This is a genomic window from Novosphingobium sp. (assembly GCF_020852455.1).
Taxonomy (GTDB): Bacteria; Pseudomonadota; Alphaproteobacteria; order Sphingomonadales; family Sphingomonadaceae; genus Novosphingobium.
Map to the genome: position 1 here is coordinate 1 of NZ_JADZAT010000003.1, position 55263 is coordinate 55263.

The following is a 55263-nucleotide window of genomic DNA, read 5'->3' on the forward strand; positions in this document are numbered from 1 at the left end:
CTAAGGATCGTCGCCTTGGTAGGCCATTACCCCACCAACTAGCTAATCCTACGCGGGCCCATCCCTCGGCGATAAATCTTTGGACCGAAGTCATCATCCGGTATTAGCAGTCATTTCTAACTGTTATTCCGAAGCAAAGGGCAGATCCCCACGCGTTACGCACCCGTGCGCCACTAGACCCGAAGGTCTCGTTCGACTTGCATGTGTTAGGCATGCCGCCAGCGTTCGTTCTGAGCCAGGATCAAACTCTCAAGTTTGTGTCACGATGGTTGCGGCACGGGTAAACCCGCCGACCGCAGCATCGAACTTCAGGAGCCGATACCTGCACTTGTCAAACGTAATGGATACGAAGGACATATGAGGTAACGACTTAAACAACCCGTACCCGGAGCCTGAAGCTCGCCGGACGGGGCGCCGTCGCCCACATGTCCCTTCATCTAAAACCGACAATGTCAAAGAGCCACCGACAAAACGAGGCGGACAACCTTAGCTCCCCGATTTCGAGACCGGGGGACTGTTGTCCGACTGTGTTGGCGACCAGAGCGTTTCTGCCGTTTTGAAGCGGCGTTCCCGTCCGGTGAACGGGCCTCTAAGCCTGCCCCTTGATTCGGTCAACGCCTTTTTGCAATTTTATTTCAAAATTTTTGAAAGGCGCAGAAATCTGCCGTTTTTGAGCAAGGATGCTGCCCGATCAGGTTGCCAAGTTCCTAATCCGCGTTTTGCGGCACGCTCACACGAATGCGCGCGCGAACACGGATTGTTTACCCTGTTCGGCTAGGAAGAATGCCGCATGCAGGGGCCCGGCGCCCCGGAAAATCAAGGATTTGCGTAGTTCATGTCCCAACCCGCCATCTCGGTCGCGATGAGCGTTTACAATGGCGAGCGATTCCTCGCCGAGGCGATTCAAAGTGTGCTGGACCAAACCTGGCACGACTTCGAGCTGCTGATTCTCGACGACGGCTCGCGCGATTCCAGCCTGGAGATCATCAACCGGCATGCTGCGGCTGATTCGCGCATCCGGGTGATCGCGCGTGAGAACCGCGGTCTGGTCACCTCGCTCAACCAGCTGCTGGCCGAAGCCCGGGCGCCGCTGATTGCGCGGATGGATGCCGATGATGTCTGCGCGCCGCAACGCTTCGAGCGCCAGATCGCCTTCCTGGCCGCGCAGCCCGATCATGGCGTGGTGGGCAGCCTCACTTTTGATATCGACGAGAACGGCCAGGCCTTCCCGCTCGACACCGCCGAACATCCACTGAGCCATGAGGCTTTCATCGCCCACATTGCCAGCAACGGTCCGCTGCTGGCGCATCCGACGGTGATGTATCGCCGCGACGTGGTGCTCGCGGCCGGCGGCTATCATGCTGCCTTCCGTCACTGTGAAGACTATGACCTGTGGCTGCGTCTGGCGCATCGGACGAAGATCGCCAACCTGCCCGAACGGCTGCTGCGCTATCGGCACTATGCAGGACAGGTATCGAACCGGCACGCGCTGGAGCAGCAGATCGGCGTCGCGGTTTCGCGCCTGGCCTATGCCGAGCGCGTTGCCGGCCGGCCCGATCCGACCGAACACCTCGATGCCCTGCCCCCGATCGAGCAACTCGATACGGTATTCGGCCGCAAGGGCGTTGCCGGCGAAGTGCGCGCGCACGTGGCGCGCGCCTTGCTCTATTCACGCAGCGAAATGACCGGGCAGGGTTTCGACCTGCTGCTCGAACATGTCGGCGAAGGCGGGCGCGGTGCCGAACTGTGGCGCACTGCCGCCCGGCTGGTGCGCTTTGGCGAGCCGCGCCGCGCGCTGAAGCTTGTCGCCGCGCTGGCCGGCGCCTGATCCGATGAGCGTGCGTCGCGCCGCGCTGTGGTCGCTGGTCTCGCAGTACGCGAGCTTCGCGATCCAGTTCGCGACCAGTGTAATCATCTCGCGGCTGTACCTGCTGCCCGCCGATGTCGGGCTGTTCTCGATCGCGCTGGCCGCCGCCATGATGGTTTCGATCTTTCAGGACATGGGGATCAGCCGGTTCGTGACCGGCCAGCCCGAAATGCGCGAGGATCATGTCCGCGACTATGCCGCCGTGGCAGTGGGGATCGGCTGGCTGGTGGCCCTGGCCGTGGCACTGGCTGCCTGGCCCCTGGCGCAGTTCTATGACCAGCCAGGGCTGACCGGGCTGATGCTGATCATTGCCGCATCCTATGCGCTTTCGCCGCTGGCGATCGTGCCCAGTGCGCTGCTGCTGCGCGCACTGGATCTCAAATCGCTGCTGTACGCCAATGCCGGATCGGCGCTGGTGGGCGGGATCACCGCGGTAGCCGCCGCTGCCGCCGGCGCCGGGCCGGCTGCGCTGGCCTGGGGCATGCTGGCCACCGCGCTGACCCGCCTGGGCATTGTCCAGCTGCTTCGGCCGGTCTGGCCGCGTCGCCCCCGCGACCTGACGATCGTTCGCCCGATGATCAGCTTCGGCGGCTCGTCCTTCGCGATCAGTCTGTCGGGCGCGATCGGGATGCGTAGCCAGGACCTGATCGTCGGACGCCTGCTGGGCCTGACCGCGACCGGGCTGTTCACCCGCGCCAGCGCGCTGGCCGGGCAGATGTCGATGCTGGTGGTCGGTTCGATCAGCGGGGTGTTCTATCCTGCCTTCGCGAAGAAGCGCGATGCCGGGGAAGACCTGGTCGAACCCTACCTTCATCTGGTGGCCTGCAACACCGGACTGCAATGGGCTGCGGCGATTGGCATGGCACTGGCCGCCGAACCGCTGGTCTATCTGCTCTATGGTCCCAACTGGATGGAAGTGGCACCGCTGCTGCGCTGGACGGCTCTGGCAGAACTGTTCTTCATGGCGATCCCGCTGCAGATGGACATTCCGATCCTGCTGGGCCGGATCAAGACGCTGGTCTGGGTCAATCTGGCCGATACGGCGATCACGATCGCGATTCTGGCCGGGTTCTGTTTGTGGGGGCTGGAAGCCGCAGCGCAGAGCCGTCTGGCGGCCGGAGCGATCTGGTGCGCGATCTATGCCGTGTTCATCAGCCGCCTGCTCAAGCTGAACCTGGCCAGCCTGGCTTCGGTCTATCTGCGCAGCGGGCTCTGTGCGCTCGCTGCCGGCGTCCCGCTGCTACTCTCGCGCCAGCTGGGCTGGTTTGCACCTGACATGGGTTTTGCAATGTTGCTGGGGCTGAGCCTGGCCGGAGTTGCCTGCTGGTTCGTCACTCTGCCGCTGGTCAGCCACCCGCTGTGGCGCGAAGTACGGCTGGGACTGTCAAAATTGTCGCCAGGCCGACCCGTCGGCGAACAGGCCTGACCTGCGATGCGGATGGCCTATCTGGTGATGGCGCACGAGGATCGCGTCGGGCTGGAGCACTTGCTGGCGGCCCTGCTGCCGCCGGGGGCCGATGATATCGCCATTGTCCATGTCGATGCCGGTTCCGCACTGTGGCGCGAATTGCGCGGCAGCGCATTGTCCGACGATTCCCGCGTCCACCTGCTGCCCGATCCGGTCCGGGTCATCTGGGGGCACTGGAGCCAGGTCGAGGCTGCCCGCCGGCTAATCGCCAGGGCACTCGAACTGGGCTGCGACTATGCCCATACACTCAGCGGCGTGGACTGGCCTGTAGCATCGCGCGACGCCATCCAAGCCGATATCGCCCAGGCGCCGTCCGGCGCATGCTTTGCCGAGGCAATTGCGCTTGAACAGGAAGAGCGGATGCAGCAGTACCGCTTCGACACGCGCTGGCTGCGGCTCGATCCCGCACGCGACCGGCTGGCCTATGCCCTGACCTGGGAACTGCGCCGGGCTTCACGCATCATTGGCAGCGTGAACAAAGCGCTGGGACGCGAACGTGATCGCCCGCTGGGTCCGTGGCACAAGGGTTCGTGCTGGTGGAGCCTGCCCGAGGCGGCGCTGCGCAGTACGCTTGCCGATCTTGATCTGCTGGTTGAGAGCGGCCGCCTCAAGGGCACGGTCTGTGCTGACGAACATGCTGTTCCGACATCGTTGGCCCGGCATCATGGCCCGCGCCTTCAGCCCTATCGCCGGTTCATCGACTTTCCGGCCGGCGCATCAAGCCCGCGCGTCCTGACCCGATCCGATCTGCCTGCAATCAGGGCCAGCGGTGCCTGGTTCGCCCGAAAGGTCGATGCGCGGATCGATCCGTTCTTTCGCGAACTGCCCTGATCAGCCCAACGCAGCAATCGCTCTGAGCGCGGCACGGCGGTACATTCCGCGTTCGAACCGGCAGGTGCCCAGAAAATGCGCAACCGATGCCGCGCCCAGGTCTGGCTCGCCCCAATAGTTCATATAGCGATCATAGGGCAGCAGCAGCGGCTCTCCCTCGTTCGCGACGATCACGTTCGACATCACCTGCTCGCTGCCCCACTGCGCCCACTTGGCTGCGCCCAGCATGGCGGTCGCCTCACGGCTGAAGGCATCGGCGACTTCGCGGCCAAGCCCGCCCGGCGCAAACCCGGCGAAGCCTGCGCAGCCGCGAACATAGTGTACCGGCTTGGGCAGGCCGGCATCGATCCGGTCCATCGCGGCCTCGATCCGGGCCTGAACATGAGCGCTTTCGGGAACAGTAGCCAGATCCCGGGCAAAGGCCCCGGCGGGCTGCCAGCGCGAACTCTCATCGCCCTTCAGGGTGAAATTGCGTCCCGCAGCGATCGCCGCAGCCACTTCAGGCACCGGCCCCAAGGTCACGGTGTCGGAATCGAGCTGGATCACATAGTCACCCTGACGCAGCGCAAGCAGACTGAGCAACCGTTCCCAGCAACCGCCCTTGGGGCAATCGCCGCGATCGACATCGGCGATCGAGAGGATCAGCGGCGCATCGAGATGCACAGCCAGCACTGCCCGGTCCGCCGCAGTCAGCGTGCCATCGTCAAGGATCGCGAAACGGCCCTGCCCGAGATGGGCGTGAAACGACTTGGCCGCGACCAGATAGGGTACCAGCACCCGGGTGCCGATCATCGAGAAGATCACCAACCCATCCTCGCCGGTCCGCAGCGCAGGGGTATCAAGCACCGCGCGGGCAGCGCGGTTGAATTGCCATTCGCGCAGCTTGCGCAAGGCTCTTTGCGGCAGGGATTCCATCATTTGCGCATAGCAAATGCGTGTTAAGCAAAGGCAAATGCGCCTTTCGACGGACTGCATGGCGCCCCCTGCCCCGCCATGATACCGTGCTGGCAAAAGGGAGAAGGCCGATGCCAGCCAGTTCACTGATCGCTCCGCTTCTACCGATCGCGGCGATGTTTCCGGTCCTGAGCAGCCAGCAGGCCGGGGTTCCGGCAAGCGAAGTGGACGTGGTGCAGGTGTCCGAAGACCGGCATGACCGGATGACCGTACCGGTGCGGATCGGCGCGAATGGACCGTATGACTTCCTGATCGACACCGGCGCGCAGAACACCGTGCTCAGCATCGCGCTGGCCGGCAAGCTTTCGCTTCAGCCCCAGCGGAAGGTGCGGCTGATCGGTGTGGCCGGCATTTCCGAGGTTGATACGGTTACGGTGGACGAGATCGGGCTGGGCCGGCGCAGCTTCTACAGCCTGCTGACCCCGCTGCTGCCCGCCCCGCACATCGGTGCCGACGGGATCCTGGGGCTCGACAGCCTGCAGGGACAGCGGGTGCAGATCGATTTTCGCAAGGGCACCATGGCCGTGGATGATGCCGGCGTGCTGGGCGGAAATCGCGGGTTCGAGATTGTCGTCACCGCGCGGCGACGCTCTGGCCAGCTGATCATGGCCGATGCGGTGGTCGATGGTGTGCGGGTCAGTGTGGTGATCGATACCGGCGCCGAATATTCGATTGGCAACCGGGCCTTGCAAAAGGCCCTGTCACGGCGCGGGCGCAGCGGCACGATGCAGCTCAAGAGTGTGACCGGTCAGGAGATCACCGCCGATCTGGGACTGGCGGGCAATCTCCAGATCAATGACATGAACTTCGGCAATGTGGTGATCGCCTATGCCGATTCCCCGCCGTTCAAGGTGCTGGGCCTCGACAAGAAGCCCGCCCTGTTCCTTGGCATGCGCGATCTGCGTGCGCTGGACCGGGTTGCGATCGATTTCTCGACGCGGCGCATTTACTTCGATCTGCCCAAGGACGCCTACCGCAACTGATCGGGCTGGCATTTGGCCGGGCGCAGCCTAAATGAAGCGCATGCCGCCCGACCAGCCCGTCGACCCGACCAGCCTTGCCCACCACCAGGGCTGGGACACGCTGCGGCGGTTCCTGCCCTATCTGTGGCCGCGCGATAATCCCGCGCTGCGCTGGCGGATCAGCGGTGCGGTGCTGCTGGTGCTGGCCTCGATCGCCACACAGTTCGTACTGCCCTACCTGCTGAAATGGGCGGTTGATGCGATGAACATCACCGGCGCGCGGGTGCTGACCTTCGCGCTGCTTTATGTGCTGGCCTATTCGGCTGGCCGGTTCGGCGGGGTGGTGTTCGACAACCTGCGCAACATCGTGTTCGAACGGGTTGGCCAGGATGCCACGCGGCAACTGGCCGAACATGTCTTTGGCCAGCTGCACCGGCTGTCGCTACGCTTTCACCTGGCCCGCCGCACCGGCGAGGTGACCAAGGTGATCGACCGCGGCACCAAGAGCATCGACGTGATGCTCTATTTCATGCTGTTCAACATCGCCCCCACGGTGATCCAGCTGCTGGGCGTGGCGGTAATCTTCTACCTCAACTTCGGCTGGCCGCTGGTGATCGCCACGGGAATCGCCGTGGCTGCCTATATCTGGGTGACCCGCGCGATCACCGAATGGCGCACCGCGCTGCGCGAAAAGATGAACCGGCTGGATGGTCAGGCGCTCGCCCGGTCGGTCGATTCGCTGCTGAACTATGAAACGGTGAAATACTTCAATGCCGAAGGCCGCGAGCTGGCCCGCTATGCCGAAGCGACCAGCGCCTATGCCGAAGCCGCGGTGAAAAGCGAGAACAGCCTGGGCCTGCTCAACATCGCGCAGGCGCTGGTGGTGAACCTGTTGATGGCTGGCGCGCTGGCGCTGACTGTGTGGGGCTGGGCCAAGGGCGAATATACTGCCGGCCAGCTGGTCTTCGTACAGACCTACCTGACCCAGCTGTTCCGCCCGCTCGACATGCTGGGGATGGTCTATCGCACGATCCGCCAGGGCCTGATCGACATGGCCGAGATGTTCCGCCTGATCGATACCGAGGTGGAAGTGCAGGACGCCCCCGGTGCCCCCGCGTTGGTGATCACCCAGCCGACACTGACCTTCGACAACGTGGTCTTCGGCTATGAGCCGGACCGGACGATCCTGAAAGGGTTGAGCTTTGAAGTACCAGCCGGCTGGCAGGTCGCGCTGGTCGGTCCTTCGGGTGCTGGCAAGAGCACGATCGCGCGGCTGGTGTTCCGCTTCTATGATCCGTGGAGCGGGCGGATCCTGATCGACGGACAGGATATCCGCACCGTGACGCAGGAAAGCCTGCGCCGGGCGCTGGGGATCGTTCCGCAGGATTCGGTGCTGTTCAACGAAAGCATCGGCTACAACATCGCCTATGGCCGCGACGGAGCCGGCATGGCCGAAGTGCAAGAGGCCGCGCGCAAGGCCGCACTGATGGGGCTGATCGACCGGCTGCCGCAAGGCTTCGAAACCGAAGTGGGTGAGCGCGGGCTCAAGCTGTCAGGCGGGGAGAAACAGCGCGTCGCGATCGCCCGCACGCTGGTCAAGAACCCGCCGATCCTGCTGCTGGACGAGGCGACCAGCGCGCTCGACACCCGCACCGAACAGGAAATCCTCACCACCCTGCACGCGGTCGCCGAGGGGCGCACCTCGCTCTCGATCGCGCACCGCCTGTCAACCGTGGCCGATGCCGACCGGATCCTGGTGCTGAACGATGGCCAGCTGGCCGAACAGGGCACCCATGCGCAGTTGCTGCGCAAGGCCGGGCTCTATGCCGAAATGTGGGCGCGGCAGGCCGAAGCGATCGAGGAAGCTGCGGAGGCGGCGGAGTGAAGCTGCCTGCGGATCAGTCCTTCACCACGTCCGCTTCACCCCAGACCACCGCCTGAGCAACCTTCATGCACAGGTGGCCTTCATCCCACGCCATGCTGGGCGAGCCATAGAGCCGCCAGCCCTGCTCCAGCGCTTCGGACACGCGCTCGCAAAAGGCGCGGTCATCCTTGCCGGTGAGCAGCCGGTAGACCGGGCGATCTTCGGGGGTCTCGTATGCCATGGTCAGCTGCCCTTCAGGCCGGGGCTGGCGAAGTCCACCTCGCTGGCCTTGATCACCACCACATCGCTGCGCAGCGCGCGCAGCGGTTCGATGAATTTGGCGGCATCGCCCACCACCACCACGGTCGCCGATCCCGGCAGGACATAGCGTCCGGCCACCGCCTTGACCGCGGCCGGGTTCACCCCCGCCAGCCGGTCGGCATAGGCAAAGGCCTCAGCGGGCGGCAGCCCCTGCTGGATCAGCGATCCGATCACCCCGGCAAAGCCGTTGCTGGTTTCCAGCGCGCGCTGGGTGCCGCCGGCCAGGAACAGCCGCCGTTTCTGCAGCGCATCCTCGCCGATCGTTTCGCTGCCCAGCCGTGCCAGCTGTTCAAGCATGACCTTGACCACATCGGCAGCGCTTTCGTTCTTGGTCTGCGAACTGGCGACCAGCAGCCCGGCCTGGGCGCGGGTCGCGAACGAGCTGTAGGCGCCATAGCTGAGCCCGCGCTTGGTCCGCACTTCTTCGAACAGCCAGCCGTTCGAACCGGCGCCCAGCACCGAATTGGCGAGTTGCAGCGCATAGAAATCCTGGTCCCCGCGCCCGACCCCGCGGGCCGCGACGAAGACTGCGGCCTGGCCGGCGCCGGGCAGGTCGATCACCACGGTCCGGGCCGGCTGGGCCGGACCGGCGCGGTCACTGACCGGAGCCGGCGCAGGGGTTTCCACCTGCCAGCTGCCAAGCAGCCGTTCGGCCAGCGCCTTGCCAGCGGCCGGATCAATCCCGCCGCTGATCAGCACGCGGGCCACGCCCGGATGCCAGTTCTGCTGGCGGTGCGCGACCAGGTCTTCCCGGGTGATCCGGCCCAGGCTGGCAATCGTGCCGCCGCCCTGCATGCCATAGGGTGCCGAGCCATAGAGCAAGGGCATCAGGGCCATGCCGCCCAGCGATGCCGGATCCTTCAGCGCGGCCTGCAGACCGCTGACCGCGCGTTTGCGCTCACGATCGAACGAGCTGGCCGGATAGCTGGCATTGCGGGCAATATCGGCCAGCACTTCGGCCGCCTGCGGCAGGTTGGCGGTGGGGGCCGAAACGGTCAGCATGGTGCCTTCGGGCCCGGCGACGATGTTGGCCTGCGCGCCCAGACTTTCGAACCGCGCGGCGATCTGTTCGGCGCTGCGGCTGGCGGTGCCTTCGGTGGCAAGGCCTGCCGCGAGCGAGGCCAGTCCGGCCTTGTCGCGCGGATCGGTGGCGCTGCCGCCGGGGAACAGGACGCTGAAAGTCGCCACCGGCACCGAGCCGGTGCGGGCCATGACCAGCGGGATGCCATTGGCCAGCCGGGCTTCCACCACCGCCGGGGCGGCAACCGCCGGGCGGGTACCGGGACTGGGCGGCGCCTGACGGCTTGCCTCATCACGCAGCACGCGCGGCTCGCCCATAGGCGGCGGGACACTGCCGAAAGTGGGCATCTTGGCCGGGTTGGCATAGGCAGCGGGATTATCGGTCCCCGCGCCATAGCGGATTTCCACCCACGAATTGGCGGTCAGGTATTTCTGCGCGACCCGCTGGACATCGGCGGCGGTGACCCGGCCCAGCGCAGCCAGCCGCCGATCGGCCGCCAGCGGGTCGCCGGTGATCGCCAGTTCCTCGCCCAGTTCGAAAGCGCGGCCCTGCGGCGTTTCGCGGGCACGCAGCGAATCCGCGATCAGTTCATTGCGGGCTTCGGCCAGTTCGGCCTGACTGACCGGTGTGGTACGCAGCCGCGCCACTTCGCCGGCCAGCAGCCCGGCCACTTCATCCTGCGACTGGCCCTGACCCAGCATGGCGGCGAGCAAGCCGCTGCCGCCCTCGCGCGAGAAGTCGAACGATTGCTGGGCGCTGACCGCCTTGCCGCTGCGCACCAGCGCCTGGTTCAGCCGGCTGTTATCGCCGCGCGCCATGATCGCACCCAGCACTTCCAGCGCCGGGCGATCGGGCGAAAGCGCGCCGGGCAGCTTCCATTGATAGCCGACCAGCGGCAGCGGCACGTTGGGCGCGGTGGCATCGACCCGGCGCGGCGCGGTGCGCGGCGGTTCCACCCCGGCAATCGCCAGCGATACCGGCTTGGCCCGGCGCGGAATCGCACCGAAATACTTGTCCACCAGGCTGCGCAGCTGCGCCGGATCGAAATTGCCCGATACGATCATCGTCGCGGTATCGGGGCCATAGAAGGCCTGATGAAAGGCCCGGGCATCGTCGAGCTTGGCCGAATTGAGCTGTTCGAGCGAGCCGATCCCCGGGCGGCGCTGGGGCAGGCGGTCAAAGGCATTCTCGGCAAAGATCAGCCGCAGCCGGCCATAGGGCGGCGCCAGGATCCGCTGGCGCAGCTCTTCCTTGACGATCGAGCGTTCGCGTTCGAACACCTCGGCATCAACCACCGGGCGGGCCATGCGTTCGGCATGGGTCCACAGCAGCGTTTCCAGATACTGCGCCGGGACGATTTCGTAATAGTTCGTGCGATCATCGCTGGTGCTGGCATTGCGCACCCCGCCGACATCCTCGGTCAGGCGGTTGATCATGTTGTAGGGCATGTTCTCGGTCTTGCGGCTGAGAATATGTTCGAACAGGTGGGCAAAGCCCGATCGCCCTTCGGGATCGTGCTTCGATCCGACTGCATACCAGACCGAGACCATCACGTTGGCGCTGGTCTTGTCGGGAATCGCGATGACCTTCAGCCCGTTGGGCAGGGTCCATTCGGTAAAGGCGATCGGCGGCGCCTTGATCGCGGCCTGCTGCGCGGCCGGCGCGGCCTGCGGCTTCGCTTCAAGCAATGCCGGCGCCATCAGTGCCAGCGCGGCAACGACGCTGCCCAGCCCAAGACCTTTGCGGATCATCATAGTCTCCCCGGTTACCGGATCAGCCTAGCACGGCGATCCGCCCGATCAATCGACCACGCCCGCCGCTCGACGAACGGCAGGCAGCAATCGATGGAGGTCAGATTACAGAATGTACTTCGAAAGATCGGTGTCCCTGGCCAGCCCGGCCAGCCGGGCGCTGACATAGGCTTCGTCGATCGACACCGTCTCGCCCGCGCGGTCTTCGGCTTCGAAGCTCAGTTCCTCGAGCAGCTTTTCCATCACCGTCTGCAACCGGCGGGCACCGATATTCTCGACCGCTTCGTTGACCTGACAGGCAATCCTGGCCACCGCGCGGATCGCCTCGGGCGTGAAGTCGATGGTGACCTTTTCGGTGCCAAGCAGCGCCCGGTACTGTTCGACCAGGTTGGCGCGGGTTTCACTGAGGATGCGGACGAAATCGTCTTCGGAAAGTGCCTTCAGCTCGACCCGGATCGGCAGGCGGCCCTGCAGTTCGGGCAACATGTCCGAAGGCTTGGCCACGTGGAAGGCGCCGCTAGCGATGAACAGCACGTGGTCGGTCTTCATCGGGCCATACTTGGTGGCCACGGTGGTACCCTCGATCAGCGGCAGAAGGTCCCTTTGCACCCCTTCGCGTGAGACCGATCCGCCGCGCACGTCGCTGACCGCGATCTTGTCGATCTCGTCGATGAAGACGATCCCGTTGGTTTCGGCATTGGCCAGCGCGACCCGGGCGACATCGTCCTGGTCCATGCGCTTTTCGGCTTCCTCATCGACCAGCTTGGCCCAGGCGTCGGGCACCTTGAGCTTGCGCCGCTTGAGGTTCTGCTTGCCCATCGCCTTCGACATCATGTCGGACAGGTTGATCATGCCCATGTTGCCGCCCATTCCGGGCAGCTCGAACGGCATGTTCGGCGCGTCCTCGACCTCGATTTCCACCTCGGTCGAATCCATGGCCTTTTCGGCGATCCGCTGGCGGAAGCTCTCGCGGGTAGCCTCGCTTGCGCCATCGCCGACCAGCGCCTTCAGCAGCCGGTCCATCGCCGCCTTTTCAGCGGCATCGCGCACGGCTTCGCGGCGGCGATCCTTTTCCAGCCGGATCGCCTCCTCGGCCAGATCGCGGGCGATCTGTTCGACATCGCGGCCGACGTAGCCGACCTCGGTGAACTTGGTCGCCTCGACCTTGACGAAGGGCGCGTCGGCCAGCTTCGCCAGGCGGCGCGAAATCTCGGTCTTGCCGCAGCCGGTCGGCCCGATCATCAGGATGTTCTTGGGCGTCACCTCGTCGCGCAGTTCGGCCGACAGGCGCTGGCGGCGCCAGCGGTTGCGCAGCGCGACGGCCACGGCCTTCTTGGCTTCGGCCTGGCCGATGATGTGCTCGTCCAGCGCGGCGACGATCGCCTTGGGGGTCAGGTTTTCGGTCATGGGATCAGATCGTCTCCACAGTCACGCGGTCATTGGTGAAGACGCAGACTTCGGCCGCCACCGCCATCGCGCGGCGGGCGATCTTTTCGGGGTCTTGCTCGTAGTCGGTCAGCGCCTTGGCGGCGGACAGGGCATAGTTGCCGCCCGATCCGATCGCGGCGATACCCTCTTCGGGTTCCAGCACGTCGCCATTGCCGGTCAGGATCAGCAGCACGTCCTTGTCGGCCACGATCATCAGCGCCTCAAGGTTCCTGAGGTATTTGTCGGTGCGCCAGTCCTTGGCCAGTTCCACCGCCGCGCGCATCAGCTGGCCGCGGTGGGCCTCAAGCTTCTTTTCCAGCCGCTCGAACAGGGTGAAGGCATCGGCGGTCGCCCCGGCAAAGCCCGCGATCACCGATCCGTCGCCGATCCGGCGGACCTTGCGCGCATTGGGCTTCATCACGGTGTTGCCCATCGAAACCTGGCCATCGCCGGCGATGACGGTCTTGCCGCCCTTCTTGACGCCGATGATGGTAGTGCCATGCCACTGGATCAGGCCGTGGCTTTCGGAAGAATGGTTCATGCCTGCGGATATATGCGCAATCCGTCAGGCTTCAAGCTGGGGGGAGTGGGCCGGTGTTGCGCAAGCGACCGGTAAACCGGTCGCGGTCAGTGCATCAAGATCCGTTGGGACCGCCCGGAGCGCCCGCGCCGGGGCCGCCGGCACCGACCTGGCCGATGTTGCCGAACAGATCTTCCAGGAAGGTCCGCTGCCGGCCGAGCGTTGGCGTCTTGTCGCCATCGGGGCTGAGGTTGACGACCTTTTCCATGCCGGTGCGATCAAGCCGCGCGACATTGCCCTTGTCATCGAACACCACACGGACCAGCAGCTGCTCCTTGGCCTTGGGCCGGGTGAAGGCCGCCTGGCGGGTGTTGGTGGAGATGTAGAACCAGTCCTGCCGGCCATACTGGCTGATGAAAGTCGGCCGGCCCAGCGTGCGTTCGACCGAAGTGCGATTGTCGACGCCGGGCATCACCGAATCGAGCAACGCCGCATCGACCAGGTAACCGCGGTGATCCTTGATCGAGGCACAGGCCCCCAGCGCCATGCTGGCAATGGCGAGGCCCAGAATTCGTCCCTTAACCGACATCGTTTCGTCTTCGCTCCGTCGGCCTGCTGGGGCATTGCCCGGGGCCGTCATGTGATCTATCGCGCCAAGCCTTAGGCTGCCTTGGCGCGTGGTGCAACCGGCGCGGCTTGGGATCGCCCGGTTTAATCGCTGCTGAATGGAAGGATATGGCCCGCCATGGGGCTGCTTGATCGCTTGCTGGGGCGCAAGGACGCCCAACCCGACCTGCGCCCGCTGTGGCACCGCGTGGTCGAAGTGGCGCGCGAGCCGGACTGGTATGCCCGCGGCGGGATCGCCGATACGGTTCCCGGGCGGTTCGATTGCATCACCCTGGTGCTCAGCGCGGTGCTGATCCGGCTGGAGCGCGATCTGTCGCAGCGCAACGCGGCGGCCCGGCTGACCGAGCTGTTCGTATCCGACATGGACGGGCAACTGCGCCAGAGCGGGGTGGGTGATCTGGTGGTGGGCAAGCACATGGGCAAGCTGGTGGCCGCGCTGGGTGGGCGGCTTGACGCCTATCGCGCCGGGCTGGCGGCCGCCGATGACGCCGAACTGGTCGAAGCGATCAAGCGCAATACGACACTGATCGATAACGCCGATCCCGCAGCGATCGCCCGTGATTTCCGCACGCTTTTCGCATCGCTGCAAGCCACCAGCGATGCCGAACTGCTGGCCGGGACGATCACACGATGAGCGAATTTTCCCGCCCCTTCGACACCGCCCGGCTACCCGCCGGGCCGCAGCACCTGATCGCCAGTCCGCAAGAGTGCGCGGCACTGGCCAAACGGTTCCTGCTGGTTTCGGTCGGCAGCCTGGAAGCCGATATCACGCTGAACAGCGATGGCGCAGCAGTGCGCGCGACCGGCCAGCTCAAGGCCGAGGTGGTGCAAAGCTGCGCGGTTTCGGGCGAAGACCTGCCGGTGCGGATCGCCGAGCCGGTTTCGCTGCGGTTTGTCCCGGCCCAGCAGCACGGCGCCGACGAGATCGAGCTTGAGGCGGCGGAGCTGGACGAGATCGAGCTCGACGGCACCCGCTTTGATCTGGGTGAAGCGCTGGCCCAGACGCTGGCGCTGGCGATCGACCCCTATCTGGAAGGCCCGGGCGCCGACGAATTCCGCCGCAAGTCCGGCCTGCTGGGCGAAGGGGAAGGCGGCGCATTCGGCGCGCTCAAGGGATTGTTTGACCGCGATTCCGAATAGGGCATAGTTGCGCCTCAAGGCAGAGGAGCAAGACATGGCCCGCAAGGAAGTATGCCCGCGCTGCGGCGACCTGATCAGCCGCGAAGGCTACTGCATCAATTCGAAATGCATCTATTCCGAAGAACAGACCCGCAAGGTTGACGGTGCGCGCGCCAGCCCGCCGTTTGCGGACTGATCAGAACGGGATATCGTCGTCGAGATCGTCGGCGAAGCCACCGCCGCCGCCCGCACCGCCGCCAAAGCCGCCGCCCGAGCGCTGACCACCACCCTGGCTGCCGCCAAAATCACCCCCGCCGCTGCGCTGGCCGCCGCCGTAGCCGCCACCACCGCCACCGCCGCCCTGGCCGCCACCCGGCGCGCCATCGAGCATGGTCAGCACGCCGTTCATGCCGACATTGACTTCGGTCGAATAGCGATCGTTGCCCGACTGGTCCTGCCATTTGCGGGTCCGCAGCGAGCCTTCGATGTAAACCTTGCTGCCCTTGCGCAGATAGCGTTCGGCAACGCCCACCAGACCGTCCGAATTGAGCACCACGGTGTGCCATTCGGTGCGCTCCTTGCGCTCACCGGTATTCTTGTCCTTCCAGCTTTCGCTGGTGGCGATGCGCAGGTTGCAGATCCGTCCGCCGTTCTGGAACGACTTCACTTCGGGATCGGCGCCCAGGTTGCCGATGAGAATGACCTTGTTGACGCTGCCTGCCATCGAATCGTGTCCCTTTGAATTCAGGCACACCGCCTAGCCAATCGCGCCGATGCGTCCAAGCGCCCGATTGCGGTTATCCCAACCCCAGCCAGACTGCCGTCCAGTATGTCAGCCCCGCCGCCAGATAGGCCAGGCCGAACAGGTAGCCCAGCATTAAGGCCGGCCATTTCCAGCCGTTGGTCTCGCGCCGGGTAACCGCGATCGTGCTCATGCATTGCGGAGCGAAGACGAACCAGGCGAGGAAGGCGAGTGCGGTGGCCAGGCTCCAGTGGCTCTTGAGCTGGGTTCCCAGCGCCTGGGCCTGCGCGTCCTCGCTGGCCGCGCTCACCGCATAGGTGGTGGCCAGCGAGCTGACCGCCACTTCGCGGGCGGCCATCGCCGGGATCAGCGCCAGGGCAATGTCGCGGTTGAACCCGATCGGCTTCAGCACCACGGCCAGGCCATTGGCGGTATAGCCCGCGATCGAGGCATCAACCTGATCCTGCCCTTCCCCGGCGCGCGGAAAATTCAGCAGCAGCCACAGCACCACAGTCACCGTCAGGATGATCGTGCCAGCCCGGCGCAGGAAGATCAGCACGCGCTGGGCCAGCCCCAGCAGCAGGTCTGATGCACGCGGCAACTGATATTTGGGCAGTTCCATGATGAACCCGCTGGCCACACCTTTGGTCACGGTCCGGCGCAGCAGCAGCGCGGCAAGCATGGCCCCCACGATCCCGAAGGCATAGAGCCCCAGCAGCACCAGCCCCTGCAAGCCCATGCCCAGCCCGACATTGCGGTTGGGAATGAAGGCGGCGATGATCATCGTGTAAACCGGCAGCCGCGCCGAACAGGTCATCAGGGGGGCGATCAGAATTGTGGTCAGCCGGTCCTTGGGATCGGAGATCGAGCGGGTCGCCATGATCCCCGGCACCGCGCAGGCAAAGCTGGACAGCAGCGGAATGAAGCTGCGCCCCGAAAGCCCGACCCGCGACATCAGCCGGTCCATCAGGAACGCCGCGCGGGCCATATAGCCCGATGCCTCCATCGCCAGGATGAAGAAGAACAGGATCACGATCTGCGGCAGGAAGACAATCACCGCGCCGACCCCGGCCAGTACGCCATCGGTCAGCAGGTCACGCACCAGGCCTGCCGGCAGCAGATCGCGGACCAGACCGATCAGCCGCGCAACCAGATCTTCGAGCACGGCGACAAAGGGCTCGGCCCCCGAAAAGACCGCCTGAAACACCACAAACAGCGCCGCGAACAGAATCAGCGGACCCAGCCAGGGATGCAGGAACAGCCGGTCAAGCCGGCTGTGCAGCCGGTGCCGGGCAGTTTCGCTGATGATTGCCCCCTGGGCGATCGCCTGCGCGGTCACGCGCCGTTCGGCCAGCGAAGTGGCAGGCCGATGGTGTTCCTCGTGCCCGGCCACTTCGGCAATCGCCGCGCCCAGTTCGACCAGCCCCTTGCGGCGCACGGCGATCGTCGGAACAACCGGCACGCCCAGCGCTTCGGACAGGGCATGGGGATCGATCACCAGCCCGTCGCGCTCAGCCAGATCAAGCATGTTGAGCGCCATGACTGTCGGCCGGCCCAGCGCAATCACTTCCTGCGCGAAGACCAGATGCTGTTCAAGGTTCGCGGCATCGACCACCACCACCAGCACCTGCGGCGCTTCATCGCCTTCGAATTCGCCGAAGATCGCCTTGCTGGTCACTTCCTCGTCGGGACTGGCCGCGAACAGGCTGTAGGCCCCTGGCAGGTCAAGCAGGGTCACCGCCTCGCCCCCGGGCAGCAGCATACGGCCGGCCTTGCGCTCAACAGTTACACCCGGATAGTTCGCGATCTTCTGGCGGGCACCGGTCAGGGCATTGAACAGCGCGCTCTTGCCCGCATTGGGATTGCCGACCAGCGCAACCGTGGTCACTGGGCTGGCTGGCTCGCCCACCTCAGGCCGCTTCCACTTCGATCGCGGCAGCATGAACCTTGCGCAGGGCAACGGTCATCCGGCCGATCCCCAACGCAATCGGATCGCTGCCTCCGAAGACCCCGCGATGCGCAACCTCTACCGTGCTGCCAACATCGACCCCAAGTGCCTGCAGGCGCTGGGCTTCTTCTTCGACCAGGCGCGACCAATCGACCGCAACGATGCGGGCGCTGTGGCCAACAGGAACGCGATCGAGTGTCATGACTCAGCAGCCGCTGCCACAGGTGGGGGCTTCTTGCAAGTCATTCGCAATAATATTGACCAAGGTCAAAGCCGGATGTCAGCTTTGCGTCAGAAAAGCCGCAATTCGCAGGTTTCGCGGCGGCCTATCGCGCCGGATAGCGCAACCGCCCCAGGAACCGGGCCGGACTGAAATGTTCGACATCCTTCGACATGAAGCGGGCCTTGGCCTTTTCGAACTTCATGATCCCTTCAATCCGGCGATCGAGGAAGGCACGGGTATCGGCATGCCCTTCGCTGCTGTCGCCGACATAGACCGCCAGCGTCGCCGCGTAGATCGAACCCAGCGTCATCCGCTTGGTATAATGATTGTAATCGGCGGCCGTATCTCCGGCCAGCCGCCACATCGCATCGGCACTGCGCCAGCCAAGCCGCAGCGCGGCGGGCACGTTCTGCGGCATGGCCATCACCGCCTGGGCGCGGCGCAGCGCTTCCTTCTGGTGGGCAATGGCATCGAGCCGGAACTGCACCAGGGTGCGGATCTTCTCGCGAATCTTGAGCGGGGCCAGCTTTTCAGGCGGAAAGGCCGCCACCATCGCCGCATCGATGCTGGCAATCCAGGCATCGATCATCGCCATCGGCCCGCCGGAAAAGGCGTAGACTGCGGCATCACGGTCCAGCCCCAGCTGATCGGCGGCATTGCGCACGGCCTCTTCGCTCCAGCCGTCAAAGGCGGCGGCATCGGCCAGCGCCGGGGCCAGCTGCAGGCGCAGCGCGTCGAGGCTGTCCGCGCTCACTTACTTGGGTCCGAACACCTTGGTCCCCTCGCCCGGCTTGGGCTTGGGCTTGGCATTGGCGTCGATTTCCTTGAGCAGGGTTTCGGCCTTGGGATCAATCCGGGCATAATCGCGCGCCGAGCGGCCCGAATTGTCAGTCCGGTCAGGATTGGCGCCGGCCTTCAGCAGGATCCGCATCAGCGGGATGTTGCGGTTGTGAACTGCGGTGATCAGCGGGGTTTCGCCGGTCGAATTGGGTTCATCAACCTTGGCGCCGAACTGCACCAACAGCTCTACCCCTTCGATGTAGCCAAGGTTGGCGGCCACCACCAATGGCGTTTCCCCCCGCGCATTGCGGATGTTCACATTGGCGCCCTTGCCGATCAGGAACTGCATCCACATGAAATCGCGGCGCTGGGTAACAATGTGCAGGGCACTGTCACCGCTGGTCAGATCGCGGGTGTTGATCAGGCTCGAGCCCTTTTCGTTGAGCATGTCAGTCGCCTTGTCACCCTCCTTCTTGCGGACGGCTTCAAGGAACTTGTAGCTGTCCGAGAACTGCGCGGCGGCAGGGCCGGGCACAGCCACGGCGGCACCCACCAGTGCGGCCAGGGCCAGGGACAACTTGCTGAACTTCGGCACGGACATGCTTCCTCCTGTTGCGGGCGGGCACACAGAATCGCCCCACGGCCCGAAAGGCTTCTTGCCTAGCGCGGTTTAGCAGAGCATGAACCGCCGCGCCATGACCAAGCCTCTGCGAATTTTCACCGCCGTCCCCGCCCTTGTTCTTGCGATTGCCCTGGCCGCCTGCAGCCCGCAGGGCGCCCAGAAGGGCGAGCCGATCGGCGCAAACCTGGAAGGAACCGGGATCGGCGGTCCGTTCACGCTGGTTGACAAGGCCGGCAAGCCGGTCAGCTGGGATCAGTTCAAGGGCAAGTACCGGATCGTCTATTTCGGCTATACCTTCTGCCCCGATGCCTGCCCGATGGACGTTGGCGTGATGATGCAGGGCTACCTCAAGTACGCCAAGGACCATCCCGAACTGGCGCAGCAGATCCAGCCGATCTTCATTACCGTCGATCCGGCGCGCGACACCCCGGCGCGGGTGGGCGAATTCACCTCCGCCTTTTCGCCCAAACTGCTGGGGCTGACCGGCACCCAGGCCGAGGTCGATGTGGCGATCAAGGCGTTCAAGGTGGTTGCCGGGCGCGGCAAGGATACGCCCGGTGGCTACCTGATGGACCACACCCGCTTTGCCTATCTGATGGACCGCAATGGCCAGGCGATCGAGGCGCTGCCGGTGGACAAGGGGCCTGATGCGGTCGCCGCCGATCTTGCCAAGCAAGTGAAGTGACCACGCTGCGCCCGGCGTTCTGGGAGCTGCCGATCGAGACGCTGACCCGCGACGAATGGGAAGCGCTGTGCGACGGCTGCGGCCAGTGCTGCCTGCACAAGGCCGAGGACGAGGATACCGGCGACATCTATCCCACCAATGTCGCCTGTTCCCTGCTCGACATTTCCACCGCGCGGTGCAGCGATTACCGGCATCGCAAGGCCAAGGTGCCCGATTGCCTCAAGCTGACCCCGCGGCTGGCGCTGACCATATCGTGGCTGCCCGATAGCTGCGCCTACCGGCTGCGCGCCGATGGTCTGCCGCTGCCTGATTGGCACCACCTGATCTCGGGCGATCCCGATGCGGTGCACCGCGCGGGCATTTCGGTACGGGGGAAAGCGATCCCCGAACATCTTGCCGGTCCGCTGGAGCAGCATGTAATCTTGCCGCCCGGGATCGAGATTGCCGATGATTGACTGGCTGCTGCGCCGCGAAGCTCAGGAACCGCAGGTCGAAGTGGCCGGCCGCGTGCTGCCGGTGGTGCTGCGCCGCAATGCCCAGGCCCGGCGGATGACGATGCGGCTGGCCCCCGATGGCAGCGAGGTGCGGATCACTCTGCCGCGCTGGGGCCGCACCGCCGAGGCGCTGGACTTTGCCGAAAAGCGCAAGGGCTGGCTGGCCGGACAATTGGCCGCGGTGCCCGAACCGGTCAGCTTCACGGCCGACAGCACCCTGCCCTATCGCGGCGATGCGCTGCCGATCCGTCACGATCCCGCCGCCTCGCGCCGGGTCAAGCTGGTCGAGGGCGAGGTCCATCTGGGCGGTCCGGCCGAATCGCTCGCCCCGCGCCTGCGCCGCTGGCTGGAGGGTGAGGCCCGCGCGCTGATGGAAGCCGATCTTGCCTGCTATTGCGCCCGCGCCGACCGGCCGGTGTCGCGGCTGATGCTGACCAATGCCCAGCGCCGCTGGGGATCCTGCGCGCGCGACGGGACGATCCGGGTCAACTGGCGGCTGGTCATGGCCCCCGATATGGTCCGCCGCTCGGTCGTGGCGCACGAAGTGGCGCACCTGGTGCACTTCGATCACAGCCCGGCATTCCACGCGATGCTGGGCGAAATCTATGAACACGATATCGGTGCGGCGAATCGCTGGCTCAAGCGGCACGGGCGGCAACTCTATGCCTTGCTTGGGTAATTTGCCGTAAGCAGGCGTTAACCACAAAGGCGGACAATCGGCTGGATGTTTCGCCCGTTGCACCTTGCTCTGGTCAGCCTGCTGATCGCCGCCCCGCTGGCGGCGCAGGAAAGCTGCCGGCTGTGCTATAACGACCCCGGCACCGCGCCGGGCGAACGCCCGCTCAATATCGAGATCTGGACCGACCTGAGCTTTGCCAAACTGGCGCTGACCGGGCGCGGCGGCGGCAGCGCCGAAGTCCATGCAACCGGCAGTGGCAAGCGGACCAGCGGCGAACTGGTTGATCTGGGCGGCATGGCGATCACCGGGCGCGGGCGGATCACCGGCGTTCCCTTGCGCGAAGTGCGGGTCGATCTGCCCGACCGGGTCGAGATGACCACGCCCGATGGCGGCCATGCCTTGCTGACCGGCTTCACCACCGACCTGCCCGGCCGCCCCACGCTGAACGCCAATGGCGAACTGGAATTCACCTTCGGCGCCCGGCTGGTGGTCGACAGCGGACGCGGCGGCAACTTTCGCGGGCGAATCCCGATTTCGGTCGATTACAACTGAGCGCTGGCGCAATTCGCCGCAAAGCCCTATTCTCGGGCCATGCTGCGCAAGACCAACTACTGGAAAAACGTCAATCCCACCGGTGCGCTGGGTGATCTGATCTCGGTGTTCCGCGAGGCTGGCCCGGGCCGCTGGCGCAATTCGCTGATCGCCGGGGCGCTGACCTTTGGCGTGTTCTCGATCATGGCCACGCAAAGCTGGAAGATGGAACGCAAGCTGCCCGACGTCACCTATATCAACAGCTGGCCGGCCGACCGGACCGAAGCCGAGACGCGCGATTTCATCATCAAGAACCAGCAGGAAAAGGACGACCTGCAAAAACGTCAGGCCGCTGCCGACGCTGAAGCGCAGAAGCTGTGGATGGCGGTTGGCCAGGCATCCGGGTTCGACGTCAAGAAGATGAAGGCCGAAGCCGACGCCGAAAAGGCCAAGGAAAAGGCCAAGGCCGCAGCCGAAACCAAGCAGACGCTAGAGCAGGTCAAGATTGCCGAGTGACAGCGACGCCCGCTGGCTTGCGGCAGCGGCGCGCCTGGCACAGCGCGGCATTCCCTTGTCACGCCCCAATCCCGCCGTTGGCGCGCTGATCGTCAGCCAGGGCCAGGTGATCGCGCGCGGCTGGACCCAGCCCGGCGGGCGCCCCCATGCCGAAGCGATTGCGCTGGACGTGGCAGGTCCGGCCGCCAAGGGCGCAACGCTTTACGTCACGCTGGAACCCTGCGCCCATCGCAGCCCGCGCGGCCCCGCCTGCGCCGATCTGGTCGCGGCGAGCGGCCTCGCGCGGGTGGTGGTGGGCTGTGGCGACCCCGATCCGCGCACCGCCGGGCAAGGGCTGGAGCGGATCCGCGCCGCTGGAATTGCGGCCCAGCTTGTCGAAAACGCCGAATGCCGCGCCAGCCTGGCCGGCTACCTGTGCCAGCGCACACGCGGCCGGCCGCATGTCACGCTGAAGCTGGCGCTGTCAGAAGATGGCCACCTGGCCCCGCCGGAAGGCGAAGGCCAGTGGCTGACCGGCGCGATTGCCCGCGCCCACACCCACGCCTGGCGCGCCCGGATGGACGCGATCCTGGTCGGTCGTGGCACGCTGGAGGCCGACCAGCCCCGGCTCGACGTGCGGCTGCCGGGGCTGGCTGAGCGCAGCCCCCAGCGCTGGCTGCTGACCCACGGCGCGGCGCCGGACGGCTGGCAGGCCCTCGCAAGCCCGCAGGCGATCGCCGCGATGGAGGGCGTGCAATACCTGATGGTCGAAGGCGGCGCGCAGGCTGCACAGGCCTTTCTGGCGGCGGATCTGGTCGATCGGCTGCTGGTCTATCGTGCGCCGCGCATGGTCGGCGGCCCAGGCCCGGCCCTGCCCGAACTGGCGCTGCCGGCACTGGCGGCCTCTGCCCACTGGCAGCAGATCGACACGCGCCCGCTTGGCAAGGACACGCTCGAAGTCTACGAACCGGCGCCATGTTTACCGGCATAATCACCGCCATCGGCGAAATCCGCGAACTGACCGACCGGGGCGACCTGCGCATCGTGATCGGCTGCCCCTATGATCCCTCCGGGATCGCGATCGGCGCCTCGATCGCCTGCTCGGGCGTCTGCCTGACCGTGGTCGATCGCGGCGGGGAAGCGGGTGATGCCTGGTTCGCGGTCGATGTTTCGGGCGAAACCGTCAGCAAGACCGCACAGGACCAGTGGCGCAAGAGCCGCCGGCTCAATCTGGAGCAGGCGCTGCGGCTGGGCGACGAACTGGGCGGGCACATCGTCACCGGACATGTCGATGCCGTGGGCCGGGTTACCCTGCGTGAGGAAGTGGGCGGGTCAATCCACTTCGCGGTCACCACCCCGGCCGAAATCGCGCCCTTCGTGGCAACCAAGGGCTCGATCACGGTCGATGGCGTTTCGCTGACCGTCAACGCGCTTGACGACCACGCCGACGGCACCTGCACTTTCCATCTCAACGTGATCCCGCACACGGCCGAAGTCACCACGCTTGGCGACCTGCAGGCCGGCGATGCGGTGAACCTGGAGATCGACGTGCTGGCGCGCTATCTGCAGCGGATGGAAAAGCTCAGACGCTGATTTTGCGGCCAGGACGGCGCAAATGGCGCTGCCAGAGCCCGATCCGGTTACCCGATCGCCGCCTTAACCGGCATAGAACCCGGCAGGTACCGCTGCGCACCGGAAATAGCGCCGCGCGGACTGGCCTTGGGAAGCCGCACCGCCGATCGATTCGATGCGATAGGCCAGCTTCGCTCCTTCAAGATTGAAGACCAGCACGGCCTTGCCGGCCGCTCCCGGTTCAGGCGGGCCATCTAGGCCCAGCAGCGCATGGACCCGCCATTTGCCCTTGCCCAGCGCCACGATCCGTTCTGCCCAATAGAAATTGCCTTCGCCATATTCGGCATAGCTGTGCAGGCCGCGCGCGCTGATCACTTCGGATCCGACCAGCCTGCTGCGCGCATCGCCCCGGGGCCTGCGCAGCTCGGCCAGATAGGCGTTGCACTGATCCTTGCCGGCTCCATTAGCCACCATCCAGATGCCGCGCATCTGGGCCGGCATTTGCGGAGCCGGAGCACTTGCCAGGGCTGGACCGGCAAGAGCCAGGCCGGTCAGACAGATCATCGCTTTACGCAGCATTCATGGTTCTCCGGTGCGGGGCTTTGCGACACTCGATCAGCAGGACCTGACCAAGCCGCAACGCTGAGGCAATCAATCCTGTGGCCCGGTTTCGGCCAGAGGACCAGAGGCAAAACTGTCCCGGGTAATCTCGTAAATCACGTGCCGCGCCGGGCCGTTGCTGGTTTGAACCACGCCGCCGTCGCGGTCGCTCAGGCGGCCACCGATCTTCTCCATCGCCGCGCGCGACCGCAGGTTAGTTTCGCCGATCCGGAAATCGACCCGTTCGACATGGCGCAGCGCATGGGCCAGCATCAGCCGCTTCATTTCGCGGTTGGTCGCGCCGCCCCAGTGGTCGCGGCCTAGGAAAGTCCAGCCGATTTCGACCGAACCACCATTGGCAGGATCATGGGCCTGCATCCGCGACGATCCGATGATCTTGCCGCTGGCCTTGTCGATCACCGCCAGCGCTCCACCCTGGGCCAGCGCATCGGCGAAGAAGGTCCGAAAGACATCTTCCTGCCAACGATCGTTCGCCGGGTGCAGTTCCCAGACCTTGGGATCGCTGGCAACGGCATAGAGCGCCTGCCAGTCATCGTCGCGCAGCGGGCGCAGCAGCAGGGTTGGGCCTTCAAGGGTGGGCTGTCTGTCCATGCGGGCCTGCATAGCCGCGAACGCAGCACTTTCCTACAACCGCGCGATCTGGTCTTAGACTGTCCGATGCGATTGCTGTTCACCCGCCTGTGTCAAAGCCCGGCCCGCCCCGCCATCCGTGCGGCGACAGCGGCACGGCCTAAGTTTACAGGGCATGGTGTGGCGCGAGGTCACTCTGGCTTGCCAAAGACAATTGAAAATCAGCCTATTACACAACCTCGCGGCCAGATTCGACACCGCGCAAGCAGCCCTGTTTCAACCGTGATTGGGTGTGCAACTTCAGGCGCTGACTGCACCCACATCGGCAATGAACTTGTCGATATTGCCGATGGTCAGCCCGGCAATGTTCACGCGGCCCGAACCGGCCATGTAGATCCCGTGCGCTTCGCGCAGCTTCAGGATCTGTTCGCCCGACAGCGGCAGGACCGAGAACAGCCCGTTCTGATGGCCCAGCGGCGTCAGGTCGATCGCGCCGGTCGTGCCGGCCTCGGCCAGCCGGGCGCGGACCTGGCGCATGCGGGTGCGCATCGTATCCAGCTCGTCCAGCCACATCCGGGTCAGGCCTTCGTCTTCCAGGATCAGCCGCACCGCCGCGCCGCCATGATCGGGCGGCATCGACCAGGCCGCGCGGGCCAGCGCATAGCCGTTCGAAAGGACCCGGTTCAGCACTTCGGCGTTTTCCGCCATCACATAGATCGCGCCCACCCGGTCACGGTACATCCCGAAATTCTTGTCGCAGCTGTAGGCGATCAGGGCTTCGGGAACCAGGCTGAGCACCTTGCGCAGACCATAGGCATCTTCTTCCATCCCCTTGCCCAGCCCCTGATAGGCCAGGTCAAGGATCGGCAGCAGGCCCTTGGCGGCGATCAGCGGCGCAATCTCGTCCCACTGCGCGTCGCTGTAATCGATCCCGGTGGGGTTGTGGCAGCAGCCGTGCAGCAGGATCGCATCGCCCGGCTGGGCATCGGCGATCGCGGCGCGCAGCGCGTCCATATCGACCACGCCGTCCTTGGTAGCATGATTGAAGCTGTTCAGCTCGACCGCCAGATCACCCAGGATCTGCGCGTGGTTGGGCCAGCTGGGCAGGCCCATGATGATCCGCTTGACCCCGGCGCGCTTGGCCAAGGCCACCGCCAGCCGCACCGCACCGGTGCCGCCGGGGGCCTGCATCCCTTCGATCCGCCCGCCCATGGTCGGGTCATCCTTGCCGAACACATAGGGCATCAGCGCGTGGACAAAGCCCATGTCGCCTTCCGGGCCCAGATAGCTTTTCGAATCCTGCGTATCGACCAGCTTCTGCTCGGCCGCCTTGATCGCGCCGAACACCGGGGTGGCGCCCTGGCCGGTGCGATAGACCCCGACGCCCAGATCGATCTTGTCGGTCCGGGGATCCTGGTTGTGAAGCTTGATCAGCGCGAGCAGCGCATCGGCGGGCTGTTGTTCAAGATTGCTGAGCATGATGGCGCGGCCCTTAGCCCCCACGGGCGCGCGCGGGCAAGCGCGAAATGGCCCAAATCCGCTTGCCATGGCCAGCACCGCGGCTATGGCCGCGGCGGGAGAATCGCCACCCTGTCGGCGCTCAAGTTACGGAAAATAATACCGAATGAAGCAGAAACTGGGCCAGGCCGCCAAGATTATCGGCGCCCTGGCGATCTTTTTCGCGATGATCGCGCTGTCGATCTGGCGGCTGGCCGACTGAATCGCGCCCGATTTGATCGCATTTGGCTTGATCGCGGCTCCGGCATGGTCGAAGGGAAATTCCATGCTCGCCCCCGAAAAGCGTCCCGACCTGCCCGTCAGTCTGACCGCCGCAATCCTGCGCGGGGCCAAAGGGCAATGCCCGCGCTGCGGCGAAGCCAGGCTGTTCCGCGCCTACCTCAAGCCAGTGGATCACTGCCCGGCCTGCCATCAGGACTGGACCCACCAGCGCGCCGACGATTTCCCGCCCTATATCTCGATCTTCCTGACCGGGCACCTGATGGCCCCGCTGATCATCTATTTCGGCGCCGAAAGTCCGCTGCCGATGTGGCTGGCGCTGACGATCTGCCTGGTGGCGGCGGCGGTGATGATGCTGGCCTTCCTGCAGCCGGCCAAGGGCGGCACCGTGGCGCTGCAATGGTGGCACGGCATGCACGGCTTCGTGCCTTCGGGCCACGACGAGGCCAGGGGTCCGGCCAGCCCGGCCGCGAAGGGGCCCTGGCAGCGCTAGCTGGCCAGCGCTGCCCGCCCGCCCTAGAACGGGAACCAGCGCTGCTTCTTGGAAAACTTCATGTAGCCGGCATTGACCCCCAGCCGCAGCCCCACGCCGCTGCGGATCGGGATCAGCACCACGTTGCCGCGGCGCACGTAGCTGACGTTGTAGCCCGCCACCAGGTAGGCCTGCCCCTCGCCCGCCGGGAAGCGGTGATAGAGGTCTTCGGTGTTGTAGAGGTTATAGACCAGCACGAAGGTGCTGCCCGCGCTGGCCCCGGCATCGAAGCCGATCGACGGGCCGGTCCAGTAAACCGGGCGCTGCCCCTCCACCTTGTGGAACAGCGTGCCCGAGCCATAGCGCAGCCCGATCCCGATCGCCCCGCCGCCTTCGCGGCCAACGATATAGGCGTTGGGTTCGCCCTGTTTCTTGAGCAGGTCCTTGATCACGTCGGCCAGTCCCTTGGCCCCCTTGCCGAACACGCCTTCGGCCGCACCGATCAGGTCGTCTTCCTTGTAGGTGGTCGAAGGTTGCGCGGGATTGGCGGCAACCGTTGCCTGATCGGTCGGCAGTGTCGCCGGAGCCGTTTCGCTCGGCAGCGGCTCGGCAGCGATGGTTGGCGCCGGGCTGGGCGTGGCAGCGGGTGCGCCGCTGGGTTTCGACAGGTCGCCATCGATCGCCTTGTCGGGATCGACCGGCTGGATCTGGGCCGGGGCGGCCGAACCCAGCATCAGCACCGCGCCAAGCAGCGCGATCAGCCCGCTGCGCAGCGCCGAATAGAGAGCCTTACCCATGTCGATACGATCCTTCTGCCGCCCGCCGCGCGGGCCAGTTATGCCCTGATGAATCCAAGCCTGCCCGCACCACAATCAACCGGCGATGAACCGAGTCGGTTTTGCGGCGGGCAGAGCCTTGCAGGCGGCGGACGCGGCACGCAAAATCATTGCAAGCCCCCCCTTGCCGCCCCGCCAAGCCGCCGCTATAGGCCGCGCTTCGCCGCTGCGATCCGGAGACGTGGGTGAGTGGCTGAAACCAACGGTTTGCTAAACCGTCGTACTGGTAAATCCGGTACCGAGGGTTCGAATCCCTCCGTCTCCGCCACCCTGCCTTGATTTTATTGATATTTTTTCAAATCAAGGCCTCTGTTCCCATAACCGCTCCCCGATAGCGAGGTTGCTTGAAGCCGGATGCCACGGGACAAATCGGCTTCCATGGCATGGATCAGGCGAGCCAGCCGGTGGCCAATTCCGAGTGATTGGCAGTGCAGGCCCGGCAGTCCAAGTCGGGCCGCGCTTCCGGTTCGCATAGGTGAGTAAATGGCCCCACACCGTACGCGACATATCGCATTGCTCAAGGCGCTGAAATTTCACTTAATTCTGGCGAATTTTCGGTATTGTCACTTTTCCATCAGTTTGATTTGCCGGTGTCGAGAACAAATCAGATCAAATGCACAAGCGTTGCAAATGGCAGATTTCGGCCAGTGCGAGGCGCGTGAAGCCTTCGCACACTGCAATTCGATCAAATTTGTTACCAAACTGCCCCCCCCCCCTTCGCCGGTGCCGGGGGGCCTCGCGCGTTCACCTGCCCCTTCGCAAATTGTGTGGGCCTGCCTGCGAAATGGTTTGCCGTCTGTTAGACGGCAGCACGGCGGTGTTGAGTCTATGCAAAGCGGAACTGGCGCTACGCCTTCGTTTGCGGTATTATAATACCTCTTTTAACGAAAAATGGTTTCCAAGATGATTGACGCAACAGCACCCGCAAAGCGCAAGGGCAACTACCGGGCCGGTCCCGGACGCCCGCCGGGCCGGAAGAATGATAGAACGCTGGCGTTGGAAGCAGCCAGCCGCAAAGCGGCTGCTTCCATCAGTGAGGGGTTTGAAGGCGATGCCCATGCATTCTTGCAGGCCGTCTATCGCAACCCGGACGTGCCTCTTGAAATCCGGATCATGGCAGCAGGGCGGGCGCTGCGGGTTGAAAAGCCCACGCTTGCCGCCTCGCACTCAGTTTCGGAAATCAGCATCAACCTTGCAGGGCGACTGGAAGCGGCGCGGAAGCGAGTCGGTGATTTGGCGCGCGTAAGTGGAAGTCACGCTAGTTGGCCGTTGCCCGACCTGCCCGCGCAGGCACTCATTGGAAATCCTGAATAGGCCTATGCCACTATTCAGCAGCAGTGGGCCGAGGCGGGCGCAAGTTCCGATTTGTGAGCGGCTTACGGTAGCGCCACCGCCACAAATTTTGCCCCACCCAATCTCTCATTGTCGCAATGCGGGGAGGCGCGATTGAGCCAGTTGCAAAGGCTTCGACGGTATCATGCGCACCTTGCAGATAGCCGCGACGATAGGAGGCCTCTGGATCATCATGTTCGTCGTCGTAAGACATTTCTTCCTCCTTCATGAATGTTGGGAACGCTTCGCATCTTGCGTGTCAGCTGCGACAGCGGTGACGGCCTTCTGGAGAGGGTCGGGGCAATATCGAGCCCAAACATCATCAAAATCGCGCCGGTCGTAATACCGGCCATCATGGTTTCGCCGGGACTGAATGCCATAGGTTGTGAGATGCTTTGCAAGCTGTTGCGTATTCAGCCCTGTGCCGATGCCTGTGCCCGCCCATGGCGCTTCGGAGAGCTTGCGAAGGCCTGTCACCATTTTCTCAGGGGCAAGGACAGCGACCTTCTCTTGATCGAACACCAGCCGCATATCGCGTAGCAATTGGACACCCCGACTTGTCTTCCCAGCTGCCCGAGGCGCGGAAATCGCGACGGCTGCGGAACGTGCCTTTTGCGGCCAGCCTTCACCCGCCAAATCAGCAATGGCGATCAGTGGCCGCCAATTGTCCTGTGCACGGTCATCCAGTTCGTCGGGAAGTTCCGGGTCAGCATCACGCAACCTCTCGATGCAATCGGCAGCCCATCGCGCGCACCGGGATTTGAGGCTTGCTGCCCAATCAAGTCGATCAGCGCGAAGCCGTTCCACCTTTTCATCTGCCCGCTTCCGCTTCATCCTGATCGAAATGCAACGGCTGGCGAGCGTGTCTGGCAACTCGCCAATCCCGCAGAGAACTTTTGGCGACCAGACGCGGAAAGTTTTTACCTCGTGGTCATCGCCATGACACCTGACGACAAAGGCTTGGCTTTTCAGGTGGCCGTTGTTTAGCACGCCGACCAGCTCGCGGCTTTCCTTCAGGAAAGTATCGACCTCATCGACAAGCAATGTCGGACAGTGCGCCTCAATCACCCTGAACATCGCAGCGGCAGAGATTGAACCTGTTGCGAGCGGCTTGGGGACCAGAGCGCCAATCACCTCAAGCAAGCGGCTTTTGCCCGATGCCCGCTCCGGCGCGCTGATTTGCAACAAGGGCGCAATGGCCCAAGCGGCAAAGGCCCAGGCGAACAAAATCCAGAGAGCCACTGTTTCTGCGCCGTGCGGAGGCAGGATAGAATGGCGCTTTAGTCTTGCGACAAGATCGTCGAGCAATTGCGCGCCATCCACCGCCGTTGGGCATGGCTCGATGTTTGGAAACAGCAAGGCGGTTTCTGGCGGTTCCCCTGCCATCACGCCTCGCCCAAAATCAGTTTGTGGAGGCTCTCGGCTGGAATGATCGTGCGCCCGCCTATGCGGACAGCGCGAAGGCGACCAGCGGCTATATGGGCGTAAAGCGTCGTTCGGCCCAAGCTGGACGCCCGGCAGGCTTCCCGGATCGAATACGCAATTTTCGGGGTAGTGTGCTTGGTGGATGGCATCGGTTAATCTCGCTCTCTGTGGAACGAGACGGGCCTACACAACGAATGCAGCGGATTGCAGGGTAGGAAATTAGGTCAAATTTTCGGCGGTGGTTCGCGGCTGGTAATGAGAGTTTCACCGCGCGCGGTCAGCCGTGAAACCCAATCCTCGAAATTCCTGTCGTATTCGGCCCTCCGCCGCAATTGACGGCGGTGGCGCTCATTGCCGTCTGCCAATTGCTGCGCCGCTAATTCTGCTTTGGTGCCCACAAGGCGAGGACGTCCCCGTTTGCGGCTGGTCTTCGTTCTACAAACTTGCATCGCTTGAATCACCAATGCAGGGGGAAGAAGCATGCCATATTTGCCGCGCACAATGCACCAATCGAGTTGCTGGCCGAACCAACTTGCCAATGCCCAAGGCAATATCCGCACAGCGCTGGCGCGGGACTGGCTACGCCCGGATTTGGCGAACCTATCCGCAAGGATGGCAGCATTTGCCCTCGCGCTCTGCGGATAGGCCGGATTTCCAAGCAGCGACGGTGGTGGAGGTCGATATGTTGCCAGCCAGCGCGCTGCTGCCGCACATTGCCGCGCCGAGAGTGCCACCTCCACTTGTCCAGCTCGTGCCATAGCGTCTCCCTTGCGATCGGTCGGGCAGACCCTCTCGCATCACCTTCCCGCCGTCCAACAAAGATTTCGCCTACTGCTATTCAGCTTGGAGTTTTGCGCATCTACGCAATGATTCTACGCCAATTTGACCAAATTTTAGGTCGTATACGCGGATTCTCTCACCAGTCGGAGCCCAAAATCCTATATTTTTAGATCGTGAAAAAATATCCAAGAACATTTCACCCACTATCGTATAGCTTAGCTGGGCTCCATCTTGCAATTTTTTCGAGACGAATTGATTTCGGAAATTTTCCCTTCCACTTCCCGATTCATAACTTACAAATAGTTCATAATTTTTTTTATCTTCTACAGCCCAGAACTCTATATCATCGATAAATATGGTTGATCTTTTTGATTGCGCATCAAAGCGAAGAGAAAGATGATGCGAGTCCAAATTACTCCCAAAAATTAAAGTGCAATCGTGCTTGTTGCTAAATACCCTCCAGTCTGTACTGTTGCCTGAGCCGTCAAAAATCATGGAGCTCAATTGCGTTGGTTCATCGCTCGTAATGGCATCTACAGCTTCTATTGCAGCTTCCGAGGCGGCAGCATCACGATCCGGCGAACGGTAGGCCACAAGAGCGGGTTCACCCAAGGCCAACGCTAATACAAGGGCTATCATCAATTTGCCTCCCGTTTCCTGATCGGCGTAACCTTTCCACCAGCTACACCAGCACTCCAGCAATAACTCGCCCAATCATCCATCAATCGCCGCCGCTTGTCGAACAGGTCGCCGCGCCGATAGGCCCGCTCAACCTTGTTCTCGATGGTGTGCGCCAAGGCCATTTCGGCAACTTCATGGGCATAGCCGGTGCATTCGGCAGACCAGTCGCGGAAGCCCGAACGGAAGCCGTGCACGGTCACGTCAACTTTCATCCGGCGAAGCAGCATCGACATGGCCATGCCCGACATGCTCCCGCCCTTGTTCGCCGGGAATAGCCATTCCTTGCGCAGCCCTTGCGTAGCCTTCAAAATCTCCACGGCACGAGGCGACAGGGGCACGCGATGTTCCTTGCCTGCCTTCATGCGGCTGGCCGGGATGGTCCAGATTGCCTTGTCCAAATCGACCTCATCCCACTTCCCGCCGATCACTTCCCCGGTGCGGGCAGCGGTCAGGATCGTAAATTCCAGTGCCAGCGCCGCGACGGCTTCCCGCTGGTGCAGCGCGCCGACGAATGCCGGGATCGCATCATAGGGCAGGGCCTTGTGATGGCCGCGCGTGAGGCGGGACCGGACAGGCAGGATTTGCGCGATATGGCCGCGCCACCGGGCCGGGTTTTCGCCGTCACGATAGCCCCGTGCCTTGGCGGCATCGAGGATCGTTTCCATCCGGCCTCGCACGCGGCTGGCAGTCTCGGCCTTGGCTTTCCAGATCGGCTCAAGGATTTGCAGAACGTGGGCAGTGCCGACCTCGGCAACGGGCAATTCCCCGATCACCGGATAGACATAAGTGGCCAACGTGTTCTTCCATTGCTGCCGGTGCTTGTCATTGCGCCAGCTTCCCTCATTCGCGCCGATGTAGGTTTCCGCCACGGCCTTGAATGTTATTCCGGCAACCTGTGCCGCCTGAGCCGTCGCAAGGGCCTCAGCGGCCTCCCGCTGGCGTTCCTCAAGGGGATCAATCCCGGACTTCACCTTCAAGCGCAGCGCGTCGCGGGCGTCGCGGGCATCGGCAAGGGAAATGCCGTCCGGGCCAGCCGCGCCAAGGCCAATGTCCCGCGACTTGCCGTTGAGCATGAAGCGGTAGACCCATGACCGGGCACCGCTTTCCTTGACCAGCAAATGCAGCCCGCCGCCATCCGAATGGCGACCGGGCTTTGCATTCTTCACCGCCAAGGGGGTGAGCGCGTTGCTGAGCTTCTTGGGCATTATGGCTCCCTGTCCGGGAACCGAACCTGCCTAAGTGGAGCCACCATGGCACCAAGAGCAGAGCGTTCCCATAACCGCTCCCCTATAATAGCGCGGTTTTATGGGAACGCAACGGGACGCATCCGGACGAGTGAAGGGGCCATTCTTCAATAAATTCGCCTATTTTAGCCATTATTGCGGCGGAATGCGGATGCGACTGGACACTAGTTAGGCGGACTCCGTCTCCGCCACCTTTGCAACCCCGCTGGGCCGCGCTACTGCCCCGGCCAGGATTGCGAGGAGCGCGCTGTGGCTGACTTTCTGATTCTCGATGGCGGCATGGGGCGTGAGCTCAAGCGGGTGGGCGCGCCGTTTCGTCAGCCGGAATGGTCGGCGCTGGCGATGATCGAGGCGCCTGATGCTGTGGCGGCAGTGCACCGTTCCTACGTCGCCGCCGGGGCGCAGGTGATCACCACCAACAGCTATGCACTGGTGCCATTCCACATCGGGGCCGCGCGCTTTGCCGCCGATGGGCAAATGCTGGCGGACCGGGCCGGGCGGGTGGCCCGTGAAGTCGCGGGTGAGGCAGTCAACGCCACGGTCCGCGTGGCCGCCAGCCTGCCACCGGTCTGCGGTTCGTACCGGCCCGACCTCTATGATGCGCAGCAGGCGCGTGCCACCCTTGCGCCGCTGATCGCCGGACTGGCGCCGCATGCCGACCTGTGGCTGGCTGAAACGCTGTCCGCGCTGGAAGAGGCCCGCACGATCGCCGCGCTGCTGGCCGATGACACGCGGCCGCTGTGGCTGTCCTTCACGCTTGACGATGGCAGCGCCGATTGCGCGCGCCAAGCGCGGCTGCGTTCGGGCGAACCGGTCGGGCAGGCGGTGGAGTTGGCATTGGAGTGCGGGGCCGGGGCGATCCTGTTCAATTGCAGCCAGCCCGAAGTGATGGAGGCCGCAGTCCGGCAGGCAGCACAGGCCATGGCTCAGGCCGGGCGGACCCTGCCGATCGGGGTCTATGCCAACGCCTTCCCTCCGCAGGACCCTGATGCGACCGCGAATGAAACCCTTCTGCCGATCCGCGAAGACCTGGATCCGGCGGGTTACTTGACCTGGGTCGAAGCCTGGCTGGCGGCGGGGGCTTCGATCGTGGGCGGATGCTGCGGGATCGGGCCCGAGCACATCGGCGCCATCGCTGCGCTAGAGCGAAGCTGAGCGCAGCAGTTCGCGCGGGCTTTGCCCGAAATGCTGACGGCAGGCGCGCGAGAAGACCGGCTGCGAGGAAAAGCCGGCGGCCAGCGCAGCCTCGTGCACCGGCAGCCGAGCATTGCGCATCAGCTCGATCGCATGGCGGATCCGCACCTCGCGGAAATGGCGCCCGGGGGTGGTGCCAAGCCGGTCCGCGAACAAGCGTTCGGCCTGCCGGCGGCTAATCCCTTCGGCCTCAAGTAGGTCCTCAAGCGAGTGCTGCCGGGCTGCCGCCGCCTCCATTCCGGCGATCAACCGCTGGACCACCGGCCCGGCGCTGCGTGCCGGTTCGGCCAGGGCGGCGCGCTGGGGGGCGCTGGGCGGGCGGATCTGGTCGTGGATCAGCTGATCGGACACCGCCTTGGCCAGCGCCAGCCCATGCTGCTGGGCAATCGCGTCCAGCATCATGTCCATCGCCGCTGTGCCGCCGGCGCAGGTGAACAGCCGGGCATGACGCTCATAGAGTTCGGCCGAGACCGGGATCCGCGGATAGCGCTGGCCGAATTCGCCCGCCGCCTCCCAGTGGAGCGTGATCGGATCGCGACCCAGAATCCCGGCTTCGGCCAGCACGAAGGCCCCGGTATCGACCGCGCCAACCTGGCACCCGGCCCGCCACAGCCGCCGGACCTGACCCAGCAGACGCTGCCCGGCCGCCACCAGCGGATCGAACCCGGCGCAGACCACCAGCGCATCGGGGGCATCGGGCAGCGGCCCGTCGCAGCGCAGTTCCATCCCGCTCGATGCCAGCGCGTGATCGCCGTGCGGGGCGTGAATCGTCCAGCGATAAAGCGCCTGCCCGGCCAGCCGGTTGGCGATCCTCAGCGGTTCGATCGCCGCGAAAAAGGCCATCGCCGAAAAGCCCGGCATCAGCAGGAAAGCGAAGCTTTGCATGGTCTGACAGGATTTACGGCATGTGACGTATTTTGCAATCTTTTGCCGTATATCGCGATTTTATTCGCCCCATTCCGCCGTAAGCTCCCCCCTAACGGGAGAGAGCCATGAACTTCGAACCATTCATCACTTGCGCCGTCACCGGATCGGGCAACACGCAAGGGTTGCATCCTGATCTGCCGATCACTCCCGAACAGATCGCCAATGCCGCGATCGAAGCGGCCAAGGCCGGGGCGGCGATCGCCCATATCCACGTGCGCGATCCCGAAACCGGCAAGGGCTGCCGCGACGTTGCGCTCTATCGCGAGGTCAAGGAGCGGATCCGCGACAGCGATACCGACGTTATCATCAACTTCACCGCCGGAATGGGCGGCGACATCGTGTTCGGTCCCGGCGAGGCACCCCTTCCCCTAGACCCCGCCGGGACCGACATGATTGGCCCGATGGAACGGCTGGTCCACGTCCAGGAACTGCTGCCGGAAATCTGCACACTGGACTGCGGCACGATGAACTTCGCCGAAGCCGATTACGTGATGACCAACACGCCGGGCATGCTGCGGACCATGGCCGCCGAAGTGCAGGGCCTGGGCGTGCGGCCCGAACTGGAAGTGTTCGACACCGGCCACCTGGTCTTCGTGAAGGAAATGGTCCGCGACGGCCTGCTTGATGATCCGGTGATGATCCAGCTGTGCCTGGGCATCCCCTATGGCGCACCCGATGATCCGCTGACCACCATGGCCATGGTCCACCAGTTGCCGCCGGGCTGCGTCTTCAGCGGCTTCTCGATCAGCCGCAACCAGTTGCCCTTCGTGGCGATGGCCGCGCTGGCCGGCGGCAACGTGCGGGTTGGCCTCGAAGACAACCTCTACCTGGCCAAGGGGCAGTTCGCCTCGAACGGCCAGCTGGTCGAACGCGCGGTGCAGATCCTTTCGGGCATGGGCGCCAGGATCCTGGGCCCGGCCGAGGTTCGCGCCAAGCTCAAACTGCAGAAGCGTTAGGGGAGGCCGGCAATGGGCGAAGTCCGCAAGGTCGGGATTGTTGGCGGCGGCGTGATCGGAGCGGCCTGGGCGGCGCGGTTCCTGCTCAACGGGATCGATGTGGCAGTATTCGACCTTGATCCCGAGGTTGAACGCAAGACGCTGGAAGTGGTGGCCAATGCCCGCCGCGCACAGACCCGCCTGCACGGCGCGGCCTTGCCGGCCGAAGGCAGGCTGAGCTTTGCCGCCAGCGTGGCCGAAGCGGTCAGCGATGCCGATTTCATCCAGGAAAGCCTGCCCGAGCGCGAAGACCTGAAGCAGCGGGTGCTGGCTGAAGTCGATGCGGCGATGCCCGCCCATGCAGTGATCGGATCGTCCACTTCGGGCCTGCTGCCGACGAAGCTGCAAAGCACGATGACCCGGCCCGACCGGCTGGTCGTCGGCCACCCGTTCAACCCCGTTTACCTGCTGCCGCTGGTCGAGGTTTGCGGCGGTGATCAGACCAGCCAGCAGACGATCGACATCGCCTCGGCGCTTTACACCCGGGTCGGCATGAAAGTGCTGCACGTGCGGCACGAGATCGACGGGTTCATCGCCGATCGCCTGCTTGAAGCAGTCTGGCGCGAGGCGCTGTGGCTGATCAACGACGGGATCGCCACCGCGGCCGAAATCGACGATGCAATCCGCTTCGGCGCGGGGCTGCGCTGGTCATTCATGGGCACTTTCCTGACCTATCGGCTGGCCGGGGGTGAAGCGGGGATGCGGCACTTCCTGCACCAGTTCGGCCCCTCGATGGAATGGCCCTGGACCAAGCTGGTCGGCCCCAAGCTGACCGACGAGCTGATCGACACTGTGGCTGCCCAGTCCGACGAGCAGGCCGGCAACGTCGGGCTGCGCGAATACGAGGCGCTGCGCGATTCGTGTCTGGTCGACATCATGCACGCGCTGGAGCGCAACGACTTCGCCTCGGGCGCGGTAGCCAAGGCCTATCGCGCCAGTCTGGTCGGAAAGGCGGCGGTTGAGCTGGGCAGCCTGGGCGATGATGGCCGGGTTCTGACCGGGCACACCCCGGTGATGCCCGACTGGATCGACTACAACGAGCATCTGACCGAGTACTGCTATCTCAAGCTGTTCGGCGATGCGACCGATGTGGTGCTGGCCCGGATCGGCGCGGGGATGGACTATGTCGCCAGCGGGTTAAGCTTCTACACGGTCGAAACCCATATCCGCCACCTGGGCCAGGCGCGGCTGGGCGAAAAGGTGGAGGTGCGCACCCGCGTTCTGGGCAGCGACGGCAAGCGGCTGCACCTGTTCCACGAAATGACCAACCTTACCACCGGCGGGCTGATCGCCACGGCTGAGCACATGCTGCTCCACGTTGATGCCAAGGCCGAGAAATCGTGCCCCGCCCCCGCCGCGATCGCGGAAGCGATGGAAGGGCTTGTCGCGGCCCAGCGAAGTCTGGCACCACCCGAAGGGTCGGGCCGCAGCATAAAGATGCCGGGATAAGCCGACGAAATAACAGCTAAGGGGGAGCGAAGCGCGTGGCACTGATCGAAACAAGGTCAATCGACTATGTCCCCCTGGCCGAACGCCACGGCAAGGTCTGGCACCTGTGGCCAGTGTGGTTCACCGGCGATGCCCACCTTGCGACCCTGGCGACCGGCGCGATCAGCGTCGCGGCGGGGCTGAGCCTGTTCTGGTCTGCCCTTGCGGTGATCGGCGGGTGCGTGCTTGGTACCATCCTGATGGCCTTTCACTGCACGCAGGGGCCTCATCTGGGGCTGCCGCAGATGATCCAGTCGCGCCCGCAGTTCGGCTATCTCGGCGCCTTGCTGGTCTGGGTCGTGGCGCTGTTTACCTACATCGGATTTAATGCGCTCAATCAGTCGCTTGCTGCCGATACGGTGATGGAACTGGCCGGCACCCCCTATGGCCCGACCGTGGTAGTCTTCTCGCTGGTTGCCGTAGCGGTGGCGGTGATCGGCTATGACCTGATCCACAAGGCGCAGCGGATCCTGGCCTACCTGATGTTGGCGGTTCTCGCGGTCTATACAGTCGGCGCATTCGGCACTGTCGATTTCAAGGCGCTGCTTGCCCCCGGCGAGTTCCGGGCGACGCCGTTCCTGGTGCAGTTCTTCGCCGCTGCCGCCTACCAGCTCAGCTGGTCGATCTATGTGTCCGACTATTCGCGCTATCTGCCCAAGGAAGTCGGGATCCGCGATGCGTTCTTCTGGACCTTCTGGGGCGCCTTCGTGGGCGGGGCCTGGATGATGCTGGTCGGCGCCTTTGCCGCTGCTGCCTTCGCCAACCAGAACATTGTGGTCGCCCTGCGGGAAAGCTCGGATGCAATCATGCCCGGCTTCGGTACCATCATGCTGGTCACCAGCTTCCTGGGCCTGATCACCATCACCTCGCTCAACTTCTACGGCGCCTCGCTGACCCTGCTGAGCGTGGTTGACAGCGTGACCAAGGTGACGCTGGGGGCGAAATCGCGGATTGCGGCGCTGGCGGCAGTGTTCCTGATGGCGGTCTCGCTCTCGCTGGTGGTCAGCGGCAATGTGCTGCACGGGTTCGAGGCGTTCCTGGGCGTGCTGGCCTATCTGTTCACGCCGTGGACCGCGATCAACCTGGTCGACTTCTTCTTCGTACGCAAAGGCCGCTATTCGATCCGCGCGATGTTCATGGCCGACGGGCTGTACGGCAAATGGAACTGGCGCGGGCTGGTGGCCTATTTCGTGGGCTTCGCGGCGATGGTGCCGTTCTTCAAGACCGGGCTTTATGTCGGGCCGGTGGCCGAAGCGCTGGGCAAGGCAGATATCTCGATGCTGATCGGGCTGCCGGTTTCGGCGGCGGTTTACCTGCTGCTGTGCCGCAACCTCGACCTCGCCAGCGAACTCGAACAGATCGAAATGCTCGATCGCAACCTTGAAACGGAGCCGGTACGATGAAGCGGATCCTGACCCTGGCGGCCGTGGCCGCACTGAGCGTGCAGGCGCAGGCGAAACCCTCGCCCGCCGTGCCGATCGTCTTCCCCGACCAGTTCGATTCGATCGGCACCCCGGTGCAGAGCATGACCACAAAAGAAGGCCGCAAGGTCCATTTCACCGATACCGGCGAACCGGGCTGGAAGCCGCTGCTGCTGATCGGCGGGGTCGGCACCAGCGGCCGCGCGCCCGAACTGGTTGCTTTTCTCGATACGATGCGCAGGCGCCTGAAAGTGCGGATCATTGCGGTTGAGCGCAATGGCCTGGGCGATACCGCTTTCGATCCCGCCTGGACCTTTGCCGACTACAACAGCGAAGTGGCGCAGGTGATGGCCCACCTCGGGATCGACAAGTTCGCACTGGCGGCGATTTCGGGCGGCGGGGCCTATGCCGGGCACGTGGTTAACGCCATGCCGCAGCGGATCACATCGTGGCACATGCTGGCGGCGGTATCCTCGGCGCCGGGCGATACCGATCGCTGCAAGCTTGAAGAAGCGACCTTCGCCCAGCAACTCGCCCCGCAGATTGCCGCGCCGCGGGTCTGGTGGGACATGCCCAAGGACGGTGTATCGGCCCACGTGCGCGGTTTTTCCGATCGCACCGCCGATGAAGGCGCGCGCGCCTTCTTCATCGCCGGGCAAAAAGGCGATCCGCGCGGCGTGGCGCGCGAATACAAGCGCTTCTGCGAACCGCCGGCTGATGTCGCCGCCTTCAAGGCCCCCGCCTTCTTCTATTATGGCGAGGCCGATCCCGCCGTCCCGCCCGCGCATGGCCGCTATTGGGCCGGCAAGGTCGCGGGCAAGGTCACGTTCCGATCCTACCCTGGCGAAGGACACGATGTGCAATATCGCCACTGGGACCAGCTGCTGCTCGACGTGGCCGGCTATGGTGACCGCACGCTGGTCTGCGACAGCGGCCGGGCGCATCTGGTCGCCGGACAGGTCGATCCAAACCGCCTGGCCAAGGGGCGCACGCTGGGGGTCTGCGCCTGGCAGCAGCCAAAGCGATGAGCGGGCAAGCCGATCACGGCCTGCGCACCCCGCTGGAGGGCACCAGCGCCACCGAATGGGATGATCGTGCGCCGATCCCCGCTCCGCTGCGGCTGATCGCTCCCGAAGTCCCCCAGGACTGGGTCGATTACAACGGCCACATGAGCGAAAGCTGCTATCTGCTGGTGTTCGGCGACCAGTCCGACGCCTTCTTCCGCTATGTCGGGATTGACGAAGCCTATCGCGCCGGCGGACATTCGCTGTTCACTGTCCAGACGATGATCTTCAACCTGGCCGAAGCCCACCTGGGCGACCGGCTGGACCTGTCGCTGCAACTGCTCGATGCGGATGAGAAGCGGCTGCACATCTTCCATGCCATGCACAATGCCGCAACCGGCGAGCTGCTGGCCACCGGTGAGCAGATGCTCGTCCATGTCGATCTGGCCGCGGGTAAAAGCTGCCCGATGCCCGCCGATCTGCAGCGCAAGGTCGCGGCAATCCGCGCGGCCCACTCCGCCCTGCCCCAACCCGCCCAGGCCGGGCGCAATATCGCGATCCGTCGCGGCTGAACCCTTAAGGAGCCCCATGCATTTCGCGCTGAGCCAGGAACAGGACATGCTGGTCGATACGGTCCGCAAATTCGTCGAGACCGAGCTGTACCCGCATGAGGATCTGGTCGAGAAGACCGATGACATTCCGGCCGAACTTGCCGCGCAGGTGCGGACCAAGGCGCTTGAACTGGGGCTCTATGCGGTCAACATGCCGGCCGAGCTGGGCGGCGGCGGTCTGGGCACTTTCGATACCACGCTGATGGAGCGCGAACTGGGCCGGGCCAGCTATGGCCTGCAAATGCTGGTCGCACGGCCCAGCAACATCCTGCGCGGATGTGTGGACGGCCAGGTTGAGGAATACCTGCTGCCCTCGATCCGGGGTGAGCGCCACGATTGCCTGGCGATGACCGAACCCGATGCCGGGTCCGACGTCCGCTCGATGCGTACCTTTGCCCGCCGCGATGGCGACGATTTCGTGATCAACGGCACCAAGCATTTCATCAGCCATGCCGACATGGCCGATTTCGTGATCCTGTGCGCGGCAACCGGCGAACTGCCCGGCGGCAAGCGTTCGATCAGCTGCTTCCTGGTCGATTTCGACACCCCGGGCCTGACCCGGCGGCGCGGGCCGAAATGCGTGTCGCATCGCGGCTATCACCAGTGCGAGCTGATTTTCGAAGATTGCCGGGTGCCCGCGCGCAACCTGCTGGGGGAATTGGACAAGGGTTTTGACCTGATGGGCCAGTGGCTCGGTTCAACCCGCCTGCAGGTGGCCACCACCTCGGTCGGGCGCGGACAGCGGGTGCTTGAAATGGCAACCCAGTGGGCCGCCACCCGCAAGCAATTTGGCCAGACAATCGGCAAGTTCCAGGGCACCGGCTTCAAGCTGGCCGATATGAAGACCGAACTGGAAGCCGCCGAACTGCTGACCCTGCGCGCGGCCTGGAAGGACGATCAGGGCACAATGACCGATACCGACGCGGCGATGGCCAAGGTCTTCGCTTCGGAAGCGCTTGCCCGGGTGACCGACAACGCGCTGCAGATCTTCGGCGGAATGGGACTGATGGACGAATTGCCGATCGAACGGTTCTGGCGCGATGCCCGGGTCGAACGGATCTGGGACGGCACCAGCGAGATCCAGCGCCACATCATCAGCCGCGCAATGCTGCGCCCCTACGAGGCATGAGCGCCAAGCCGCTTGCGCGCCTGCTGCGTCCGCGTTCGATCGCCTTCGTCGGCGGCAAGGCGGCGGAAGAGGCACTGCGCCAGTGCCGCAAGCTGGGCTTTGCCGGCGCGGTCTGGCCGGTCAATCCGCGCCGCACCGAAATGGACGGCGTACCTTGCTTCGCCGATCTGGCCGCTCTGCCCGAAGCGCCCGACGCGGTGTTCCTGGCAACTCCAGCCGAAGCGAGCATCGAACTGGTGGGCGAACTGGCAGCGCTGGGAGCTGGCGGCACGGTCTGCTATGCCTCTGACTTTGCCGAAGTTGGCCCGGAAGGCAGCGAACGCCAGGCTCGGCTGACCACGGCGGCCGGGGCCATGCCGCTGGTCGGGCCCAATTGCTATGGCCTGCTCAACGCCTTCGATTGCGCCGGGCTGTGGCCCGACCAGCACGGCTGCGCGCCGATCGGCGAAGGGCGCGGGGTGGCGATCATCACCCAGAGCGGCAACCTGGGGCTCAATTTCACCATGCAGCGCCGCGCCCTGCCGCTGGGGTACATGATCGCGATCGGCAATGCCGCCGATGTCGATGCCGCCGACCTGATCGAGGCGCTGCTGGAAGACCGGCGGGTCAGCGCGATCGGGCTGCACATCGAAGGGCTGAAATCGATCGAACGGTTCTCGGCCGCCTGCCTTGCCGCGCGCCGCGCCGGGGTGCCGCTGGTGGTGCTCAAGACCGGTTCGTCAGAGCGCGGCGCGGCACTGACCCTGTCGCACACCAGCTCGCTGGCCGGGCCCGATGCGCTCTATGATGCGCTGTTTGACCGGCTGGGGATTGCCCGGGCGAGCGGCCCGGCGGATTTCATCGAAACGCTGAAGCTGCTGCACACCTGCGGTCTGCTGGCCGAAGCCACGCTGACCAGCGCGAGCTGTTCGGGCGGGGAAGCCAGCCTGGTCGCCGATCTGGCCGAACGGCGCGGCCTGGCCACACCATTGTTCCCGCCTTCCGCGCAGGCTGAACTGGAAGCGGTGCTGGGCCCGCTGGTTTCGGTCTCGAACCCGCTCGATTACCATACCTACATCTGGGGCGATCTGGCCGCGCAGACGGCCTGCTTTGCCGGGATGCTGAAGGCCAGGTTCGGTGCATCGCTGCTGGTGCTGGACTATCCCCGCGCTGATCGCTGCGAGGATCGCGACTGGGGCACCACGCTGGCCGCGTTCATCGCGGCGCACCGGCAGGTCCCGCCCGGCCCGGGGCAGGCCCGGATCGTGGTCAGCGCGCTGCCCGAAAACCTGCCCGAAACGGTGGGGCACGAACTGCTGGCTGCCGGAATCGTGCCGATGATGGGGCTGAGCGAAGCGCTCGACGCAATTGCCCTGGCGGCGCGGATCGGGCCGGCCCTGGCCCGCCCCGAACCGGCTCCGCTGCAAGACCCGGCACCGCTCGATCCCGCGCAGGTCGTGACCTGGGACGAAGCCGCAAGCAAGACCGCGCTGGCTGCGGCCGGTTTGCACGTTCCGCAAGGCGAACGCCTGTCCTTCGCCCGGCTTGCCGCGTTGTGCGAAGATCCCGCTGCCGCGCTGCCGGTGCCGTTTCCGCTGGTCCTGAAAGTCGCCAGCGATGCGATTGCGCACAAGAGCGACCTTGGCGGGGTGGCGTTGGGGCTGCGCACCAAGGATCAGGTCCTTGCCGAGGCGCGGCGGATGCAGGCGCTTGGCGATCAGTTCCTGCTGGAAGAGATGATCGGCGGCGCAGTGGCCGAACTGATCGTCGGGCTGGCGCGCGATCCGCAGTTCGGGCTCTACCTGACGATCGGTGCTGGCGGTGTGCTGGTCGAACTGCTGCGACAAGCCGAACAGGTGCTGCTGCCGGCCAGCCGGGCCGATATCCAACGCGCGCTTGAGCGGCTGGCGCTTTATCCCCTGCTCAAGGGCTTTCGCGGCGGGGCTGCGGCCGACATTCCCGCGCTGGTCGATGCGATCGAGGCCGTGGCGCGCTTTGCTGCCGGGAACGCAGATCGCCTCTATGAGCTTGACGTCAACCCGCTGCTTGCCCTGCCCAAGGGCGCCGTGGCAGTCGATGCGCTGGTCCGCATCAAGGAGTGCTGAGCATGCCCGCTGTCATCACGCGCCGCGAAGGCGAGATCCTGGTGGTCACGCTTGACCGGCCCAAAGCCAATGCGATCGATGTCGCCACCAGTCTGGAACTCTACGCCGCGTTCCGGCTGCTTGATGAAGACCCGGCGCTGCGGGTGGCGGTGCTGACCGGAACCGGGCGGTTCTTCTCGGCCGGATGGGACCTCAATGCCGCCAATGAGGGTGAAGCGGTTGATGCCGATCACGGCCCGGGCGGTTTTGCCGGGCTGACCGAGTTTTTCAGCTTGTCGAAGCCGGTGATCGCAGCCGTCAATGGCCTGGCGGTGGGCGGCGGGTTCGAGCTCGCGCTGGCCGCCGACCTGATCGTGGCGAGCGAGACCGCGCAGTTCTGGCTGCCCGAAGTGAAGCTGGGGATCCTGCCGGATTCGGGCGGCCTGCTTCGCCTGCCCAAGGTTCTGCCGGTGCAACTGGCGCGCGAAATGATCCTGACCGGGCGGCGGCTCGATGCCCGCGAAGCGCGTTCTTTCGGGCTGGTCAGCCGGGTCTGCGCTGCCGACGCCCTGCTGGACGAAGCGCTGGACCTGGCGCGAGAGATTGCCAGGGGCGCACCGCTGGCGATCACCGCCGCCCGCGACATCCTGCGCGCGACCGCTGGCCTGGAAGTGTCCGAAGGCTACCGCCTGATGCGCAGCGGCGCACTGCCCAGCTATCGCGCGATGCTCGATTCCGAAGACGCGCTGGAAGGCCCCGCCGCCTTTGCCGAAAGTCGCGAGCCGCGCTGGCAAGGACGGTGACACTGCAATAGGCTTGCTTGACCTGACATCGAATTACTGCTTTCCACAAAGCAATTGCGCGCTGCTAGCGGGTGGCCGACAAGACAGGGCAGGCATGACAAGCACACTAACCCACCTTCAGCGGCTTGAGGCCGAAGCGATCCACATCATGCGCGAGGTGGTGGCCGAGGCCGAGCGCCCGGTAATGCTCTACAGCGTAGGCAAGGACAGCGCGGTGATGCTGCACCTGGCCCGCAAGGCCTTCTATCCTTCGCCCCCGCCCTTCCCGCTGCTCCACGTCGATACGACCTGGAAGTTCAAGGCGATGTACGAGCTGCGCGACCGGATGGCGAAGGAGTCCGGGATGGAGCTCTTGGTATATCACAACCCCGAAGCGGCCGAGCGCGGGATCAACCCGTTCGATCACGGCGCGCTGCACACCGATATGTGGAAGACCGAGGGGCTCAAGCAGGCGCTCGACAAGTATGGTTTCGATGCGGCCTTCGGCGGCGCCCGGCGCGACGAGGAGAAGAGCCGCGCGAAGGAGCGGATCTTCAGCTTCCGCACCGCCAGCCACGGCTGGGACCCCAAGAGCCAGCGGCCCGAACTGTGGAATGTCTATAACGCGAAGAAGCACAAGGGTGAGAGCATCCGCGTCTTCCCGATCAGCAACTGGACCGAACTTGACGTGTGGCAGTACATCCAGCTCAACGACATACCGATCGTGCCCCTGTACTTCGCCGCCAAGCGCCCGACCGTGGAGCGCGACGGGCTGCTGCTGATGGTCGATGATGAGCGTTTTCCGCTGAAGGACGGCGAGGTTCCGGTCGAGCGCTCGATCCGGTTCCGCACTCTCGGCTGCTATCCGCTGACCGGCGCGGTCGAGAGCGAGGCGGCGACACTGAGCGAAGTGATCCAGGAGACGCTGCTGACCACCACCAGCGAACGCCAGGGCCGCGCGATCGACAAGGATGCCGGCGGCGCGGGGATGGAAGTCAAGAAGCAGCAGGGGTACTTCTGATGGAAGGTCCCGCCTACGTCACCGACGCGCTGATCGCCGAGGACATCGACGCCTATCTGGCGCGCCACCAGCACAAGGACATGCTGCGCTTCATCACCTGCGGGTCGGTGGACGATGGCAAGAGCACGCTGATCGGACGGCTGCTTTATGACAGCAAGATGATCTTCGAGGACCAGCTCGACGCGCTGCAATCGGATAGCAAGAAGGTCGGCACGCAGGGGCAGGAGATCGACTTCGCGCTGCTGGTCGATGGCCTTGCCGCCGAGCGCGAACAGGGCATTACCATCGACGTCGCCTACCGGTTCTTCAACACCGAGAAGCGCAAGTTCATCGTCGCCGACTGCCCGGGGCACGAACAGTACACCCGCAACATGGTGACCGGCGCCAGCACCGCCGACCTGGCGGTGATCCTGATCGATGCGCGCAAGGGCGTACTGGTCCAGACCCGGCGGCATTCTTACCTGTGCCACCTGCTGGGTATTCGGAACCTGGTGCTGGCGGTCAACAAGATGGACCTGGTCGGTTATGATCAGGCGACTTACGACGCGATCGTTGCCGATTACTCAGCTTTCGCAAAAAGCATCGGGATCGAAGCCTTCACAGCCCTGCCGATCTCGGGCTTCAAGGGCGACAACATCACCGGCGCTTCGGCCAATACGCCCTGGTACACCGGCCCCTCGCTGGTCGAGCATCTCGAGAGCGTGGAGGTCAATTCGGCGCGCGATGCCGAAGGGCCGCTGCGCCTGCCGGTGCAGTGGGTCAACCGCCCCAACCTCGACTTCCGGGGCTTCTCCGGCCTGATCGCGACCGGTTCGGTAAGGCCAGGCGACGCGGTGCGCGTGCTACCCTCGGGCAAGACCAGCACGGTCACCCGCATCGTCACATTGGATGGCGATCTGGATCACGCGGTGGCCGGCCAGTCGGTCACGCTGTGCCTGGCTGACGAGATCGACTGTTCGCGCGGCAATGTCATCGCAGCTGCCGATGCCCCGCCCGAAGCGGCCGACCAGTTCGAAGCGACGCTGGTGTGGATGGACGATGCGCCGCTGCACGTCGGGCGCGCCTACTGGCTCAAGCTGGGTACCCAGACCGTATCGGTCACGGTCCAGCAGCCGAAGTACACCGTCAACGTCAACACGATGGAGCATCTGGCAGCCAAGACGCTGGAGCTGAACGCCATCGGGGTGGCCGAACTGACCACCGACAAGCCGCTGGTCTTCGAACCCTATCTGCAAAGCCGCACGCTGGGCGGGTTCATCCTGATCGACAAGCTGAGCAATGCGACGGTCGCCGCCGGCATGCTGCACTTCAGCCTGCGCCGCGCGCAGAACGTCCACTGGCAGGCGGTCGATATCACCCGCGAGGCGCATGCCGCGCTCAAGAACCAGCAGCCGCGCGTGCTGTGGTTCACCGGGCTGTCGGGGTCGGGCAAGAGCACCATTGCCAATGCGGTCGAAAAGCGGCTCAACCTGATGAACCGCCACACCTTCCTCTTGGATGGTGACAATGTCCGCCACGGGCTCAACAAGGACCTGGGCTTTACCGAGGCCGACCGGATCGAGAATATCCGCCGCGTCGGCGAAGTGGCCAAGCTGATGGCCGATGCCGGGCTGATCGTGCTGACCGCCTTCATCAGCCCGTTCCGCGCCGAACGCGATATGGTCCGCGCGATGCTGCCCGAGGGTGAATTCATCGAGATCTTTGTCGATACCCCGCTCGAAGTGGCTGAGGCGCGCGATGTGAAGGGGCTCTACAAGAAGGCCCGCTCGGGCGCGCTCAAGAACTTCACCGGGATCGACAGTCCCTATGAACCGCCCGAAGCGCCCGACATTCGCGTCAACACGGTGGAAATGACCGCCGATGAAGCGGCCGAACACATCATCAAGCTGCTGATGCCGCTGAAATGATGACCGACGCACAGCTTGCCGCGCACCTGGCGCATCATGCCGGAGAGATCCTGCTCGAGGTCCGCCGTGCCAATGTGTTCACTGGCAAGGCGCTGGGGCTGGCGGGCGACCAGACCGCCAACCAGTTTCTGGTCCGCGCGATCCGCGAACAGCGACCCGACGATGGCGTCCTCTCCGAAGAGGAGAAGGACAACTTCGAACGCCTCGGCCATTCGCGCGTCTGGATCATCGATCCGGTCGATGGCACCCGCGAATATGGCGAGGAGCGCTCCGACTGGGCGGTCCATGTCGGGCTGGCGATTGACGGGGTCGCGACTGTCGGCGCGGTCGCGCTGCCCGGGTTGGGCGTGGTGCTGCGCACCGACCAGCCCCAGCAACTGCCGCCCGCCGCAGCGCGCCCACGCATGCTGGTCAGCCGCACCCGCCCCGCTGCCGAAGCTGTCGCGGTCGCCAAGGCGCTGGACGCCGAACTGGTCGCGATGGGCAGCGCCGGGGCCAAGGCGATGGCCGTGGTACGCGGCGAGGCCGAGATCTACCTCCACACCGGCGGCCAGTTCGAATGGGACAGCTGTGCGCCGGTGGCGGTCGCTGCCGCGCACGGCCTGCATGTCAGCCGGGTCGATGGCTCACCGCTGATCTACAACCAGTCCGACACCTACATGCCCGATCTGCTGATCTGCCGCCCCGAATGGGCCGAGCGGGTGCTGGGCGAAGTGGCCAGGATCACCCCCTGACAAGCGAAAGGGGCGGAGCATCTGCCGGCCCCGCCCCTTCGTCTTTTCGGCCCGATCGGGCTCAGTTCTTCTTCTTTTCCGGCGCCACCGAGATCCGCACCGTTTCCCCATTATGGCCGGGGAAATCGGTGAACATCGCCTCGACCAGATTGGGCACCAGGTACTGCAGCCGGTTGGACGTGCTGGCGGCTTCGGCGCGGCCTTCGAACAGGCGCTGGCCATCCTGGCGATCGATCTTCAGGCTGATCCCGCTGATGAACACGGTATAGCTTTCATAGCCCTGGTCGAACCACGGATCGTACCAGCCCCAACCCCACATGCGCGAGGGGCGGTAGGGGGAATAGTATCCCGGGCCCCAATAGCGGCTGCGGCCAAAGCCGTACCACGGGCTCCAGAACGGATCGACATAGCCGGTTGAGCGGACCTTCTCACGGCCCTTGTCAACGCCATAGTCAAACCGCACCACCATATCGGCCTTGGCTGGATCGCTGGCCGGCACATAGCCCAGCGCCTGCATCTTGGCCGTGACCAGGCTGGCGTATTGCGAGAATTCCAGTCCGCCGGCCATCGCCTTGTCTTCGGCCACCACGGCAAAGGTCTGGCCCTGCGGTGCGGGCAGCTGCGCGCTGAAGCGCTGGACATTGGCTTTGAACGGCGTGGCGCAGGCGGCCAGCGCCGCCAGCATCAGCGATGCCACCGCCAGCTTGACCAAGCGCACGGGCGAGAAACGATCGTCAGTCATCGGACCCAAACTCCCTGTTGATCCGCGAGCATAAATGCGACTCGCAAGCGGACCTGCGAAAATCCTAAGAGCGCCGGGACCTTGCGCCAAGGTGGCTTAATCGCGCTTGAATGGGGCGAACTGTGCCGCTGCGGGAATTACCCGCGCAGCAGCCCCAATGCCTGGTATGTCGCTGCCAGCGTCGGCGCAGCCAGTTCGCGGGCTTTTGCTCCGCCCTTGGCCAGGATCGCATCGAGCGCGGCCTGATCCTGGCGCAATTCGTTGAAGCGCGCATTGATCGGAGCCAGCTGCTCAACCAGCAGTTCACCCAGCGCCGGCTTGAACTTGCCAAAACCTTCACCGCCGAACTGGCCCAGCACCGCTTCGACGCTGGTTCCCGCCATCGCCGCATAGATCCCGACCAGATTGGCGGCTTCGGGCCGACCTTCCAGCCCGGCCTTGTCACCGGGCAGCGGTTCGGGATCGGTCTTGGCCTTCTTGACCTTCTGCATGATCGCATCGGCATCGTCGGTCAGGTTGATCCGGCTCATGTCCGAAGGATCGCTTTTGCTCATCTTCGCATTGCCGTCGCGCAGGCTCATGATCCGGGCGGCTTCGGGCGGGATGGTCGGTTTGGGCAGGGTGAAGACCGGTGCATCTTCGGGGCAGAAATCGTTGTTGAACTTTTGCGCGATATCGCGCGCCAGCTCCAGGTGCTGTTTCTGGTCTTCGCCCACCGGGACGTGGGTGGCCTGATAGAGCAGCACGTCGGCCGCCTGCAGCACCGGATAGGTGAACAGCGCAACCGACTGGCCTTCGCGGTTCTTGCCGGCCTTGTCCTTCCACTGGGTCATGCGGTTGAGCCAGCCCATCCGGGCGGTGCCGTTGAGCAACCATTGCAGTTCGGCATGCTGGGGCACCTGGGCCTGGTTGAACAGCACCGACTTGTCGGGATCGATCCCGCAGGCAACCAGCGCGGCCACCATCTCGCGGCAATTGGCCGAGAGTTCCGCCGGCACGTGCGGCTGGCTGATCGCGTGGAGATCGGCGAGGAAATAGAGCGACAACCCGCCGCCAGCAGCCACTTCATCCTGCATGCGCACCCAGTTGCGGATCGCCCCCAGATAGTTTCCAAGGTGGAGATTGCCGGTGGGCTGGATGCCTGAAACGATACGCATTTGCTTCTATTCCTGAGAGCTGGACCTGCGCGACAGCAGATCAATCTTGCTACGGTCGATCGCGCCGCTGATCCAGGCTATGACAAAAAAGACCACTGCCCCGGTACCGACCAGCGCACCAACCGAAACGATCCGTGCCAGCACCCCGCCCTGATACCAGCCATTGCCCAGCGGCGCGAGGAAATGGATCACTCCGCCCATGACTGCGGCGGCCAGCGCGATCCGGGCGATGCGCAGGCCAAGGTCGGACTCGATCTGAAAATGACCGCGCTGATGCAGCAGGCCATAAAGCATCGCACAGTTGCACCAGCCTGCCAGGCCGGAAGCCAGCGCCAGTCCCGCAACACCCATTCTGGGGATCAGGAACAAGTTGAGCGCCAGGTTGATCGCCAGCGAGATCGCCGCGGTAACAACCGGCGTTCGGGTATCGCGCCGGGCAAAAAATCCGGGAGTCAAAATCTTGACCAGAACGAAAGCCGGCAAGCCCACTACCAGCATGGCGACGGTTGACGCGGTCGCGGTGACATCCTGGGCATCGAATTTGCCGCCCAGATAGATTGCCGCCGTCAGCGGCTGAGCCGCAAAGAACAGCCCGACTGCAGCCGGGATAGTCAGCAACATGCCCAATTCGATCGCATTGCTTTGCACGCGCTGCGCACCGCCCGCATCGTTGCGGGCAATGAACCTCGACAGTGACGGCAGGATCGCGGTGCCCAGAGCGATACCGATAATCCCGAGCGGCAACTGGTTGAGCCGGTCAGCCATGGCCAGGTACACAAACGCCCCTTCTGGAAGGCGGCCCAGGAAGAACAGGTCAAGGAACCGGCTTAGCTGGTAGATCCCGGCACCGAACACCGCCGGCACGATCAGCACGCCGAGTTCGCGTACTTCGGGTGTCAGGCGAGGCCGATGCAGCGGAAAGCGAAAGCCTGCCTTCCGCGCCCAGAACCACAGCCAGGTCATTTGCAGGAATCCCGAAGTCGAAGCCGCAATCCCCACCAGCCAGGCGGTGCGCTGCGGATCGGCCCCACCATCGGAGAACTGGACATAAAGCAACGCTGCGATCAGGCAGAGGTTGAGCAACACCGGCGCCGCTGCCGCTGCGGCAAAGCGCGATACAGAATTGAGGATCGCGGCAAAGACCGTCATCACGGAAATGAAAATCAGATAAGGAAAGGTTACCCGCGCCAGACCAACCGTGAAGGGCCCGCCCCGTCCACCCTGACCGAAATCGTCGATCAGCCAGATCAGCCAGGGCATGGCCAGCATCGCAAGTGCTGAGAAGCCGATCAGCACCGGCACCAGCACCGACAAGACTTCTACCGCAAAGCGTTCGGCGGACTCCCGATCATCAGCCTCATCACCGGGCCCGTTCATCCGTCGGTTGAACAGCGGCACGAAAGCGGCCGAAAAAGCGCCCTCGGCAAACAGGCGGCGGAATATGTTGGGAATCTGAAAGGCCAGTTGCCAGGCGTCCCCCGCCAGACCCGCCCCCAGAATTCGCGACAGCAGCATGTCGCGGGCAAAGCCAAACAGGCGGCTGACCATGGTCAGGCCGCCAATCGTGCCGACATGCCTGACCAGGCTCATCGCTGTTCTCCCCCGCAGACGGGGCTCAGGCCTCGCCCATCACGCCTTCGCCCTCAGCACCCTGCTGGGCCTGGACCTGGGCGATGTAGATGCCGTTGAAATCGATCGGTTCCAGCAGCAGCGGCGGGAATCCGGCATCGCGCACGGCGTCCGAAATCACCCGGCGGGCGAAGGGGAACAGCAGGCGCGGGGCTTCGGCATAGGTGAAGGCGTGGCGGCTGCCCTCGTCAAGGTTGCGCATGCCGATCAGCCCGCCATAGGCCAGATCGACGATGAACTGGGTGCCCGACTGGCACTTCGAATTGATCGAGATCTTCAGTTCGACTTCGCTGACTTCGCCGTTGCTGCCATCGATATCGCGTGCGCCGATATTGAACTGGACGTCGATCTGCGGCGGATCCTGCCACTGGTACGAGGCCGGAGCATTGGGGTTTTCGACCGACAGGTCCTTGATATATTGCGAGATAATCCCGGCAGCCGGGCCGGTATCGGCGCCATTGGGCTGGGGGCCATCAAGGTTCAGGTCGGTGATGATGCTGCCGTCTTCGGACATGATCGGTAAGGCCTTCAAACTGTGGATTGGAATTGGCCGCGCGCCTAGCATTGCCGGGCCGTTCGGGCAATCGGAAAGGGCAGCAGGCGGCCGGGCATGGCAGCAAAACAACAGCTCGGCAGCAAAATTGCACGCATCCGCGCGCTCACGCGTTGTTCATTTGTCAATGCTACCTATTTGAAGCTAGAAGAATGCAACGCCGCGCTGGGCGGCAGGGACTGGTACATTGGACAAGACTGTCGAGATCGTGATCCTGGCTATGGTCGCGGCCTTTCTGGGCCTGCGGCTCTATTCCGTGCTGGGCCGCCGGGCCGAGCATGAGGAACAGCCGCGGCTTGAACCCAAGGCGGAACCCGCCCCGCGCGTGTCGGTGCCAGAACTGACCGACCGCAATGGCAATGCCCCCGCCCCGCGCCAGATCGTTCCGGGTGTGACCCCGGCGATCGAACGCGGGCTCAAGGAAATCGCGGTTGCCGACAAGCGGTTCGATATCCTCTCGTTCCTTGAAGGTGCCAAGGGCGCTTACCGGATGGTGCTCGAAGCGTTCTGGAGCGGCGATCGCGAGGCGCTGGGCAACCTGTGCGACAAGGACGTGCTGGCAGCCTTCGATGCCGCGATTGCGGCCCGCGAGGCGGCGGGCGAAAAGCTTGAAAACCGGCTGGTGCGGATCACCGATGCAACGATCGTGGCGGCCGCGCTGGAAGGCAAGGTTGCGCGGGTCAGCGTGCGCTTCGTCGCCGATATTGCTGCGGTAACGCGCAATGCGGCGGGCGAAGTGATCGCCGGATCGCTGACCGATGCGATCGAGGCACGCGATCTGTGGACCTTCGCCCGCACGGTCGATGCCGCGACGCCCGACTGGCTGCTCGACGAAACCGACGAGGCGTAATGCTCAGTCGGGGGCGCAGGCTGGCTGCACTTGCGCCGGTGCTGCTGCTGGCCAGCTGCGTGCGCCTGATCCCCGAAGGCACGCCCACCACGCCCACTCCGCCGCCGGCTGCACCCGCCACTGCGGCGCAGATCGGGCTTAGCGCCGGGCCGGCCATCTCCAGCCTCAAACTGAACGATGCCGATGCGCGCGGCGCGCTGGCGGCTTTCAAGGCCAGCTGCCCGCGCCTGCAAAGCCGCGAGGACGCTTCGGGCCTGACCACCGGGGCCGACTGGAATGGGCCCTGCGATGCCGCCGCCACCTGGCCAGCCGCGCAAGCCCGGCGGTTCTTCGAAACCTGGTTCGAAACCGCCCGGCTGGGCGATGGCAAGGCTTTCGTCACCGGCTATTTCGAACCCGAGATCGCCGGGGTCCGCACCCGCCAGACCGGGTTCGACGTGCCGGTCTATGCCCTGCCGCCCGATCTGGTCCGCGCAGCGCCGGGTGACGCGCTGCCCAACGACAAGGGCGTGCTGCCGCTGGGCCGCTATGATGCCGAGGGCAAGTTCGTGCCCTACTACGATCGCGGCGAGATCGAGGACGGGGCCTTGATGGGCCGCAAGCTGGAGATCGCCTGGGCGGCGGACCCGGCTGAGCTGTTCTTCCTCCAGGTTCAGGGTTCAGGCCGGTTGCGCGCACCCGATGGCACGGTGCTGCGGATCGGTTATGCCGGGCAGAACGGCCATCCCTATACCGGAATCGGCGGGGTGATGCGCCAGCGCGGACTGCTGGGCAGCGGGCCGGGGCAATATTCGGGCTCGATGCAGGGGATCCTGCAATACATCGCCGACCAGCCCGAAGCCGGCAAGGCGCTGATGCGCGAAAACAAGAGCTATGTCTTCTTCAGGGAAACCGGAGTCGATGGCCCCTATGGATCGCTGGGCGTGGCGGTGCGTGCGCGTGACAGCGCGGCGGCCGATCCGGCCTTTACCCCGCTGGGCGCGCCGGTGTTCCTGACGCTCGACCGCAGCGAGGCGAGCGGGCTGTGGGTCGCGCAGGATACCGGCGGGGCGATCAAGGGACCCAACCGGTTCGACAGTTTCTGGGGCGCAGGCGCCGAAGCCAGGCTGATCGCCGGCGGAATGAGCGCTCGCGGCGATGCCCTGTTGCTGCTGCCCAAGGGCACGGTCCAGCGCCATCCGGTGCGCTGATGCGTCCGAGAAAGCTCAGCCGCGAAGAGGCCCGGGTCTGGGCCCAGGTCGCACGAACGGTGCAGCCGCTGCGCCCAACGCCGCCGCGGCAGGCCCAGCTCGAGGGCGGAACCCAGCCCGACCAGCCTCCCCCGCCCAAGGCCCGATCCTCGCAAAAACCGGCCCCTCAGCCTGCCGCGCCGCCGCCGGGCCCTGCCCCGGATCGCAAGCGCCCGCTCGACGCGCACGGGCTTGACGCCTCGTGGGACAAGAAGCTGGCCCGGGCCGCGCTGCATCCCGATTTCACGCTCGACCTGCATGGCCATAGCCTTGATGCCGCGCATGCCCGGCTCGATCACGGATTGGCCCAGGCGCTGGCGCTGGGCGCGCGGCTGGTGCTGGTGATTACCGGGCTGCCGCGCCCCAGCGAGGCCGCCGACCGCGGCCAGCGGCGCGGCGCGATCCGCGCCAAGATCATGGACTGGATCGAGCTTGGCCCCCATGCCAGCCGGATCGCCGCAGTGCGTCCGGCGCATCGCCGCCACGGCGGGGCCGGCGCGCTCTATCTGGTCATGAAAAAGCCGCGCTGAACCCGGTGGTCCAGCGCGGCCAAGGTAGCCCCAAGGGGCTTGGAGAACGCGTTTAGAAGTTGACGCTGGCAGTCACGAAGACCTGGCGCGGATTG

General features: G+C 64.8%; 58 protein-coding genes, 1 tRNA gene and 1 rRNA gene (1 of these 60 only partly in view). 33 read left to right on the forward strand and 27 right to left on the reverse strand.

Annotated features, from left to right (window positions below):
- A 16S ribosomal RNA gene (locus IT549_RS00990) occupies nt 1–257 on the reverse strand; the annotation flags it as partial.
- A 578-nt stretch (nt 258–835) separates the two neighbouring features.
- On the opposite strand from IT549_RS00990, the gene IT549_RS00995 reads away from it, so the two are divergent.
- From IT549_RS00995 to IT549_RS01005, 3 genes are read left to right on the forward strand one after another with little or no spacing between them, the layout of a single operon-like run.
- Nucleotides 836–1828 carry a glycosyltransferase gene (locus IT549_RS00995; protein ID WP_292969321.1) on the forward strand — a complete coding sequence of 331 codons (993 nt, stop codon included), beginning with the start codon at nt 836–838 and terminating at the stop codon, nt 1826–1828.
- A 4-nt stretch (nt 1829–1832) separates the two neighbouring features.
- The gene (locus tag IT549_RS01000; RefSeq protein ID WP_292969323.1) at nt 1833–3293 is read left to right on the forward strand and encodes an oligosaccharide flippase family protein; all 1461 of its coding nucleotides are present in this window, start codon (nt 1833–1835) and stop codon (nt 3291–3293) included.
- A gap of 6 nt (nt 3294–3299) precedes the next feature.
- Nucleotides 3300–4166: a beta-1,6-N-acetylglucosaminyltransferase gene (locus tag IT549_RS01005; protein WP_292969324.1), complete on the forward strand. Its 867-nt coding sequence runs from the start codon at nt 3300–3302 to the stop codon at nt 4164–4166.
- Here the strand turns inward: IT549_RS01005 and IT549_RS01010 are convergent, their stop codons facing one another.
- Nucleotides 4167–5084: a hypothetical protein gene (locus IT549_RS01010; protein ID WP_292969326.1), complete on the reverse strand. Its 918-nt coding sequence runs from the start codon at nt 5082–5084 to the stop codon at nt 4167–4169.
- 107 nt (nt 5085–5191) lie between these two features.
- On the opposite strand from IT549_RS01010, the gene IT549_RS01015 reads away from it, so the two are divergent.
- Nucleotides 5192–6103 (forward strand): retropepsin-like aspartic protease, encoded by a 912-nt coding sequence (locus tag IT549_RS01015; RefSeq protein WP_292969328.1) that lies wholly within the window; start codon nt 5192–5194, stop codon nt 6101–6103.
- A 40-nt stretch (nt 6104–6143) separates the two neighbouring features.
- On the forward strand, nt 6144–7967 hold the full coding sequence (locus tag IT549_RS01020; protein ID WP_292969441.1) for an ABC transporter ATP-binding protein/permease: 1824 nt from the start codon (nt 6144–6146) through the stop codon (nt 7965–7967).
- 13 nt (nt 7968–7980) lie between these two features.
- Here the strand turns inward: IT549_RS01020 and IT549_RS01025 are convergent, their stop codons facing one another.
- The 5 genes from IT549_RS01025 to bamE form a co-directional block, all read right to left on the reverse strand.
- The gene (locus IT549_RS01025; RefSeq protein ID WP_292969329.1) at nt 7981–8187 is read right to left on the reverse strand and encodes a DUF1737 domain-containing protein; all 207 of its coding nucleotides are present in this window, start codon (nt 8185–8187) and stop codon (nt 7981–7983) included.
- Between the two features lie 2 nt (nt 8188–8189).
- On the reverse strand, nt 8190–11039 hold the full coding sequence (locus tag IT549_RS01030) for a pitrilysin family protein (protein WP_292969330.1): 2850 nt from the start codon (nt 11037–11039) through the stop codon (nt 8190–8192).
- A gap of 105 nt (nt 11040–11144) precedes the next feature.
- Complete coding sequence (gene hslU / locus IT549_RS01035; RefSeq protein WP_292969331.1) at nt 11145–12446, reverse strand: ATP-dependent protease ATPase subunit HslU; 1302 nt, start codon at nt 12444–12446, stop codon at nt 11145–11147.
- A gap of 4 nt (nt 12447–12450) precedes the next feature.
- Complete coding sequence (hslV, locus tag IT549_RS01040; protein ID WP_292969332.1) at nt 12451–13008, reverse strand: ATP-dependent protease subunit HslV; 558 nt, start codon at nt 13006–13008, stop codon at nt 12451–12453.
- Nucleotides 13009–13102: 94 nt separating this feature from the next.
- Nucleotides 13103–13576 (reverse strand): outer membrane protein assembly factor BamE, encoded by a 474-nt coding sequence (gene bamE / locus IT549_RS01045; protein ID WP_292969334.1) that lies wholly within the window; start codon nt 13574–13576, stop codon nt 13103–13105.
- Between the two features lie 156 nt (nt 13577–13732).
- Between bamE and IT549_RS01050 the strand changes: the two genes are divergently transcribed.
- From IT549_RS01050 to IT549_RS01060, 3 genes are read left to right on the forward strand one after another with little or no spacing between them, the layout of a single operon-like run.
- Nucleotides 13733–14248 carry a ubiquinol-cytochrome C chaperone family protein gene (locus IT549_RS01050; protein ID WP_292969336.1) on the forward strand — a complete coding sequence of 172 codons (516 nt, stop codon included), beginning with the start codon at nt 13733–13735 and terminating at the stop codon, nt 14246–14248.
- Entirely contained in the window at nt 14245–14754 is a 510-nt protein-coding gene (locus tag IT549_RS01055; RefSeq protein ID WP_292969338.1) for a DUF177 domain-containing protein, read from the forward strand. The genes IT549_RS01050 and IT549_RS01055 overlap by 4 nt, the downstream gene beginning before the upstream one ends.
- Nucleotides 14755–14788: 34 nt before the next feature.
- The gene (locus IT549_RS01060) at nt 14789–14929 is read left to right on the forward strand and encodes a hypothetical protein (protein WP_292969341.1); all 141 of its coding nucleotides are present in this window, start codon (nt 14789–14791) and stop codon (nt 14927–14929) included.
- Here the strand turns inward: IT549_RS01060 and ssb are convergent, their stop codons facing one another.
- From ssb to IT549_RS01085, 5 genes are all read right to left on the reverse strand, one after another.
- Entirely contained in the window at nt 14930–15457 is a 528-nt protein-coding gene (gene ssb / locus IT549_RS01065; RefSeq protein ID WP_292969343.1) for a single-stranded DNA-binding protein, read from the reverse strand.
- A gap of 73 nt (nt 15458–15530) precedes the next feature.
- Nucleotides 15531–17417, reverse strand: a complete 1887-nt coding sequence (locus tag IT549_RS01070; protein ID WP_292969346.1) for a ferrous iron transporter B — start codon at nt 17415–17417, stop codon at nt 15531–15533.
- Nucleotides 17386–17625: a FeoA family protein gene (locus tag IT549_RS01075; RefSeq protein WP_292969348.1), complete on the reverse strand. Its 240-nt coding sequence runs from the start codon at nt 17623–17625 to the stop codon at nt 17386–17388. Before IT549_RS01075 ends, IT549_RS01070 begins: the two co-directional genes overlap by 32 nt.
- A gap of 124 nt (nt 17626–17749) precedes the next feature.
- Nucleotides 17750–18400, reverse strand: coding sequence for a COQ9 family protein (locus IT549_RS01080; RefSeq protein ID WP_292969351.1), 651 nt, complete (start codon nt 18398–18400; stop codon nt 17750–17752).
- Nucleotides 18401–19027: an ankyrin repeat domain-containing protein gene (locus IT549_RS01085; RefSeq protein ID WP_292969354.1), complete on the reverse strand. Its 627-nt coding sequence runs from the start codon at nt 19025–19027 to the stop codon at nt 18401–18403.
- Nucleotides 19028–19121: 94 nt separating this feature from the next.
- Between IT549_RS01085 and IT549_RS01090 the strand changes: the two genes are divergently transcribed.
- From IT549_RS01090 to IT549_RS01120, 7 genes are read left to right on the forward strand one after another with little or no spacing between them, the layout of a single operon-like run.
- Entirely contained in the window at nt 19122–19733 is a 612-nt protein-coding gene (locus IT549_RS01090; protein WP_292969357.1) for an SCO family protein, read from the forward strand.
- Nucleotides 19730–20188, forward strand: coding sequence for a YcgN family cysteine cluster protein (locus tag IT549_RS01095; RefSeq protein ID WP_292969360.1), 459 nt, complete (start codon nt 19730–19732; stop codon nt 20186–20188). The genes IT549_RS01090 and IT549_RS01095 overlap by 4 nt, the downstream gene beginning before the upstream one ends.
- Nucleotides 20181–20906 (forward strand): SprT family zinc-dependent metalloprotease, encoded by a 726-nt coding sequence (locus IT549_RS01100; protein WP_292969362.1) that lies wholly within the window; start codon nt 20181–20183, stop codon nt 20904–20906. The genes IT549_RS01095 and IT549_RS01100 overlap by 8 nt, the downstream gene beginning before the upstream one ends.
- Before the next feature lie 45 nt (nt 20907–20951).
- The gene (locus IT549_RS01105) at nt 20952–21458 is read left to right on the forward strand and encodes a DUF4402 domain-containing protein (protein WP_292969364.1); all 507 of its coding nucleotides are present in this window, start codon (nt 20952–20954) and stop codon (nt 21456–21458) included.
- 39 nt (nt 21459–21497) lie between these two features.
- Nucleotides 21498–21953 carry a hypothetical protein gene (locus IT549_RS01110; RefSeq protein ID WP_292969367.1) on the forward strand — a complete coding sequence of 152 codons (456 nt, stop codon included), beginning with the start codon at nt 21498–21500 and terminating at the stop codon, nt 21951–21953.
- Nucleotides 21943–22923: a bifunctional diaminohydroxyphosphoribosylaminopyrimidine deaminase/5-amino-6-(5-phosphoribosylamino)uracil reductase RibD gene (gene ribD / locus IT549_RS01115; RefSeq protein WP_292969370.1), complete on the forward strand. Its 981-nt coding sequence runs from the start codon at nt 21943–21945 to the stop codon at nt 22921–22923. The genes IT549_RS01110 and ribD overlap by 11 nt, the downstream gene beginning before the upstream one ends.
- Nucleotides 22908–23525 (forward strand): riboflavin synthase, encoded by a 618-nt coding sequence (locus tag IT549_RS01120; RefSeq protein WP_292969373.1) that lies wholly within the window; start codon nt 22908–22910, stop codon nt 23523–23525. The genes ribD and IT549_RS01120 overlap by 16 nt, the downstream gene beginning before the upstream one ends.
- Nucleotides 23526–23588: 63 nt before the next feature.
- Here IT549_RS01120 and IT549_RS01125 read toward each other — a convergent pair whose 3' ends face one another.
- The 3 genes from IT549_RS01125 to IT549_RS01135 form a co-directional block, all read right to left on the reverse strand.
- Nucleotides 23589–24083 carry a hypothetical protein gene (locus IT549_RS01125; protein ID WP_292969377.1) on the reverse strand — a complete coding sequence of 165 codons (495 nt, stop codon included), beginning with the start codon at nt 24081–24083 and terminating at the stop codon, nt 23589–23591.
- 72 nt (nt 24084–24155) lie between these two features.
- Entirely contained in the window at nt 24156–24716 is a 561-nt protein-coding gene (locus IT549_RS01130; protein WP_292969380.1) for a GNAT family N-acetyltransferase, read from the reverse strand.
- Nucleotides 24717–24995: 279 nt separating this feature from the next.
- Nucleotides 24996–26174 carry an amino acid aminotransferase gene (locus tag IT549_RS01135; protein ID WP_292969383.1) on the reverse strand — a complete coding sequence of 393 codons (1179 nt, stop codon included), beginning with the start codon at nt 26172–26174 and terminating at the stop codon, nt 24996–24998.
- A 304-nt stretch (nt 26175–26478) separates the two neighbouring features.
- Between IT549_RS01135 and IT549_RS01140 the strand changes: the two genes are divergently transcribed.
- A complete protein-coding gene (locus IT549_RS01140) occupies nt 26479–26925 on the forward strand; it encodes a DUF983 domain-containing protein (RefSeq protein ID WP_292969386.1) in 447 nt (148 codons plus the stop codon).
- 23 nt (nt 26926–26948) lie between these two features.
- Here IT549_RS01140 and IT549_RS01145 read toward each other — a convergent pair whose 3' ends face one another.
- Nucleotides 26949–27701, reverse strand: a complete 753-nt coding sequence (locus tag IT549_RS01145) for a DUF1134 domain-containing protein (RefSeq protein WP_292969388.1) — start codon at nt 27699–27701, stop codon at nt 26949–26951.
- A gap of 214 nt (nt 27702–27915) precedes the next feature.
- Between IT549_RS01145 and IT549_RS01150 the strand changes: the two genes are divergently transcribed.
- Both IT549_RS01150 and IT549_RS01155 read left to right on the forward strand, forming a co-directional pair.
- Nucleotides 27916–28008 (forward strand) — tRNA-Ser (locus tag IT549_RS01150).
- A gap of 623 nt (nt 28009–28631) precedes the next feature.
- Nucleotides 28632–29054 carry a hypothetical protein gene (locus IT549_RS01155; RefSeq protein ID WP_292969392.1) on the forward strand — a complete coding sequence of 141 codons (423 nt, stop codon included), beginning with the start codon at nt 28632–28634 and terminating at the stop codon, nt 29052–29054.
- A 243-nt stretch (nt 29055–29297) separates the two neighbouring features.
- On the opposite strand, the gene IT549_RS01160 is transcribed toward IT549_RS01155, so the two are convergent.
- From IT549_RS01160 to IT549_RS01180, 5 genes are all read right to left on the reverse strand, one after another.
- A complete protein-coding gene (locus IT549_RS01160; protein WP_292969394.1) occupies nt 29298–30458 on the reverse strand; it encodes a DUF3631 domain-containing protein in 1161 nt (386 codons plus the stop codon).
- The gene (locus IT549_RS01165) at nt 30458–30646 is read right to left on the reverse strand and encodes a helix-turn-helix domain-containing protein (RefSeq protein ID WP_292969397.1); all 189 of its coding nucleotides are present in this window, start codon (nt 30644–30646) and stop codon (nt 30458–30460) included. Before IT549_RS01165 ends, IT549_RS01160 begins: the two co-directional genes overlap by 1 nt.
- A 75-nt stretch (nt 30647–30721) precedes the next feature.
- Entirely contained in the window at nt 30722–31255 is a 534-nt protein-coding gene (locus IT549_RS01170) for a hypothetical protein (RefSeq protein ID WP_292969399.1), read from the reverse strand.
- 76 nt (nt 31256–31331) lie between these two features.
- Complete coding sequence (locus IT549_RS01175) at nt 31332–31916, reverse strand: hypothetical protein (RefSeq protein ID WP_292969400.1); 585 nt, start codon at nt 31914–31916, stop codon at nt 31332–31334.
- Nucleotides 31916–33163 carry a site-specific integrase gene (locus tag IT549_RS01180; RefSeq protein ID WP_292969401.1) on the reverse strand — a complete coding sequence of 416 codons (1248 nt, stop codon included), beginning with the start codon at nt 33161–33163 and terminating at the stop codon, nt 31916–31918. Before IT549_RS01180 ends, IT549_RS01175 begins: the two co-directional genes overlap by 1 nt.
- Nucleotides 33164–33451: 288 nt before the next feature.
- Here IT549_RS01180 and IT549_RS01185 point away from each other — a divergent pair, with 288 nt between their 5' ends.
- Nucleotides 33452–34357, forward strand: a complete 906-nt coding sequence (locus IT549_RS01185) for a homocysteine S-methyltransferase family protein (RefSeq protein WP_292969402.1) — start codon at nt 33452–33454, stop codon at nt 34355–34357.
- Here the strand turns inward: IT549_RS01185 and IT549_RS01190 are convergent.
- Nucleotides 34343–35281 carry a GlxA family transcriptional regulator gene (locus tag IT549_RS01190; RefSeq protein WP_292969403.1) on the reverse strand — a complete coding sequence of 313 codons (939 nt, stop codon included), beginning with the start codon at nt 35279–35281 and terminating at the stop codon, nt 34343–34345. The genes IT549_RS01185 and IT549_RS01190 overlap by 15 nt on opposite strands.
- 107 nt (nt 35282–35388) lie before the next feature.
- Here IT549_RS01190 and IT549_RS01195 point away from each other — a divergent pair, with 107 nt between their 5' ends.
- The 11 genes from IT549_RS01195 to IT549_RS01245 all read left to right on the forward strand — a co-directional run bounded on the left by IT549_RS01195 (nt 35389) and on the right by IT549_RS01245 (nt 48478).
- Nucleotides 35389–36279 carry a 3-keto-5-aminohexanoate cleavage protein gene (locus IT549_RS01195; protein WP_292969404.1) on the forward strand — a complete coding sequence of 297 codons (891 nt, stop codon included), beginning with the start codon at nt 35389–35391 and terminating at the stop codon, nt 36277–36279.
- A gap of 12 nt (nt 36280–36291) precedes the next feature.
- Nucleotides 36292–37767 carry a carnitine 3-dehydrogenase gene (locus IT549_RS01200; RefSeq protein WP_292969405.1) on the forward strand — a complete coding sequence of 492 codons (1476 nt, stop codon included), beginning with the start codon at nt 36292–36294 and terminating at the stop codon, nt 37765–37767.
- 35 nt (nt 37768–37802) lie between these two features.
- Nucleotides 37803–39209, forward strand: coding sequence for a cytosine permease (locus IT549_RS01205; RefSeq protein WP_292969407.1), 1407 nt, complete (start codon nt 37803–37805; stop codon nt 39207–39209).
- Nucleotides 39206–40255, forward strand: a complete 1050-nt coding sequence (locus tag IT549_RS01210; protein ID WP_292969409.1) for an alpha/beta hydrolase — start codon at nt 39206–39208, stop codon at nt 40253–40255. Before IT549_RS01205 ends, IT549_RS01210 begins: the two co-directional genes overlap by 4 nt.
- Nucleotides 40252–40803, forward strand: a complete 552-nt coding sequence (locus IT549_RS01215) for a thioesterase family protein (protein ID WP_292969411.1) — start codon at nt 40252–40254, stop codon at nt 40801–40803. The genes IT549_RS01210 and IT549_RS01215 overlap by 4 nt, the downstream gene beginning before the upstream one ends.
- A gap of 16 nt (nt 40804–40819) precedes the next feature.
- The gene (locus IT549_RS01220; protein WP_292969412.1) at nt 40820–41971 is read left to right on the forward strand and encodes an acyl-CoA dehydrogenase family protein; all 1152 of its coding nucleotides are present in this window, start codon (nt 40820–40822) and stop codon (nt 41969–41971) included.
- Nucleotides 41968–44055, forward strand: coding sequence for an acetate--CoA ligase family protein (locus IT549_RS01225; protein ID WP_292969414.1), 2088 nt, complete (start codon nt 41968–41970; stop codon nt 44053–44055). Before IT549_RS01220 ends, IT549_RS01225 begins: the two co-directional genes overlap by 4 nt.
- Nucleotides 44056–44057: 2 nt before the next feature.
- Nucleotides 44058–44837: an enoyl-CoA hydratase-related protein gene (locus IT549_RS01230; protein ID WP_292969415.1), complete on the forward strand. Its 780-nt coding sequence runs from the start codon at nt 44058–44060 to the stop codon at nt 44835–44837.
- A gap of 94 nt (nt 44838–44931) precedes the next feature.
- Entirely contained in the window at nt 44932–45837 is a 906-nt protein-coding gene (cysD, locus tag IT549_RS01235; RefSeq protein ID WP_292969417.1) for a sulfate adenylyltransferase subunit CysD, read from the forward strand.
- A complete protein-coding gene (cysN, locus tag IT549_RS01240; RefSeq protein WP_292969420.1) occupies nt 45837–47744 on the forward strand; it encodes a sulfate adenylyltransferase subunit CysN in 1908 nt (635 codons plus the stop codon). Before cysD ends, cysN begins: the two co-directional genes overlap by 1 nt.
- Nucleotides 47744–48478, forward strand: a complete 735-nt coding sequence (locus IT549_RS01245) for a 3'(2'),5'-bisphosphate nucleotidase CysQ (protein WP_292969422.1) — start codon at nt 47744–47746, stop codon at nt 48476–48478. Before cysN ends, IT549_RS01245 begins: the two co-directional genes overlap by 1 nt.
- Before the next feature lie 61 nt (nt 48479–48539).
- Here IT549_RS01245 and IT549_RS01250 read toward each other — a convergent pair whose 3' ends face one another.
- From IT549_RS01250 to secB, 4 genes are all read right to left on the reverse strand, one after another.
- The gene (locus tag IT549_RS01250; RefSeq protein WP_292969423.1) at nt 48540–49220 is read right to left on the reverse strand and encodes a DUF4136 domain-containing protein; all 681 of its coding nucleotides are present in this window, start codon (nt 49218–49220) and stop codon (nt 48540–48542) included.
- A 137-nt stretch (nt 49221–49357) separates the two neighbouring features.
- Nucleotides 49358–50377, reverse strand: a complete 1020-nt coding sequence (trpS, locus tag IT549_RS01255) for a tryptophan--tRNA ligase (protein ID WP_292969425.1) — start codon at nt 50375–50377, stop codon at nt 49358–49360.
- A gap of 6 nt (nt 50378–50383) precedes the next feature.
- Entirely contained in the window at nt 50384–51967 is a 1584-nt protein-coding gene (gene murJ, locus IT549_RS01260; RefSeq protein WP_292969426.1) for a murein biosynthesis integral membrane protein MurJ, read from the reverse strand.
- 25 nt (nt 51968–51992) lie between these two features.
- Entirely contained in the window at nt 51993–52520 is a 528-nt protein-coding gene (secB, locus tag IT549_RS01265; protein WP_292969428.1) for a protein-export chaperone SecB, read from the reverse strand.
- A 226-nt stretch (nt 52521–52746) separates the two neighbouring features.
- Between secB and IT549_RS01270 the strand changes: the two genes are divergently transcribed.
- The 3 genes from IT549_RS01270 to IT549_RS01280 are packed head-to-tail and all read left to right on the forward strand — an operon-like array spanning nt 52747 to nt 55168.
- On the forward strand, nt 52747–53409 hold the full coding sequence (locus tag IT549_RS01270; protein ID WP_292969430.1) for a Tim44/TimA family putative adaptor protein: 663 nt from the start codon (nt 52747–52749) through the stop codon (nt 53407–53409).
- On the forward strand, nt 53409–54599 hold the full coding sequence (locus tag IT549_RS01275) for a murein transglycosylase A (protein WP_292969432.1): 1191 nt from the start codon (nt 53409–53411) through the stop codon (nt 54597–54599). Before IT549_RS01270 ends, IT549_RS01275 begins: the two co-directional genes overlap by 1 nt.
- Nucleotides 54599–55168, forward strand: coding sequence for a Smr/MutS family protein (locus IT549_RS01280; protein WP_365775960.1), 570 nt, complete (start codon nt 54599–54601; stop codon nt 55166–55168). Before IT549_RS01275 ends, IT549_RS01280 begins: the two co-directional genes overlap by 1 nt.
- Before the next feature lie 52 nt (nt 55169–55220).
- On the opposite strand, the gene IT549_RS01285 is transcribed toward IT549_RS01280, so the two are convergent.
- A protein-coding gene (locus IT549_RS01285; RefSeq protein ID WP_292969434.1) for a TonB-dependent receptor crosses the window boundary here: on the reverse strand, nt 55221–55263 show its 3' portion. It continues 2273 nt past the right edge of the window; 43 of the gene's 2316 nt are visible here — the last part of the coding sequence; its start codon lies beyond the right edge, outside the window; it ends in the stop codon at nt 55221–55223.

Bases quoted from the DNA above. Each gene is read 5' to 3' on its own strand.
- IT549_RS00995 (WP_292969321.1), top strand. From the start codon at position 836: ATGTCCCAACCCGCCATCTCGGTCGCGATGAGCGTTTACAATGGCGAG.
- IT549_RS01000 (WP_292969323.1), top strand. From the start codon at position 1,833: ATGAGCGTGCGTCGCGCCGCGCTGTGGTCGCTGGTCTCGCAGTACGCG.
- IT549_RS01005 (WP_292969324.1), top strand. From the start codon at position 3,300: ATGCGGATGGCCTATCTGGTGATGGCGCACGAGGATCGCGTCGGGCTG.
- IT549_RS01010 (WP_292969326.1), bottom strand. From the start codon at position 5,084: ATGATGGAATCCCTGCCGCAAAGAGCCTTGCGCAAGCTGCGCGAATGG.
- IT549_RS01015 (WP_292969328.1), top strand. From the start codon at position 5,192: ATGCCAGCCAGTTCACTGATCGCTCCGCTTCTACCGATCGCGGCGATG.
- IT549_RS01020 (WP_292969441.1), top strand. From the start codon at position 6,144: ATGCCGCCCGACCAGCCCGTCGACCCGACCAGCCTTGCCCACCACCAG.
- IT549_RS01025 (WP_292969329.1), bottom strand. From the start codon at position 8,187: ATGGCATACGAGACCCCCGAAGATCGCCCGGTCTACCGGCTGCTCACC.
- IT549_RS01030 (WP_292969330.1), bottom strand. From the start codon at position 11,039: ATGATCCGCAAAGGTCTTGGGCTGGGCAGCGTCGTTGCCGCGCTGGCA.
- hslU (WP_292969331.1), bottom strand. From the start codon at position 12,446: ATGACCGAAAACCTGACCCCCAAGGCGATCGTCGCCGCGCTGGACGAG.
- hslV (WP_292969332.1), bottom strand. From the start codon at position 13,008: ATGAACCATTCTTCCGAAAGCCACGGCCTGATCCAGTGGCATGGCACT.
- bamE (WP_292969334.1), bottom strand. From the start codon at position 13,576: ATGTCGGTTAAGGGACGAATTCTGGGCCTCGCCATTGCCAGCATGGCG.
- IT549_RS01050 (WP_292969336.1), top strand. From the start codon at position 13,733: ATGGGGCTGCTTGATCGCTTGCTGGGGCGCAAGGACGCCCAACCCGAC.
- IT549_RS01055 (WP_292969338.1), top strand. From the start codon at position 14,245: ATGAGCGAATTTTCCCGCCCCTTCGACACCGCCCGGCTACCCGCCGGG.
- IT549_RS01060 (WP_292969341.1), top strand. From the start codon at position 14,789: ATGGCCCGCAAGGAAGTATGCCCGCGCTGCGGCGACCTGATCAGCCGC.
- ssb (WP_292969343.1), bottom strand. From the start codon at position 15,457: ATGGCAGGCAGCGTCAACAAGGTCATTCTCATCGGCAACCTGGGCGCC.
- IT549_RS01070 (WP_292969346.1), bottom strand. From the start codon at position 17,417: ATGCTGCCGCGATCGAAGTGGAAGCGGCCTGAGGTGGGCGAGCCAGCC.
- IT549_RS01075 (WP_292969348.1), bottom strand. From the start codon at position 17,625: ATGACACTCGATCGCGTTCCTGTTGGCCACAGCGCCCGCATCGTTGCG.
- IT549_RS01085 (WP_292969354.1), bottom strand. From the start codon at position 19,027: ATGTCCGTGCCGAAGTTCAGCAAGTTGTCCCTGGCCCTGGCCGCACTG.
- IT549_RS01090 (WP_292969357.1), top strand. From the start codon at position 19,122: ATGACCAAGCCTCTGCGAATTTTCACCGCCGTCCCCGCCCTTGTTCTT.
- IT549_RS01100 (WP_292969362.1), top strand. From the start codon at position 20,181: ATGATTGACTGGCTGCTGCGCCGCGAAGCTCAGGAACCGCAGGTCGAA.
- IT549_RS01105 (WP_292969364.1), top strand. From the start codon at position 20,952: ATGTTTCGCCCGTTGCACCTTGCTCTGGTCAGCCTGCTGATCGCCGCC.
- IT549_RS01110 (WP_292969367.1), top strand. From the start codon at position 21,498: ATGCTGCGCAAGACCAACTACTGGAAAAACGTCAATCCCACCGGTGCG.
- IT549_RS01120 (WP_292969373.1), top strand. From the start codon at position 22,908: ATGTTTACCGGCATAATCACCGCCATCGGCGAAATCCGCGAACTGACC.
- IT549_RS01125 (WP_292969377.1), bottom strand. From the start codon at position 24,083: ATGCTGCGTAAAGCGATGATCTGTCTGACCGGCCTGGCTCTTGCCGGT.
- IT549_RS01130 (WP_292969380.1), bottom strand. From the start codon at position 24,716: ATGGACAGACAGCCCACCCTTGAAGGCCCAACCCTGCTGCTGCGCCCG.
- IT549_RS01135 (WP_292969383.1), bottom strand. From the start codon at position 26,174: ATGCTCAGCAATCTTGAACAACAGCCCGCCGATGCGCTGCTCGCGCTG.
- IT549_RS01140 (WP_292969386.1), top strand. From the start codon at position 26,479: ATGCTCGCCCCCGAAAAGCGTCCCGACCTGCCCGTCAGTCTGACCGCC.
- IT549_RS01145 (WP_292969388.1), bottom strand. From the start codon at position 27,701: ATGGGTAAGGCTCTCTATTCGGCGCTGCGCAGCGGGCTGATCGCGCTG.
- IT549_RS01155 (WP_292969392.1), top strand. From the start codon at position 28,632: ATGGTTTCCAAGATGATTGACGCAACAGCACCCGCAAAGCGCAAGGGC.
- IT549_RS01160 (WP_292969394.1), bottom strand. From the start codon at position 30,458: ATGGCAGGGGAACCGCCAGAAACCGCCTTGCTGTTTCCAAACATCGAG.
- IT549_RS01165 (WP_292969397.1), bottom strand. From the start codon at position 30,646: ATGCCATCCACCAAGCACACTACCCCGAAAATTGCGTATTCGATCCGG.
- IT549_RS01170 (WP_292969399.1), bottom strand. From the start codon at position 31,255: ATGGCACGAGCTGGACAAGTGGAGGTGGCACTCTCGGCGCGGCAATGT.
- IT549_RS01175 (WP_292969400.1), bottom strand. From the start codon at position 31,916: ATGATAGCCCTTGTATTAGCGTTGGCCTTGGGTGAACCCGCTCTTGTG.
- IT549_RS01180 (WP_292969401.1), bottom strand. From the start codon at position 33,163: ATGCCCAAGAAGCTCAGCAACGCGCTCACCCCCTTGGCGGTGAAGAAT.
- IT549_RS01190 (WP_292969403.1), bottom strand. From the start codon at position 35,281: ATGCAAAGCTTCGCTTTCCTGCTGATGCCGGGCTTTTCGGCGATGGCC.
- IT549_RS01195 (WP_292969404.1), top strand. From the start codon at position 35,389: ATGAACTTCGAACCATTCATCACTTGCGCCGTCACCGGATCGGGCAAC.
- IT549_RS01200 (WP_292969405.1), top strand. From the start codon at position 36,292: ATGGGCGAAGTCCGCAAGGTCGGGATTGTTGGCGGCGGCGTGATCGGA.
- IT549_RS01210 (WP_292969409.1), top strand. From the start codon at position 39,206: ATGAAGCGGATCCTGACCCTGGCGGCCGTGGCCGCACTGAGCGTGCAG.
- IT549_RS01215 (WP_292969411.1), top strand. From the start codon at position 40,252: ATGAGCGGGCAAGCCGATCACGGCCTGCGCACCCCGCTGGAGGGCACC.
- IT549_RS01220 (WP_292969412.1), top strand. From the start codon at position 40,820: ATGCATTTCGCGCTGAGCCAGGAACAGGACATGCTGGTCGATACGGTC.
- IT549_RS01225 (WP_292969414.1), top strand. From the start codon at position 41,968: ATGAGCGCCAAGCCGCTTGCGCGCCTGCTGCGTCCGCGTTCGATCGCC.
- IT549_RS01230 (WP_292969415.1), top strand. From the start codon at position 44,058: ATGCCCGCTGTCATCACGCGCCGCGAAGGCGAGATCCTGGTGGTCACG.
- cysD (WP_292969417.1), top strand. From the start codon at position 44,932: ATGACAAGCACACTAACCCACCTTCAGCGGCTTGAGGCCGAAGCGATC.
- cysN (WP_292969420.1), top strand. From the start codon at position 45,837: ATGGAAGGTCCCGCCTACGTCACCGACGCGCTGATCGCCGAGGACATC.
- IT549_RS01245 (WP_292969422.1), top strand. From the start codon at position 47,744: ATGACCGACGCACAGCTTGCCGCGCACCTGGCGCATCATGCCGGAGAG.
- IT549_RS01250 (WP_292969423.1), bottom strand. From the start codon at position 49,220: ATGACTGACGATCGTTTCTCGCCCGTGCGCTTGGTCAAGCTGGCGGTG.
- trpS (WP_292969425.1), bottom strand. From the start codon at position 50,377: ATGCGTATCGTTTCAGGCATCCAGCCCACCGGCAATCTCCACCTTGGA.
- murJ (WP_292969426.1), bottom strand. From the start codon at position 51,967: ATGAGCCTGGTCAGGCATGTCGGCACGATTGGCGGCCTGACCATGGTC.
- secB (WP_292969428.1), bottom strand. From the start codon at position 52,520: ATGTCCGAAGACGGCAGCATCATCACCGACCTGAACCTTGATGGCCCC.
- IT549_RS01275 (WP_292969432.1), top strand. From the start codon at position 53,409: ATGCTCAGTCGGGGGCGCAGGCTGGCTGCACTTGCGCCGGTGCTGCTG.
- IT549_RS01280 (WP_365775960.1), top strand. From the start codon at position 54,599: ATGCGTCCGAGAAAGCTCAGCCGCGAAGAGGCCCGGGTCTGGGCCCAG.